The organism is Loktanella sp. PT4BL, assembly GCF_003201935.1.
Classification (GTDB): Bacteria; Pseudomonadota; Alphaproteobacteria; order Rhodobacterales; family Rhodobacteraceae; genus Yoonia.
The window spans coordinates 113,348-163,196 of the sequence record NZ_QJJL01000006.1; the positions used below are offsets into that span (position 1 = coordinate 113,348).

50 protein-coding genes and 1 tRNA gene (1 of these 51 only partly in view) are annotated in these 49,849 nt (G+C 58.0%); 23 read left to right on the top strand and 28 right to left on the bottom strand.

Going from position 1 to position 49,849, the window contains the following annotated elements:
* The 4 genes from C7964_RS16150 to C7964_RS16165 all read right to left on the bottom strand — a co-directional run.
* Positions 1-310, bottom strand: partial view of an ABC transporter ATP-binding protein gene (locus C7964_RS16150; RefSeq protein WP_502693573.1) — the 5' portion only. It extends 467 nt beyond the left edge of the window; the window shows 310 of its 777 coding nt (coding positions 1-310); the start codon lies at positions 308-310; the stop codon falls past the left edge of the window.
* Positions 311-365: 55 nt separating this feature from the next.
* Positions 366-1,820, bottom strand: a complete 1,455-nt coding sequence (gene hydA, locus C7964_RS16155) for a dihydropyrimidinase (RefSeq protein WP_110280690.1) — start codon at positions 1,818-1,820, stop codon at positions 366-368.
* Between the two features lie 45 nt (positions 1,821-1,865).
* Complete coding sequence (locus C7964_RS16160; RefSeq protein ID WP_110280691.1) at positions 1,866-2,156, bottom strand: GIY-YIG nuclease family protein; 291 nt, start codon at positions 2,154-2,156, stop codon at positions 1,866-1,868.
* A gap of 126 nt (positions 2,157-2,282) precedes the next feature.
* Positions 2,283-3,533 carry a Zn-dependent hydrolase gene (locus C7964_RS16165; RefSeq protein ID WP_110280692.1) on the bottom strand — a complete coding sequence of 417 codons (1,251 nt, stop codon included), beginning with the start codon at positions 3,531-3,533 and terminating at the stop codon, positions 2,283-2,285.
* Between the two features lie 162 nt (positions 3,534-3,695).
* Here C7964_RS16165 and C7964_RS16170 point away from each other — a divergent pair, with 162 nt between their 5' ends.
* Both C7964_RS16170 and C7964_RS16175 read left to right on the top strand, forming a co-directional pair.
* Positions 3,696-4,298, top strand: coding sequence for a TetR family transcriptional regulator C-terminal domain-containing protein (locus tag C7964_RS16170; RefSeq protein ID WP_181417213.1), 603 nt, complete (start codon positions 3,696-3,698; stop codon positions 4,296-4,298).
* Positions 4,299-4,331: 33 nt separating this feature from the next.
* Positions 4,332-4,577 (top strand): hypothetical protein, encoded by a 246-nt coding sequence (locus tag C7964_RS16175; protein WP_181417214.1) that lies wholly within the window; start codon positions 4,332-4,334, stop codon positions 4,575-4,577.
* A gap of 67 nt (positions 4,578-4,644) precedes the next feature.
* Here the strand turns inward: C7964_RS16175 and preA are convergent, their stop codons facing one another.
* The 4 genes from preA to araD all read right to left on the bottom strand — a co-directional run bounded on the left by preA (position 4,645) and on the right by araD (position 10,114).
* Positions 4,645-5,949, bottom strand: a complete 1,305-nt coding sequence (preA, locus tag C7964_RS16180) for an NAD-dependent dihydropyrimidine dehydrogenase subunit PreA (protein WP_110280694.1) — start codon at positions 5,947-5,949, stop codon at positions 4,645-4,647.
* A gap of 1 nt (position 5,950) precedes the next feature.
* Complete coding sequence (locus tag C7964_RS16185; protein WP_110280695.1) at positions 5,951-7,285, bottom strand: NAD(P)-dependent oxidoreductase; 1,335 nt, start codon at positions 7,283-7,285, stop codon at positions 5,951-5,953.
* Positions 7,286-7,448: 163 nt separating this feature from the next.
* Entirely contained in the window at positions 7,449-8,357 is a 909-nt protein-coding gene (locus tag C7964_RS16190; protein WP_110280696.1) for a Gfo/Idh/MocA family protein, read from the bottom strand.
* Positions 8,357-10,114: an L-arabinonate dehydratase gene (araD, locus tag C7964_RS16195; protein ID WP_110280697.1), complete on the bottom strand. Its 1,758-nt coding sequence runs from the start codon at positions 10,112-10,114 to the stop codon at positions 8,357-8,359. Before araD ends, C7964_RS16190 begins: the two co-directional genes overlap by 1 nt.
* Before the next feature lie 71 nt (positions 10,115-10,185).
* Here araD and C7964_RS16200 point away from each other — a divergent pair, with 71 nt between their 5' ends.
* Positions 10,186-10,935, top strand: a complete 750-nt coding sequence (locus tag C7964_RS16200; protein WP_110280698.1) for a class II aldolase and adducin N-terminal domain-containing protein — start codon at positions 10,186-10,188, stop codon at positions 10,933-10,935.
* Positions 10,936-11,038: 103 nt separating this feature from the next.
* Positions 11,039-11,899 (top strand): SDR family oxidoreductase, encoded by an 861-nt coding sequence (locus C7964_RS16205; RefSeq protein ID WP_110280699.1) that lies wholly within the window; start codon positions 11,039-11,041, stop codon positions 11,897-11,899.
* Here the strand turns inward: C7964_RS16205 and C7964_RS16210 are convergent.
* Positions 11,865-12,521 (bottom strand): androgen-induced gene 1 family protein, encoded by a 657-nt coding sequence (locus C7964_RS16210; protein WP_110280700.1) that lies wholly within the window; start codon positions 12,519-12,521, stop codon positions 11,865-11,867. The two genes, C7964_RS16205 and C7964_RS16210, sit on opposite strands and share 35 nt — an antisense overlap.
* A gap of 134 nt (positions 12,522-12,655) precedes the next feature.
* Here C7964_RS16210 and C7964_RS16215 point away from each other — a divergent pair, with 134 nt between their 5' ends.
* The gene (locus C7964_RS16215) at positions 12,656-13,438 is read left to right on the top strand and encodes an ion transporter (RefSeq protein ID WP_110280701.1); all 783 of its coding nucleotides are present in this window, start codon (positions 12,656-12,658) and stop codon (positions 13,436-13,438) included.
* Between the two features lie 127 nt (positions 13,439-13,565).
* Positions 13,566-14,114, top strand: coding sequence for an amino acid synthesis family protein (locus C7964_RS16220; protein WP_286164006.1), 549 nt, complete (start codon positions 13,566-13,568; stop codon positions 14,112-14,114).
* 76 nt (positions 14,115-14,190) lie between these two features.
* Here the strand turns inward: C7964_RS16220 and dxs are convergent, their stop codons facing one another.
* The 6 genes from dxs to C7964_RS16250 all read right to left on the bottom strand — a co-directional run bounded on the left by dxs (position 14,191) and on the right by C7964_RS16250 (position 19,472).
* Complete coding sequence (gene dxs, locus C7964_RS16225; protein ID WP_110280702.1) at positions 14,191-16,104, bottom strand: 1-deoxy-D-xylulose-5-phosphate synthase; 1,914 nt, start codon at positions 16,102-16,104, stop codon at positions 14,191-14,193.
* Positions 16,105-16,115: 11 nt separating this feature from the next.
* Positions 16,116-17,024 carry a polyprenyl synthetase family protein gene (locus C7964_RS16230; RefSeq protein ID WP_110280703.1) on the bottom strand — a complete coding sequence of 303 codons (909 nt, stop codon included), beginning with the start codon at positions 17,022-17,024 and terminating at the stop codon, positions 16,116-16,118.
* Entirely contained in the window at positions 17,017-17,250 is a 234-nt protein-coding gene (locus C7964_RS16235; RefSeq protein ID WP_110280704.1) for an exodeoxyribonuclease VII small subunit, read from the bottom strand. Before C7964_RS16235 ends, C7964_RS16230 begins: the two co-directional genes overlap by 8 nt.
* The gene (locus C7964_RS16240) at positions 17,247-18,170 is read right to left on the bottom strand and encodes a histone deacetylase family protein (protein WP_110280745.1); all 924 of its coding nucleotides are present in this window, start codon (positions 18,168-18,170) and stop codon (positions 17,247-17,249) included. The genes C7964_RS16235 and C7964_RS16240 overlap by 4 nt, the downstream gene beginning before the upstream one ends.
* A gap of 97 nt (positions 18,171-18,267) precedes the next feature.
* Positions 18,268-18,969: a response regulator gene (locus tag C7964_RS16245; RefSeq protein WP_110280705.1), complete on the bottom strand. Its 702-nt coding sequence runs from the start codon at positions 18,967-18,969 to the stop codon at positions 18,268-18,270.
* Positions 18,966-19,472 (bottom strand): MarR family winged helix-turn-helix transcriptional regulator, encoded by a 507-nt coding sequence (locus C7964_RS16250; RefSeq protein WP_055296775.1) that lies wholly within the window; start codon positions 19,470-19,472, stop codon positions 18,966-18,968. Before C7964_RS16250 ends, C7964_RS16245 begins: the two co-directional genes overlap by 4 nt.
* Positions 19,473-19,620: 148 nt before the next feature.
* Here C7964_RS16250 and C7964_RS16255 point away from each other — a divergent pair, with 148 nt between their 5' ends.
* Positions 19,621-20,490 carry a branched-chain amino acid aminotransferase gene (locus C7964_RS16255; RefSeq protein WP_076660685.1) on the top strand — a complete coding sequence of 290 codons (870 nt, stop codon included), beginning with the start codon at positions 19,621-19,623 and terminating at the stop codon, positions 20,488-20,490.
* A gap of 52 nt (positions 20,491-20,542) precedes the next feature.
* Here C7964_RS16255 and C7964_RS16260 read toward each other — a convergent pair whose 3' ends face one another.
* A complete protein-coding gene (locus C7964_RS16260) occupies positions 20,543-20,728 on the bottom strand; it encodes a hypothetical protein (protein WP_110280706.1) in 186 nt (61 codons plus the stop codon).
* A 227-nt stretch (positions 20,729-20,955) separates the two neighbouring features.
* Between C7964_RS16260 and C7964_RS16265 the strand changes: the two genes are divergently transcribed.
* The gene (locus C7964_RS16265; protein ID WP_110280707.1) at positions 20,956-21,588 is read left to right on the top strand and encodes a hypothetical protein; all 633 of its coding nucleotides are present in this window, start codon (positions 20,956-20,958) and stop codon (positions 21,586-21,588) included.
* On the opposite strand, the gene C7964_RS16270 is transcribed toward C7964_RS16265, so the two are convergent.
* Positions 21,585-22,505 (bottom strand): DMT family transporter, encoded by a 921-nt coding sequence (locus C7964_RS16270; RefSeq protein WP_110280708.1) that lies wholly within the window; start codon positions 22,503-22,505, stop codon positions 21,585-21,587. The two genes, C7964_RS16265 and C7964_RS16270, sit on opposite strands and share 4 nt — an antisense overlap.
* Before the next feature lie 115 nt (positions 22,506-22,620).
* On the opposite strand from C7964_RS16270, the gene C7964_RS16275 reads away from it, so the two are divergent.
* Positions 22,621-23,640 carry a fatty acid desaturase gene (locus C7964_RS16275; protein WP_110280709.1) on the top strand — a complete coding sequence of 340 codons (1,020 nt, stop codon included), beginning with the start codon at positions 22,621-22,623 and terminating at the stop codon, positions 23,638-23,640.
* Between the two features lie 42 nt (positions 23,641-23,682).
* Here the strand turns inward: C7964_RS16275 and C7964_RS16280 are convergent, their stop codons facing one another.
* Positions 23,683-24,285, bottom strand: a complete 603-nt coding sequence (locus C7964_RS16280) for a TetR/AcrR family transcriptional regulator (protein ID WP_110280710.1) — start codon at positions 24,283-24,285, stop codon at positions 23,683-23,685.
* A gap of 87 nt (positions 24,286-24,372) precedes the next feature.
* Here C7964_RS16280 and C7964_RS16285 point away from each other — a divergent pair, with 87 nt between their 5' ends.
* Positions 24,373-24,795: a cupin domain-containing protein gene (locus tag C7964_RS16285; protein WP_110280711.1), complete on the top strand. Its 423-nt coding sequence runs from the start codon at positions 24,373-24,375 to the stop codon at positions 24,793-24,795.
* 146 nt (positions 24,796-24,941) lie between these two features.
* Here C7964_RS16285 and C7964_RS16290 read toward each other — a convergent pair whose 3' ends face one another.
* The 8 genes from C7964_RS16290 to C7964_RS16325 form a co-directional block, all read right to left on the bottom strand.
* Entirely contained in the window at positions 24,942-26,090 is a 1,149-nt protein-coding gene (locus tag C7964_RS16290) for a PQQ-dependent sugar dehydrogenase (RefSeq protein ID WP_110280712.1), read from the bottom strand.
* Between the two features lie 2 nt (positions 26,091-26,092).
* Positions 26,093-27,121 (bottom strand): tRNA epoxyqueuosine(34) reductase QueG, encoded by a 1,029-nt coding sequence (gene queG, locus C7964_RS16295; protein WP_110280746.1) that lies wholly within the window; start codon positions 27,119-27,121, stop codon positions 26,093-26,095.
* Positions 27,122-27,226: 105 nt separating this feature from the next.
* Positions 27,227-27,892, bottom strand: coding sequence for an FtsZ-binding protein FzlA (gene fzlA / locus C7964_RS16300; RefSeq protein WP_110280713.1), 666 nt, complete (start codon positions 27,890-27,892; stop codon positions 27,227-27,229).
* A 64-nt stretch (positions 27,893-27,956) separates the two neighbouring features.
* Positions 27,957-28,721 (bottom strand): monofunctional biosynthetic peptidoglycan transglycosylase, encoded by a 765-nt coding sequence (gene mtgA, locus C7964_RS16305; protein ID WP_110280747.1) that lies wholly within the window; start codon positions 28,719-28,721, stop codon positions 27,957-27,959.
* Between the two features lie 82 nt (positions 28,722-28,803).
* On the bottom strand, positions 28,804-33,336 hold the full coding sequence (gene gltB / locus C7964_RS16310) for a glutamate synthase large subunit (protein WP_110280714.1): 4,533 nt from the start codon (positions 33,334-33,336) through the stop codon (positions 28,804-28,806).
* 54 nt (positions 33,337-33,390) lie between these two features.
* Entirely contained in the window at positions 33,391-34,053 is a 663-nt protein-coding gene (locus C7964_RS16315; RefSeq protein ID WP_110280715.1) for a hypothetical protein, read from the bottom strand.
* Positions 34,050-34,718: a hypothetical protein gene (locus tag C7964_RS16320; protein WP_286164009.1), complete on the bottom strand. Its 669-nt coding sequence runs from the start codon at positions 34,716-34,718 to the stop codon at positions 34,050-34,052. Before C7964_RS16320 ends, C7964_RS16315 begins: the two co-directional genes overlap by 4 nt.
* 103 nt (positions 34,719-34,821) lie before the next feature.
* Entirely contained in the window at positions 34,822-36,249 is a 1,428-nt protein-coding gene (locus tag C7964_RS16325; protein ID WP_110280717.1) for an NAD(P)-dependent oxidoreductase, read from the bottom strand.
* Between the two features lie 219 nt (positions 36,250-36,468).
* On the opposite strand from C7964_RS16325, the gene C7964_RS16330 reads away from it, so the two are divergent.
* Complete coding sequence (locus tag C7964_RS16330; RefSeq protein ID WP_110280718.1) at positions 36,469-37,272, top strand: undecaprenyl-diphosphate phosphatase; 804 nt, start codon at positions 36,469-36,471, stop codon at positions 37,270-37,272.
* Here the strand turns inward: C7964_RS16330 and C7964_RS16335 are convergent.
* Entirely contained in the window at positions 37,269-38,249 is a 981-nt protein-coding gene (locus C7964_RS16335; protein WP_110280719.1) for a complex I NDUFA9 subunit family protein, read from the bottom strand. The genes C7964_RS16330 and C7964_RS16335 overlap by 4 nt on opposite strands.
* A 158-nt stretch (positions 38,250-38,407) precedes the next feature.
* Here C7964_RS16335 and C7964_RS16340 point away from each other — a divergent pair.
* Positions 38,408-38,494 (top strand) — tRNA-Leu (locus tag C7964_RS16340).
* Between the two features lie 186 nt (positions 38,495-38,680).
* Positions 38,681-39,964 (top strand): tyrosine-type recombinase/integrase, encoded by a 1,284-nt coding sequence (locus C7964_RS16345; protein WP_286164010.1) that lies wholly within the window; start codon positions 38,681-38,683, stop codon positions 39,962-39,964.
* 259 nt (positions 39,965-40,223) lie between these two features.
* Here the strand turns inward: C7964_RS16345 and C7964_RS16350 are convergent, their stop codons facing one another.
* Entirely contained in the window at positions 40,224-41,021 is a 798-nt protein-coding gene (locus C7964_RS16350) for a DUF3800 domain-containing protein (protein ID WP_110280721.1), read from the bottom strand.
* 533 nt (positions 41,022-41,554) lie between these two features.
* On the opposite strand from C7964_RS16350, the gene C7964_RS16355 reads away from it, so the two are divergent.
* From C7964_RS16355 to C7964_RS16400, 10 genes are all read left to right on the top strand, one after another.
* Complete coding sequence (locus tag C7964_RS16355) at positions 41,555-42,388, top strand: hypothetical protein (RefSeq protein WP_110280722.1); 834 nt, start codon at positions 41,555-41,557, stop codon at positions 42,386-42,388.
* Between the two features lie 187 nt (positions 42,389-42,575).
* A complete protein-coding gene (locus C7964_RS16360; RefSeq protein WP_110280723.1) occupies positions 42,576-44,396 on the top strand; it encodes a primase-helicase family protein in 1,821 nt (606 codons plus the stop codon).
* On the top strand, positions 44,380-44,835 hold the full coding sequence (locus tag C7964_RS16365; protein WP_181417215.1) for an HNH endonuclease: 456 nt from the start codon (positions 44,380-44,382) through the stop codon (positions 44,833-44,835). Before C7964_RS16360 ends, C7964_RS16365 begins: the two co-directional genes overlap by 17 nt.
* A gap of 193 nt (positions 44,836-45,028) precedes the next feature.
* Entirely contained in the window at positions 45,029-45,265 is a 237-nt protein-coding gene (locus tag C7964_RS16370; protein ID WP_110280725.1) for a hypothetical protein, read from the top strand.
* Positions 45,262-45,477 carry a hypothetical protein gene (locus tag C7964_RS16375; protein ID WP_110280726.1) on the top strand — a complete coding sequence of 72 codons (216 nt, stop codon included), beginning with the start codon at positions 45,262-45,264 and terminating at the stop codon, positions 45,475-45,477. Before C7964_RS16370 ends, C7964_RS16375 begins: the two co-directional genes overlap by 4 nt.
* A 79-nt stretch (positions 45,478-45,556) precedes the next feature.
* Entirely contained in the window at positions 45,557-46,801 is a 1,245-nt protein-coding gene (locus tag C7964_RS16380) for a site-specific integrase (protein WP_110280727.1), read from the top strand.
* Complete coding sequence (locus tag C7964_RS16385; protein ID WP_110280728.1) at positions 46,798-46,980, top strand: hypothetical protein; 183 nt, start codon at positions 46,798-46,800, stop codon at positions 46,978-46,980. Before C7964_RS16380 ends, C7964_RS16385 begins: the two co-directional genes overlap by 4 nt.
* A gap of 323 nt (positions 46,981-47,303) precedes the next feature.
* Positions 47,304-48,074 (top strand): hypothetical protein, encoded by a 771-nt coding sequence (locus tag C7964_RS16390; protein WP_146214878.1) that lies wholly within the window; start codon positions 47,304-47,306, stop codon positions 48,072-48,074.
* A gap of 74 nt (positions 48,075-48,148) precedes the next feature.
* Positions 48,149-48,967 (top strand): hypothetical protein, encoded by an 819-nt coding sequence (locus C7964_RS16395; protein WP_110280730.1) that lies wholly within the window; start codon positions 48,149-48,151, stop codon positions 48,965-48,967.
* A 69-nt stretch (positions 48,968-49,036) separates the two neighbouring features.
* Positions 49,037-49,798 carry an outer membrane protein gene (locus C7964_RS16400; protein WP_110280731.1) on the top strand — a complete coding sequence of 254 codons (762 nt, stop codon included), beginning with the start codon at positions 49,037-49,039 and terminating at the stop codon, positions 49,796-49,798.
* Positions 49,799-49,849 lie beyond the last annotated feature (51 nt).

The following is a 49,849-nucleotide window of genomic DNA, read 5'->3' on the forward strand; positions in this document are numbered from 1 at the left end:
GCGGCAGCTTGATATTGCCGCCAATCGTACGCCAAGGATACAAGCCGGCCGCCTGAAACACATAGCCATAGGCCCGCGCCATCCGCGCCTCGTCCGGTGTCATGCCATTGACGGATATCTCCCCACCAGTGGGGGTTTCCAGCCCCGCAATGCAGCGAAGGAACGTCGTCTTGCCACAGCCAGAAGGACCGATAAACGACACGAAGTCCCCCTTGTTGATCTCAAGGTTCACGTCCTTGAGCGCATGCACAGGGCCATCATTGGTCTCAAACGTCAGGTTCAGACCTTCCGCTTTAATTGTCGTATTCAAAGCCACATTTCACCCCGCAGTCCCGGACCTGATCCGGGACCTCATCCACTCTACCTTAGACACCCGTCGCCGGAATACCGGTCCGCTCCACCGGTCGCGGCGCGGTCAGTTCCTTCCACTTCGACAGCGCCTTGTTCGTCGGCGTATTCGCCTCGCGTTTGACAAATTTGCCGTGGCCTTCCTGCGTGCGTACTTCGCCATCATGGATCGCGACATGGCCCCGCGTCAGGGTAAAGCGCGGCAGGCCCTTCACTTGCTTGCCCTCGAACACGTTGTAATCAATCGCTGATTGCTGCGCGCCGGCGGTAATCGTCTTGGACTTCTCTGGGTCCCAGACCACCAGATCGGCATCGGCCCCCACCAGAACGGCCCCCTTGCGCGGATAGCAATTCAGCACTTTCGCGATATTCGTCGAGGTCACGGCGACAAATTCGTTCATCGTCAGACGCCCCGTGCCAACGCCATGGGTCCAGAGCATCGGCATCCGGTCCTCAAGACCACCTGTACCATTCGGGATCTTCGTGAAATCGCCCACGCCATAGCGTTTCTGTTCTGTGGTGAAGGCGCAATGGTCCGTCGCAACAACGCTCAAAGAACCAGACTGCAGTCCAGCCCAGAGGCTATCCTGATGCTGCTTATTGCGGAAAGGGGGCGACATCACGCGGCGCGCGGCATGGTCCCAATCCTTGTTGAAATACTCAGATTCATCCAGCGTCAGATGCTGGATCAGCGGCTCGCCCCAGACGCGTTTGCCCTGCATACGGGCACGCCGGATCGCCTCATGCGCCTCTTCGCAGGACACATGCACGATATAAAGCGGCACGCCGGTCATATCGGCGATCATAATGGCACGGTTCGCGGCCTCGCCCTCGACCTGCGGCGGGCGGGAATAGGCATGCGCCTCGGGTCCGGTATTGCCTTCGGCCAGCAGTTTCGCGGACAGTTCCGCGACCACATCACCGTTCTCGGCATGGACCATCGCAATGGCCCCTAGCGAGGCGAGACGCGAGAAGGACGCGTACATTTCGTCATCATTGACCATCAGCGCGCCCTTGTAGGCCATGAAGTGCTTGAAGGTGTTGATGCCGCGGTCCTTGACCACGCTTTCCATCTCGTTGAACACCTGCTCGCCCCACCATGTCACAGCCATGTGGAAGGAATAGTCGCAGTTCGCGCGGCCCGACTTGTTGTCCCACATCTGAAGCGCATCATGCAGGCCCTGACCCGGCGCAGGCAGCGCAAAATCGACAACCATCGTCGTGCCACCAGAGAGTGCTGCACGCGTTCCGCTTTCGAAATCATCGGTGGAGTATGTGCCCATGAAAGGCATTTCCAAATGGGTATGCGGGTCAATGCCGCCAGGCATGACGTAGCATCCGGTCGCGTCGAGCTCTTCGTCGCCCTTCAGGTTCGGCCCGATCTCGATGATCCTGCCGCCGTCGATTAGAACGTCTGCCTTATAGGTCAGGTCAGCGGTGACGATAGTTCCGTTTTTGATGACTTTGGTCATTGGTCTCTCCCAAGTGCTACGCAGTCCCTGACTTGATCAGGGACCTCAGAGAAACGAGACCTCCATCATCAAATCGGACCACTTTGGATTCTGTGCGTTGATCAGCGCATCTTTCCAAGCGCGCCGCCAGCGTTTGAGTTTCTTTTCGCGGGCGATCGCTTCGTGCAGCGTTTCGTGCATTTCGAAATAGACCAGCTTGCGAATACGGTACCTGGATGTGTGGGTGCCGCCCATGCCTGACTTGTGCTCGGACATACGTTTGAGCAGGTCGCCGGTCACGCCAATGTAGATCGCCGTGTTCGACTGGCAGGCCGCGATGTAGGTGTAGAATGCCATGGCTCACTTTTGCGCACACACGGTTAACAAAAGACCAACGCAGTCCCGGACGTGATCCGGGACCTCTTGCCGCAACGTTGAGGTCCCGGATCACGTCCGGGACTGCGTGGTGATTTGTGGCAACCCTCACCCAACAATCTCCGCCGTTTCCACAACAGCATGAAACAGCACATCGGTCCCTGCCGCCGCCCATTCCGGTGAAATCTCTTCCGCCTCATTGTGGCTGAGCCCGTCAACACACGGGCACATCACCATCGCCGTCGGGTAGATATCATTGATCCAGCAGGCGTCATGCCCGGCACCCGACACGATATCCATATGGGAATACCCCAGCCGCTCGGCCGCATTGCGCACGGCTTTTACACAGCCCTCATCGAAAGCGGGCGGATCAAACTGGCCGACGATTTCGGCCTCAAAACTGACCCCGATCTCTTCGCAAATCTTTGGCGCACGTTCCATCAGCTCGTCTACCATCGCGTTCAGCTTATCCAGTAGATGCGTGCGCATATCGACGGTGAAAACCACTTTACCTGGAATGATGTTGCGCGAGTTCGGATAGACGTCGATATGTCCAATCGCGCCCACGGCATTGGGTTGGTTCTTCATCGCGATCTCGTGCACCAGCTCTGTGATCAGCGCCAAACCACGCCCCGCATTCTTGCGCATATGCATCGGCGTTGAACCGGTATGGCTCTCCTTGCCGGTCACAGTGCACTGGATCCAGCGCAGACCCTGACCGTGGGTGACGACACCGATATCCTTGCCTTCGGCCTCCAAAATCGGCCCTTGTTCAATATGAAGCTCGAAGAAGGCGTGCATCTTGCGGTCGCCAACTTTCTCGGGGCCTTTCCAGCCAATCCGCTCCAACTCGTCCCCGAACCGTTTGCCATCCGCATCCACACGGTCATTCGCCCAGTCCAGCGTATGTTTGCCCGCAAATACACCCGAGGCCAGCATGGCAGGGGCGTAACGGGTGCCTTCCTCATTGGTCCAGTTCGTCACGACAATCGGGTGTTTGGTCTTGATATCGAGGTCATTGAGCGTGCGGATCACCTCAAGGCCACCGAGCACACCCAACACACCATCGTATTTCCCGCCCGTGGGCTGGGTATCCAGATGCGAGCCCACATAAACCGGCAGCGCATCGGGATCCGTGCCCTCACGCCGCGCAAACATATTGCCGATCTCGTCAACACCCATGGTACAGCCCGCAGCCTCGCACCAGCTCTGGAAAAGGTGGCGGCCTTCACTGTCTTCATCGGTCAGGGTCTGGCGGTTGTTGCCTCCCGCGATACCGGGGCCGATCTTGGCCATTTCCATCAGGCTGTCCCACAGCCGTTCACCGTTGATACGCAGGTTCTCTCCGGGGGCTGGCATGGGGGCTCCTCTCTTCTGGTTTGACCAACTGGTCAAAATAACGCTAACAGAGAGGAAACATCAGTCAAGTTCTCTGCGCTAAATACTGGCAGATGCACCCATCACAGGCAAAATTGGGCAAATCCGGCCCGGCTTCGCCTGAATTTTGAGCAAAGGATCGGCATGACCAAAGCCCCCACCCGCATCCAGCAGCGCAATCGCGCGGCGATCCTCTCTGCCGGTCTCGATATTTTCTCGCAATACGGGTTTCGGGGGGCAACGCTGGATCAGATCGCCGATGCGGCGGGCCTGTCCAAACCGAACCTGCTTTACTATTTCCCTTCGAAAGAGGCCATTCACACGGCGCTTCTGGAACGCCTCCTCGAAACATGGCTCGACCCGTTGAAAGCCCTTGACGGATCCGGTGATCCGGTGGCCGAGATCATGGGCTATGCGCAGCGCAAACTGGCAATGAGCCGCGATTTTCCGCGCGAAAGCCGGCTGTTTGCGAATGAAATCCTGCAAGGCGCGCCCCATATCGAAGAGATCCTGAAGACCGATCTGAAAACGCTGGTCGATGAGAAGGCCGCCATCATCCAGGGCTGGGCAGATGCGGGAAAAATCGCGGCCATCGACCCGCATCATCTGATCTTTTCCATCTGGGCCTTTACCCAGCATTACGCAGACTTCGACGTGCAGGTGCGCGCTGTCTTGGGCGACAAAGCCCCACATGACGGGGCCTTGTCCTTTCTCGACACGCTGTATTCGAAACTCTTGCGTGTTTAAGAGAGTATTCACCAATGCGTGGGACGTTTTGGTATGCAGATTATCCATGCCTCAACCGTCCGCCACCCGAGCACGAACCCGAGTTGGTGCGCCCGTATCTTTGATGCCAAAGCTGCGCGATCAGGCGGTATTGTCAGACGCGCGGTGAAAGATGTGGATCGCGAGATCGGGCGCGTTGCATTCGTAAATGAAGTCAGCCGACGCGGTTATCATCTGATCGAATGTGGTGGGCAATTCATCGTTATCTGCAATGCGGGGAAAATGATCGTGCACACATGATTGCGAAAACCTTCGTACGAAGGTTTTCGCGCAGACCACAAAAATTTTTGTCAAAAATTCTTGTGCTTCACTCGGCCGCAACCGCCCCCGGATTATTCGGGTGCGTCGTCCAGTTGGCGTATTCCTTCTGCACCACTTTCCCTGTGCGCGGATCAACCTCTCCCGGCTGCATCGCTTCCATCGTGATGCAGTTTTCCACCGGGCAAACATCGACACAGAGGTTACAGGCCACACATTCCGCATCGATCACGCTGAACGTGCGGTCCGCAGACATGGCAATTGCCTGATGGCTGGTATCTTCACAGGCGGCATAGCAGCGCCCGCATTTGATGCAGTCATCCTGATTGATCTTGGCCTTGGCCACGTAGTTCAAGTTCAGATACTGCCAGTCGGTGACATTGGGTACTGCACGCCCAACGACCTCTTCAACTGACGTATAGCCCTTCTCATCCATCCACTGGGACAGCCCGCTGATCATCTCCTGCACGATCTTGAAACCATAGGTCATCGCAGCAGTGCAGACCTGCACATTGCCCGCGCCAAGGCTGATAAACTCCGCCGCATCGCGCCATGTCGTGATCCCGCCGATCCCGCTGATCGGCAGACCGCGTGTTTCGGGGTTGCGCGCGATCTCGGACACCATTGACATGGCAATCGGTTTCACCGCAGGGCCGCAATAGCCGCCATGCGATCCTTTGCCGTCAATCGACGGCTCCGGTGACATGGTGTCGAGGTTCACCGATGTGATCGAATTGATCGTATTGATCAGGCTCACTGCATCCGCCCCGCCACGCATGGCAGCCGCCGCAGGTTTGCGCACATCGGTGATATTGGGCGTCAGCTTCACGATCACAGGCTTGTCGTAATACTGCTTGCACCAGCGCGTGACCATTTCGATGTACTCGGGTACCTGCCCCACGGCCGCGCCCATACCCCGCTCGCTCATCCCGTGCGGGCAGCCAAAGTTCAGCTCGATACCATCTGCACCAGTGGCTGCCACGCGGGGGAGGATGTCTTTCCATGCCTGTTCTTCACAAGGCACCATGATCGACACGATCATTGCGCGGTCAGGATAATCAGCCTTCACGCGGGTGATTTCTTCAAGGTTCACTTCCAACGGGCGATCCGTGATCAACTCGATGTTGTTCAAGCCCAACAACCGCCGGTCGGCGCCGTAAATCGCGCCATAGCGCGGGCCGTTCACGTTCACCACGGGCGGGCCTTCGGCGCCAAGTGTTTTCCATACGACACCGCCCCAGCCTGCCTCGAATGCGCGGCGGACGTTGTATTCCTTGTCCGTCGGCGGGGCCGAGGCGAGCCAGAACGGATTGGGGCTTTTGATGCCCAGAAAGTTGGTTGTCAGATCAGCCATTTTAATTGCTCCCCATCAAGGTTGCATGAATATCCATCGCCGCATCGCGGCCTTCTGCAACAGCCGTGACCGTCAGGTCGTCGCCGCCGCTCGCACAGTCACCACCGGCCCAGACACCTGCCTGGCTGGTCCGGCCCGCACCTGTCACGGCAATCTTGCGCCCTGCCAGTGCCAGACCACCGTCGGTCGTCAGCGTCTGTCCGATCGCCTTGAACACCTGATCGGCGGGCAGGCGCACAGTCTCGCCCGTGCCTTTCAATCCGCTACCATCGTCGGTGGTGTATTCCAGTTCGATCTCGCGCACCGCACCGTTGCCATGGATCGCCACAGGCTGGGCGTTGAACATCAGCCGCACACCTTTTGATGCAGCCAGATCCTGTTCATAGGTGCTGGCGCTCATCGCCTCGCGCCCGCGCCTGTATGCAATCGTGACGTTCTGCGCGCCCAGCAGTTTTGATTGCACGGCGGCATCGACAGCGGTCATCCCGCCGCCGATCACCACCACATCGCGGCCGATAGGCAGGGCCGCCAAATCGCTGGCCTGCCGCAATTCCTTGATGAAATCGACAGCATTGCGGACACCGTCCTTGTCCTCGCCCGCACTGCCCAGCACATTCACACCGCCAAGACCCACACCAAGGAAAACTGCGTCATAGCTTTCGGTCAGGCCGCCAAGCGAAATACCTTCGCCCAAACGCACCCCCGTTTGTACAGTGATGCCGCCAATCCCCAAAAGCCAATCCACCTCGCGCGCGGCGAAATCATCGGTTGATTTATAGGCAGCAATCCCGAATTCGTTCAGGCCGCCTGCCTTGGCCTCGGCATCATAGATGGTCACATCATGGCCATGCATCGCCAAGCGGTGTGCACAGGCCAGACCCGCAGGCCCCGCGCCGACGACTGCCACCTTCTTGCCGGTTTCGGGCGCGCGATCGTAGGGGTGGCGCTGTTTCGCCATCAGCGTATCGGTGGCATGACGCTGCAGGCGCCCGATCTCGACCGGCTTGCCCTCGGCCATCTCGCGCACGCAGGCCTGTTCGCAAAGGTCCTCAGTCGGACAGACGCGGGCACACATGCCGCCCAGAATATTCTGGTCAAAGATGGTCTTGCCCGCAGCCTCGGGCGTGCCGGTGCTGATCTGGCGAATGAAGAGCGGGATATCGATATTGGTCGGGCAGGCCGTCACGCAGGGGGCGTCATGGCAGAAATAGCAACGATCCGCTGCAACCGCCGCCTCATGGGGCGTAAAGGGCGCATGTAGATCGCCAAAGTTCTCGCCGAGTATCTCGGCGGGCAGACGCGCTGCGGCAATTCCGGGGGTCATGGGGCTGGACATGGTGCAATCCTGATCTGGCTTCTCACCATCAGCCTGCCACAGTTTTATTTTTTATCAAATGGTAAATTTTTGGCAGTTTATGAAAACAGCCGAATACGCCTTTCGCACGGGCAGGATGCCTCCGGCGGAAGTTTGATTAGACATGGAAAATCATAAGGTTAGGTTAAAAGTGGAAAGGCGCGACCACGTTGCGTTTGCCAAGTGTCAGCGCGTCCGCCACATGCAGCATCGGTGACAAATCCACCTCGGATGCATTTGTTTTGACCAATTCCGCCATTCGGTCATAGAGCGCGGGATACTCACGATCCGCCCCCGCCGCGACCTCATTGCCATCAATCAACAGCCGCGCACCCCCATCATGGAGTGAGAGTGTGCCGGTGGTCGTCTCCACCGTGATATCCCAGCTTTGCGGGCCTTCCTGACGCCAGTCAAAATCACCCGTCACATTTTGTGTCCATTGCATATGCGCCGCAATCGGCGTGTCGCGGTTCTCGGGGAAAAACAGTTCAGCCGACCGCAAGTGGATCGGCATCGGCAGGATTTCCGTGATGATTGACAGCGCATTACTGCCCGGATCAAACACCCCCATCCCGCCGGGCGCAAAGACCCAGTCCTGCCCCGGATGCCAGCGCCGCACGTCCTCTTTCCAGCAGATATGCGCGCCGGTCACGGTTTTATCCGCAAGCCACGCCTTGGCGGGCGCCACGCCTTTCGCCATCCGGCTGTGCCATGTGGTATACAGCGAAACACCCGCCGCGCGCGCCATATCGGCCAGCGCATATACCTCGGCCAATGTCGCACCGGGGGGTTTTTCAAGCATCACATGACGGCCGGCGGCAATGGCCTTGGCCGCGTAATCATAGCGCGGCACGGGGGGCAGGCAGAGCGAAATCACAGGGATATCAGGCCGCTCGGAGAGCATCTGGTCGAAATCGGTGAAGGACTGTACGCCATCAACGGTGCCAGCCCGGCTGACCGTCGCGGCGAGTTCCCAATCGTCACTCCCACCTATCGCAGGCACGTGTTGATCGATTGCAATTTTGCCGATCCCGACCAGACAAATCGCCGTCATCAATGCGCCTCTTTGCCAACAGCGTTCCCGCGATGCCCGACGAGGAAGTCAAAATCGGCCCCCGTATCGGCCCCCATGACGCGATCATGGTAAAGCATCGCATAACCACTTTCAGGCCGCGGGTTCGCACCGGATTTTTCAGCGCTCCATGTCGCCAGACGCGCGGCCAGTTCCTCATCAGAAATATCCAGATGCAGACGCCGCCCCGCGACATCCAGTTCGATCATATCACCTGACTGCACCACCGCGAGCGGCCCACCGACAGCCGCCTCGGGCGAGGTATGCAGCACCACGGTACCAAAGGCCGTCCCTGACATGCGCGCATCGGAAATCCGGACCATATCGGTGATCCCTTTCTTCAGGATCTTCGGCGGCAGGCCCATGTTCCCCACCTCTGCCATCCCCGGATAGCCGCGCGGACCACAGTTTTTCAGAACCATGACGCAGGTCTCATCAATATCCAGATCATCGTCGTTGATACGCGCCTTATAGTCGTCGATGTCCTCGAACACGACAGCGCGCCCACGGTGCTGCATCAACTCCGGCGTTGCCGCAGAGGGTTTCAAGACCGCCCCACCCGGCGCCAGGTTGCCGCGCAATACCGCGATACCGCCCGATTGCGTGAGCGCCTTTTTCACCGGCAGGATGACATCCTCGTTCCAGTTCTTGACGTGTTTCACCTCGTTCCACATGGACCCGCCCGACACGGTCAGCGCGTCCTTGTGCAAGAGCCCCGCCTCGCCCAGCCGCTTGATCACGACAGGCAGGCCACCGGCATAGAAAAACTCTTCCATCAGGTATTTGCCCGAGGGCATCAGGTTCACAATCGTCGGCACATCGCGGCCCAGACGGTCCCAGTCATCAAGGGTCAGGTCAACGTCCTTCAGGCGCCCCGCCATCGCCAACAGGTGGATCACCGCATTGGTGGACCCGCCAATGGCGGCATTGGTGCGGATCGCATTCTCGAAGGCCTGCTTGGTCATCACATCGGACGGTTTCAGATCATCCTTCACCATCTGGACAATGCGCCGCCCCGTCAGATGCGCCATCACACGGCGGCGGCTGTCCACCGCAGGGATTGCCGCATTGCCGGACAGCGCCATGCCCAGCGCCTCGGCCATCGAGGCCATTGTGCTCGCCGTGCCCATCGTGTTGCACGACCCCGGCGAGCGGGACATCGACGCTTCTGCCTCGACGAATTCCTCTGCCGTCATTTCGCCCGCACGCACAGCTTCCGAGAATTTCCACAAATGCGTGCCAGACCCCACACGTTCGCCACGGAACATGCCGTTCAACATCGGACCACCCGACACAACGATGGCGGGCAGATCGACCGAGGCCGCCCCCATCAACAAGGCAGGCGTTGTCTTGTCGCAGCCCGCCAGCAGCACAACACCGTCCATCGACATGCCGCGGATCGCCTCTTCCACGTCCATTGCACAGAGGTTGCGATACATCATGGCAGTGGGGCGCAAGCTGCTCTCGGCAGGCGAGAACACGGGAAATTCCACAGGAAAACCACCCGCCTCGTAAATCCCGAACTTCACCTTCTCGGCCAGATCGCGCAAATGCGCGTTGCACGGCGTCAGCTCGGACCAAGTGTTGCAGATACCGACCACAGGACGTCCATCCAGCAAATCCGCAGGCAAGCCCTGATTCTTCATCCATGAGCGGTGATAGATCGCATCTTTCGACGATCCTCCGAACCATTCCTGAGACCGCAATTTGCGAGGCCACTTGGCGGGCTTGAATGTCATAATCAGACTTCCTTTAAGGCATGTGTTGGCGCATCATTAACGCGCCCCCCGATGAAATCCAAGGAGCGGTGATGAACAGCCATCCACAAAATATGACGCACTGGCAAGAGCGGGTCGATATGGCCGCGGCATTCCGCTGGACAGCACGGCTGAACATGCATGAGGGCGTGGCGAACCACTTCAGCCTTGCGATCAATGATGATGGCACGAGGTTCCTGATGAACCCCAACCAGATGCATTTCAGCCGGATCAAGGCCAGTGATCTGATCGTGGTTGACGCCAATGACCCCGACACGCTCACCGGCCCGAACGCACCTGACCCCACAGCATGGGGGCTGCACGGGGGCATCCACCGTCTGGTGCCCCACGCGCGCTGTGCGATGCATGTGCATTCCATCTTCGCCACGGTTCTGGCCTCGCTCAAGGACAGCCGCCTGCCCCCCATCGACCAGAACTGCTGCACCTTCTTCAACCGCTACGTCATCGACGACGGCTATGGCGGGCTGGCATTCGAAAGCGAAGGCGCGCGCTGTGCCGCTCTCTTTTCCGACCCCAAACAAAAGGTGATGATCATGGGCAACCACGGCGTGCTGGTGATCGGCGCGACCGTGGCGGAAACCTTCAACCGGATGTATTACTTCGAACGCGCCGCCGAAACCTATATCCGCGCCCTGCAAACCGGCCAGCCCCTCCGCATCCTGCCCGACGACATCGCCGAGAAAACAGCACAGGAACTCGAAGCCTACCCGGAACAGGACATCCGGCATCTCGCCGAACTCCGCGCCGTCCTCGACGCCGAACAGGCTGATTACGCGACCTAGTCCCGTTATTATTGGCCCCCTAAATATCCCCGCCGGAGGCATCCCGCCCTCTCATCCCACACAAACACTTGCCTCACCCCGCAGGTTCCGGCACCACAGGCACATGACCAAAACACTTCTTTCCTTCGGCCACGGCTATAGCGCCCGCGCCCTGTCCCGCATCCTTCTGCCACAAGACTGGCGCATCATCGGCACCACACGCTCCGAGGACAAAGCGCCCCGCCTGATGAACGAAGGGATCGAACCGCGCATCTGGCCGGGTGCCGATATGATCCCTGCGCTGGATGCCGCGACCCACCTGCTGATCTCGGCCGCCCCCGATGACGCGGGCGATCCTGTGCTGGCGGAACTGCACGATGAAATCGCAAAGCGCGCGGACCAATTCGCATGGGTCGGCTATCTATCCACCACAGGTGTCTACGGCGACCACCAGGGCGATTGGGTGGATGAGAACACCCCCCTCACCCCCGCCACCAAACGCGGCATCGCGCGGGTCGAGGCAGAGGCCGCATGGGCCGCCATCCACGGACTGCCGCTGCATATTTTCCGCCTTGCGGGCATCTACGGGCCCGGGCGCGGGCCATTCTCGAAGGTGCGCAACGGCACCGCACGCCGGATCATCAAAGAGGGGCAGGTCTTTAGCCGCACCCATGTCGCTGACATCGCCCGCGTGCTGGCCGCCTCGATCGCCAAACCGAACCCCGGTGCGGCCTATAACGTCTGCGACAATGATCCGGCCCCACCCGAAGATGTGATCGCCTATGCCGCCGAGTTGCTGGGGCTGCCCATCCCCGAAGCCGTCGCTTTCGAAGACGCCGACATGTCGCCCATGGCGCGCAGCTTTTACGCCGAAAGCAAAAAGGTGCGGAACGACCGGATCAAGGACGAACTCGGTGTCGCGCTGCTATACCCCGACTACAAGTCAGGGCTCAGAGCGTTGCTGGCACAGGAAATCGGCGCCTGATCGCCCAGGCAATCCCGGCGTAAAGCAGCAAGACGACAACGCCCGACGTGAAATAGGATGCATAGACAATCAGGCGCTCCGACAGTTCCAGATTGTTCAGGAACGGATAGGGCAAACCGCTCGTCACGCGCCCTGCGGGGCTGGTGTTGAGCGGTTGCAGCACCAGTTCCGCCCACAAAAGATAAACCCCCACCACAACGCAAAGCCACGCAAAACCCGCCCCCAAACGGCGATAGCTGCGGTGGATGAACAGACTGTCAAACACTTGCAAAGCAGGTCCAAGCCCGTGCAGGTAGAGTTCCAGATGCCACGCGGCCAATTCACCATCAGGCGTCACAGAGGCAGGATCGGCAAAATAAAGACGCCAGTAGAGCATCACGACCATCGTGTTGATGACCGCCGTCATGCAGACAAAGCCGTCCCAGCGGCGCGTGCTCCTGCCTTCCTCGATTGCCATCATACGGCTGAACACAAAGAACGAACAAAACAGCGCCCAGACAGTCAGGAACCGGAACGGCCCTCCGAACTGGTCCCAGCCCCCGAAAACCAGCATCCGGATGCAATAGCCTCCTGCCAGCAAAAACGCGGTCCAGCGAAAGATCAAACGGGGGTTTAACGACATTCTAGGCTCACTTTTTAGGCAAATCATGCGCAGGCGCGCCGATATGCGTCCAGTCTTACGTGGCGCAACATGATGCCCTTGCTCAACTGTTGCAAACATCCCATATCAGGGGCGCTTTAACCCGAGGACCCCGCATGACTCTCCGCCAGAAAACAGCCGATCTGCTTGCCACCGCATGGGTCCGGAACTTTATCGTGGCGGTGATCATCTTCAACGCGATCATTCTGGGGATGGAGACGTCGCAAACCCTTATGGACATGGCCGGTCCGCTGATCATCGCGCTGGACCGCATTTGTCTTGCGATCTTCGTGGCCGAGCTTGGCGCCAAACTCTTTGCCCAGCGCCTGCAATTCTTCCGCAGCGGCTGGAACATCTTTGATTTCATCATCGTTGGCGTGTCGCTGGTCCCGGGTAATGGCGGCCTTTCGGTCTTGCGCGCCCTGCGCATCCTGCGGGTCCTGCGCGTGATCTCGGTGGTGCCGTCGCTACGCCGCGTGGTCGAAGGGTTCGTCACAGCCCTGCCCGGCATGGGATCGGTATTCCTGCTGATGGGGATCGTATTCTACATCGCCGCCGTTATGGCCACCAAACTCTTCGGCGACGCTTTCCCCGAATGGTTCGGCACCCTGGGGCGCTCGGGTTATTCGCTGTTCCAGATCATGACGCTGGAAAGCTGGTCGATGGGCATCGTGCGCCCCGTGATGGAGGTTTACCCCTACGCATGGGCCTTCTTTGTGCCGTTCATCATGGTCACAACTTTCGCGGTGGTAAACCTGCTGGTCGGTCTGATCGTGAACTCGATGCAGGACGCCCACGCCGAAGAAGGCAACGCGGCAACAGATGCGTATCGGGATGAGGTATTGGCGAAGCTGGAGGCGATTGAAAAGCGGTTGGATGGAAACAACAAAGGCCGGTGAATGGCAGCTATGCGGACGAAGCGAACCTTGATACGAAAGCGTCCAATGCCCGCTTTATGCCTCCCACTCTTAGCTGGGTTCGGCTATAGCTAGGATGCTGTTCTTTCGAACGGAAAAGGGTGATCAAATGCTGGATGTTCGCAAAACCGTTTTTACAAAAGAAGTCATCGTTGCAGATGAACTGGGTGTATCCTGTGACCCCATCACCCGCGTCGCCGCAATGGCGGTTGTCCGAAATCCATTCGCCGGTAGCGATCAAAGAGACTTGTCCCCTTTGTTCGATGTTGGTGCAAGGCTCGGACATTCTCTCGCAGAAGAGCTAGTTAAGGTGCTGCATTCGTCGCCAGTTTGCTACGGAAAAGCAGCACTTGTGGGGGCTTCTGGCGCGATGGAACATGGTGCCGCCGTGTTGCACCCGACACTTGGCAAACCTGTGCGCTCAGCCGTTGGAGGCGGTAAGTCTCTGATGCCGTCCAATCACAAAGTTGGACCATTGGGAGGCTGTATCGACCTGCCGCTGGGCCACAAGGATGACCCTTGGTCGTTTAATCATATCGACACGATGACGCTTTGGGTGCCCGACGCACCAAGGACCGACGAAATCGTACTTTGCATCGGATTGTCAGACGGAACACGAGCGCATCCGAGAGTGGGAGCAGGCCCTAGCCCCTCTTGATCACACACACTCTTAAAGCGGCCATTGGACAAGAGCACAACATCGGTGACTAAGGGCTCAAAGCCGACCTTCAGCCCTAAGCCCGCTTCTCCAACGTCGCCACGCCCATCACCTCAAGCACCTTCGCTTCGATATGCTCGGCGTTCATCCCCGCTACATCGTACATCGCCTTGGGGCTGGCCTGATCAATGAACGTATCGGGCAGCACCATCGACCGGAACTTCAGGCCGTGATCGAACACGCCTTCATCCGCCAAGAGCTGGGCGACATGTGAGCCGAAACCACCCACGGCACCCTCTTCGACGGTAATCAGCGCCTCATGCCCGGCGGCCAGTTTCAGGATCAGATCACGGTCCAGCGGCTTGGCAAAACGCGCATCCGCCACGGTCGGTTTGATGCCCTTGGCCTGCAGGGCCTCGCAGGCTTTCGTCACTTCCTGCAAACGGGTCCCGAACGACAGGATCGCCACGCGGCTCCCCTCTTGAATCATCCGCCCCTTGCCGATTTCCAGCACTTGCGGGTTTTCAGGCATCTCGACACCCACGCCTTCACCGCGCGGGAAACGGAACGCAATCGGGCCTTCGTCATGCGCCGCTGCAGTCGCAACCATCCGCACCAACTCCGCTTCATCCGCCGCCGCCATCACGACAAAACCGGGCAGGTTGGCAAGGAACGCCACATCAAAAGACCCCGCATGTGTCGCCCCGTCAGCGCCCACCAGCCCTGCACGGTCGATGGCAAAACGCACCGGCAGACGCTGGATCGCCACATCATGGACAACCTGATCGTAACCGCGTTGCAGGAAGGTGGAATACAGCGCGCAAAACGGCCTCATGCCACCAGCGGCAAGACCGGCACTGAAGGTCACCGCATGCTGTTCTGCGATACCCACGTCAAAGCAACGGCTTGCATAGCGTTCCATGAACTTGTTCAGACCGGTGCCGTCCGGCATCGCGGCAGTGACGGCGCAGATCTTGGGATCACTCGCGGCATGTTTCAGCAGGCTTTCGGCAAAGACAGAGGTATAGGACGGCGCGTTGCTCGGCGCTTTCTTCTGCTCACCGGTGATCACATCAAACTTGGCCGTTGCATGGCCCTTGTCGCTCGCGCGCTCGGCAGGGGCATAGCCTTTGCCCTTTTTCGTGATCGCATGAATCAGGATCGGCCCGTCGGCGCGGGCCTTGACGGTGCGCAAGACCGACAAAAGCTGCTCCATGTCATGGCCGTCAATCGGACCGAGGTACGAGAACCCCAACTCCTCAAAGAGCGTCCCGCCTACGGTCATATGCTTGAGCACATCCTTGGCGCGCTTGGCCCCTTCGCGGAAGGGTTCGGGCAGCAGGGATATCGCGCCTTTGGCGGCGGCCTTGAATTCCTGAAACGGCTCGCCCGCATAAAGGCGCGACAGATAGGACGACATCGCGCCTGTGGGGGGCGCAATCGACATTTCATTGTCATTCAGGATCACGATCAGGCGCTTGCCCAGATGGCCTGCATTATTCATCGCCTCATAGGCCATGCCCGCCGACATCGCGCCATCACCGATGATCGCAATCGCGTCGCCACCTTCACCGCCCAGATCACGGGCGACGGCAAAGCCGAGGGCCGCAGAAATCGAGGTGCTGGAATGGGCGGCACCAAAAGGATCATAGGGGCTTTCGGAGCGTTTGGTAAAACCGCTCAGGCCACCCTCCGTCCGTAGGGTGCGGATGCGGTCGCGCCGGCCCGTCAGAATCTTGTGCGGATAACACTGGTGCGACACGTCCCAGATAATCTTGTCTTTGGGCGCATCGAAAACCGCATGCAGGGCCACGGTCATTTCAACCACACCCAGACCAGCCCCCAAATGCCCGCCTGTCACAGACACCGCCGAGATCGTCTCGGCGCGCAATTCATCGGCCAACTGGCGCAATTCGGCGTCAGACATGCCCTTCATATCGGCAGGTGTATGGACACGGTCCAGAACGGGCGTGTGGGGTTGGTCAGACATGGCGACCCTTCTTAATGTGTGCGGGCAATCACAAATTGCGCGGCTTCTTTCAACGTATCGGCATCTTCGCCGTACGGAGATAGCGCATCACAGGCTTCTTCCACCAGTGCTGCCGCGCGGCTTTTCGCCCCATCAAGCCCCAAAAGAGACACAAAAGTCGCCTTTCCGGCAACAGCGTCCTTGCCGACAGCCTTGCCAACAGTGTCTGCATCGCCAGTCGCATCCAGAACATCGTCGACAATCTGGAACGCCAGACCCAGATAGGCACCATAGATCGACAAAGGCTCACGCTCGGCCTCGGCCATCCGCGGCCCAACGAGGGCAGACCACGAAATCAGCGCGCCGGTCTTGGCGGCCTGCAAGTCCATGATCTGCTGCAAATCAAGCGGCATTTTGGCTGTTTCTGCGGCAATATCCGCAGCCTGCCCGCCAACCATACCCCGAATACCCGCAGCATTGGTCAGGGACATCAAGAGGTTCAGCTTGGCACGGGGGGCACATTCGGTCTGCAACAACAGCTCAAACGCAAGTGCCTGCAATCCATCACCTGCCAAAACGGCCGTCGCTTCGTCCCACTTCTTGTGAACAGTCGGCTGACCACGGCGCAGATCATCGTCATCCATGCAGGGCAGATCGTCATGCACGAGGGAATAGGCGTGAATACACTCGATCGCTGCGGCAGCACCGGCTGCAGCAACCGGATTGATCCCCAGCATACGGGTGGTTTCCAAAACCAGAAACGCGCGGAACGCCTTGCCACCGGAAGAAGCATAGATCATCGCATCGGCGACATTGCCTTCCAGCCCCGTCAGGGCGAACCCGATCCGTGCCTGCGAAACCTTCGCGGCATGGGCCAGCATCTCTTCGAAAGGTTTGCGCTTCAGCGCGGCGATTTGATATTTTTCAAGAGGATTAGCCATCGAGCGGTGCCGTGCCGACAGGTGAACCACCTTCGCCCAATGTGATCTTCGCGACCTTTTCTTCAGCCTCTTTCAATTTGGCTTCGCAGCGCGCTTTCAGGGCCGCACCACGTTCATAAAGGGCGATGCTTTCATCCAGAGCAACGTCGCCACGCTCCAGCTGGCCAACAACCTTTTCCAATTCTTTGATTGCGTCCTCAAAGCTCATGTTTTCAACGTCGCTCATCGACCTCTTTCCTCCAAAACCTTTACATGGGCAGCCGCAGACGCCCCCAGTGCTGTCAGGTCATATCCACCTTCAAGGCTTGATACCACCCGCCCCTCACAATGGGTACTTGCTACATCACACAAACGTTCTGTCACCCAACCAAAGTCTTCTGTCGTCAGGTTCATCCCCGCCAAGGGATCACTCATATGTGCATCGAAACCAGCCGAAATTATGACGAGTTGTGGAGAGAATGCGTCAATCCGTGGCAGAACAAGGCGCTCCATCACATCACGAAACGCCTTTGATCCGGTGCCCTCGGGCAAAGGCACGTTCAGGACATTATCGACACCCACCTCATGCGCCGCACCGGTGCCGGGGTAAAGCGGCGACTGATGGGTCGAACAGAACAGAATGCGCGGATCATCCTCGACCAGATCCTGCGTGCCGTTGCCGTGGTGCACATCAAAATCCACAATCGCGACCCGGTCCAGCCCGTGATAATCAAGCGCGTGCTTGGCCCCGATCACGACATTGCCAAAAAAGCAAAACCCCATCGCCGTTTCACGTTCCGCATGATGGCCCGGCGGGCGGACAGCAACAAAGGCATTGTTCGCCTCACCGCCCAGCACCATATCCACGGCGCGCACAACACCCCCTGCAGCACGCAAGGCAGCAGTCAGCGTGCCCGGCGACATATGGGTATCGGCATCCAGTGACCGCCATCCTTCTGTTGGAGCAGCCGCGCGGATCGCATCTATATGGCTCTCCGGATGGGCGCGCAGAAGATCGTCATCGGCAACCAAGGGGGCCTGCACGCGGGTCAGGGGCATACCCTCAAGGGCATTCAAGACCGCCGCCAACCGCGCCACCTGTTCAGGATGGCCCGGGGGTGTAACGTGGTTCGCGCAATCGGGGTGTGAGATCAAAGCTGTTGTCATGGGCGCATGAAAACGCAATTCAGACAGGAAGCACAACCACCCTTTGACGTTTTACAGATGCAAAATGCGCGCTGGGCAAATGCAGGACAGTTGCCCTTTACTCCGGCGCCAGCATATACCCCGCGCCACGCACCGTTTGCAGATAGCGGGGCTGTTTGGGGTCCACCTCGATCTTGCGGCGCAGGCGCGTGATCTGCACATCCACCGCGCGTTCCTGTGTCTGGCCACCCGACCGGCTCAGTTCCTCGACCAGCTTTGAGCGTGTGACCGCCTGACCGGGACAACCCGAGAAAATACGCATCAACTGGCTTTCTGTCGCTGTCAGCCGGACCAGTTCGTCACCATGCCACATCTCGCCGCGTCCGATATCATAGCGGATCGGCCCCATGTTCAGGACCTTGGGCAAAACCACGCTGGGTTCGGCGGCGGGCACACGGCGCAAAATCGCATTGATCCGCAGCAGCAGTTCTTTGGGCTCAAACGGCTTTGGCAGATAATCGTCCGCGCCCGCCTCGAGCCCCGTAATCCGGTCATCGGTGCCACCCTTGGCGGTCAAAAGCATGATTGGTGTTGTGATGGTCTGGCGCAGATCGCGACAGAGCGACATGCCATCCTCGCCCGGCATCATCACGTCCAGAACGATCATATCAAATTCCAGCCCCGCCAGAAGACGCCGCGCATGGGCGGCGTCGCGGGCGGTGCTGACCAGAAAACCCGAGCGCATCAGGAACTTTTGCAAAAGTCCGCGGATGCGTTCATCGTCATCGACAATCAACAGGTGGGCATCGTCATTGCTCATTCCGGTTTATCCTTCATCGCCTCATAATGGTGGCGCGTCTCTTCATCCATCATGGCCTCCAAAACCTGCCGAAAACCGGCAACCGCCGCCGGACCTGCCGCACGATAGGCAGCCCGCATCCGGTCACGCTGGGCATCGGATAATTCCCGCTCGAGCGCTTCACCCGCTGCAGTCAGGTGCAAATGGCGCTCGCGCTTGTCCCGCTGTCCAACAGTGCTCGCTACCAAACCGTCTTCGATCAAACTGCGCAAGACACGATTGAGCGATTGCTTTGTAACGCCAAGAATGGACAAAAGGTTATTGACCGTCGTGCCCGGGCTGCGGTGGATGAAGTGGATCGCACGGTGATGGGCACGCCCGTATGATTTCTGCGCAAGAATACGGTCAGGATCGGCGGTAAAGCCGCGATAGGCAAAAAACATCGCCTCGATCCCTTTGCGCAACTGCTCGTCCGTCAGGAACAGCAGGCTTTGTCCCATTTGCGGCGGCAACCCGTCATTCATGCGCGTCCTCCCTTGGTCTTGACGCTACAATACGTCAGCTTTGTTGACATTCCAAGAATCAACTGCTAGCGAAACGCAGAAACTACGCAACATTATGTCCGAAACGGACCTATTGGCGTAACAAATGCAAAACGGGATGGAGATTACGATGGCCGGTGCATATGACGACAGAGACGGTAAAATCTGGATGGACGGCCAGTTGGTCGAATGGCGCGATGCCAAAGTCCACATCCTGACCCACGCCATGCACTACGCCTCATCCGTGTTCGAGGGGGAGCGCTGCTATTCCGGCAAGATCTTCAAATCACGCGAACACAGCGAGCGTCTGATCAAATCCGGCCAGTTGATCGATTTCCAAATCCCCTACACCGTCGATGAAATCGAAGCGGCAAAACAAGCCGCCCTGGACGCCAACGGCCTCAAAGACGCCTATGTCCGCCCCGTTGCATGGCGCGGGTCGGGCGAAGACATGGGTGTCGCGGCGGCCCGCAACCCTGTCCACCTTGCCGTGGCGGTCTGGGAATGGGGCAACTACTATGGCGACGCCAAGATGAAGGGCGCCAAGCTCGATATCGCGAAATGGAAACGCCCCAGCCCTGAAACAGCCCCATCGCAGGCAAAAGCGGCGGGTCTTTATATGATCGCCACCATGTCCAAACATGCAGCCGAGGCCAAAGGCTGTTCCGACGCCATGATGTTCGATTATCGCGGCTACGTGGCCGAAGCGACAGGTGCCAACATCTTCTTTGTCAAAGACGGTGAGGTGCACACACCTGTTGCCGATGCATTCCTCAACGGCATCACCCGCCAGACAGTGATCGGCATGTTGCGCGACAAGGGCCTGACCGTGAATGAACGGATCATCATGCCCGAAGAACTCGAAGGGTTCGAACAGTGCTGGCTCACAGGCACCGCCGCCGAAGTGACCCCCGTTGGACAAATCGGCGACTATAACTTTGAGGTAGGTGCCATCACACGCGAGATTTCAGCCGACTACGAGAAACTGGTCCGCGCATAACGGATCCCATACGGCAATCGGAAGGGGCGCTCGGGCGCCCCTTTTTCGTCGGCTAGGGCCGCATACCGCGCGCAAACCGCACAAAGAAACTGGTGCGGCTGTCAAGCGTCCGCTGCCGTTTGCGGCGCTGAAGGTCCAGTGTCGCTTTGCGCGGCCCTTCGTGGCGTTCGATTGCAATAGCCCGGACCATACGTGCAGGCGTCACTGCTTTTGGTCTGTCGATTACATGTTTTGTCATGTCATCCTCCGCTTTGTCTGATCAGTATACCACAAGACGACCGATTCTGCCCAATCCTGACAAATGCCGCATTGTAGGCGTTTTGTATATTATGGCAGCAAAACAGGCCGCGGCGCCGAAAACAGTCCTCAAAACAGCAACAATAAATCCGCCAACGAACGCGGAAAGGCCAAAGTTCCGGCAGGATTCAATGGGAAATTAGCTTTGTTTAATGAGTTGGATTCGTCATGTATTCTCCCGATACGACTACGACCAAGCAAGTTGCCGAGAAACCAAGGCTCTCTGAAAACGAGCGCGCGGTGCGACAATTGCTCAAGTCATCACCCCAGGACCTCTGGCTGGACACGCTGCGCCGCACGCGCGGAACAGAGCATTGCGCGCTTGTCCACTGGATGTTGTGCCAGCCTGAATGCGATTTTGCTGTGGCGGTGCACGCCTTCTATCGCTGCAATCCGACGGAGCATCTCGACAATCCCCGCCCATTGCCCGCACGCCCGGGACCCTGTGAGATATTCGCGCTGATCCTGCGGAACTGGGAAACAGGATCCTACAGGACACATCGCCTGAAGGTCGAAGCAGTGGATGCCGATCCGCGTATCGTGTCGCGGGTCAGGCAGAAGATGATGGTCTACCCCGACGGGACGCTGCCCTTCACGATCCCGCCGGCATTTATTGAGCCGACGGGCGGATCACCTGTCAAAGTGCCGACACACCTGCAACCCAACGAGATCAGGGACATCTGGTCACTGTTTTCCGATCTGGGCCTCAAGGTGCACAAATCCCCACCGGGGTTTGCCCGAAAAATCGCGCAGGTGCGTCTGCTTTTGGCACGGCTGCGGCAAGGCGCGCGACAGGCCTAGGACCCGACATTGCCCGTCGCTTTGCGCTGTTGCGCGCGCTGCAAACCCAGTTTGCGCTCGCGCCAGATAATCAGCACACCCGCTGCTATCACAATCCCTGCGCCGATCAGCATGGTCCCGGTCGGCACCTCGTCAAAGATGAAATAGCCGATCAACAGCGCAAGGATCATCGAGCTATAGTCAAACGGCGCCACCAGCGACGCATCGGCATAGCGATAGCTCGATGTCAGGAAAATCTGCCCGATCCCGCCCAGGAACCCCGCCATGACAAGCATGGCCGCGATCTGCCATGTCGGCATAACCCACCCCCACGGCAGTGTGAAAAGCGCCATGGCCGACGAGGTGAGCGTAAACCAGAACACAATTGCGGCAGTTGTTTCTGTCGCCACCAGCTTGCGCACGAAAACCTGCGCGAGGGCTGCAAGAACTGCCCCCATCAAAACAACAATCGCGCCCAGCGTTTCGGAATGGCTCAAGCTCGCCCCGACCGAAAGCCGCGGCGACAACACGATCAGAACGCCAACCATCCCCATCGCAACAGCCGACAACCGGAACGCGCGCACATTTTCATTCAGGAACATCGCAGCAAAGACGACGACCAGCAGCGGCGCGGCATAGCCAATCGCTGTCACCTCGGGCAATGGCAGCAGGCCGAGCCCGGTAAACCCCAGCCCCATTGCCGATGTACCCACCAATCCGCGCCAGAAATGCCCCATCGGGTTCTTGGTTTTCCAGCCATCGCGCAGCTCATGCCGTATGGCCAGCCACCCCAGAATAATGGGCAAAGCGAAGAAAGACCGAAAGAAAACAGCCTGCCCCGGCGGGACATCAACCGAGGCGGCTTTGACCAGACTGGCCATCCCCATGAACATGCAGACGGACAGGACTTTAAAGATAATGCCCCGAAGCGGCTGCATGATGTGTTCCTCTTTCCGCTACACTAGGACGCAGGCAGACCACATTGAAGCCTTTTTCGCTTGCTAATCGTTGACGTTAGGGTATCGAAAACCATCACAGGCTAAGAAGCAGTATATGCAAGACAAAAATAAGACCCCCGCGAACATGACCCCCCGTGACTGGGTCCAGATTTTGGCAAAATACCGCGAACCAAGCAGCATCCGCAGCAGCTTTGAACTCGCCGTCAGTTTGATCCCCTTTGTGGTGCTCTGGGTGCTGGCCTGCTGGGTGGCGCAATATAGCTATCTTGGCGCGTTTCTGATCTCGGCGGCGAACGGTCTTTTCCTGTTGCGGCTCTTTTGTATTCAACACGATTGCGGCCATGGCTCGTTCTTTGGCAACCGTGATGTGAGTGACTGGGTCGGGCGGGCCTTGGGTGTTGTCACGCTTACGCCATATGATGTCTGGCGGCGCACACATTCGATCCATCACAGCCACGCGGGTGACCTTGACCAACGCGGCATCGGTGATGTGATGACGCTGACGGTCGAGGAATACCACCAGCGCACCCCCTTCGGACGGTTCCTCTATCGGGCATACCGCCACCCGTTTGTGATGTTCGGCCTTGGTCCGACCTATCTGTTTTTCCTGCAAAACCGTCTGCCGCTGGGCCTGCAAGGGCGCAAATACTGGGTCAGCGCGATGGGCACCAATGTTGCTATCGCTGCGATCCTTGGCACAATCGTCTATTTCGGCGGGCTGCAGGCACTGTTCCTTGTTTTCCTGCCGACAACCCTGATCGCCGCATCCATCGGCGTATGGCTCTTTTACGTTCAACACCAGTTTGAAACGACGCATTGGGAACAGCACGAAGACTGGCAACTGCACGAGGCCGCTTTGCACGGCAGCTCACACTACGACCTGCCACCAATCCTGCGGTGGTTCACCGCGAACATCGGCATCCACCACGTCCACCACCTCTATAGCCGCATCCCGTTCTACAGGCTGACAGAGGTCCTGCGCGACCATAGCGAACTGGTCGAGGTGAGCCGCATGACAATCGCCCAAAGCATCAAATGCGCAAGCCTTGATCTCTGGGACGAAAAATCCAAGCGCCTGATTTCCTTTGCCGCAGCGCGCAAGCTGGCCGCCTAGCACCCCGCAGTCCCGGACCTGATCCGGGACCTCGTGCCGCCGCTACACCTTTGCAGGTTGTAGAACAGACAGCGCCAGATCCAGAATCGCCCGCGGGTCTTCGCCGCGCGCGCGGTAATCCAGTGCCAAGCCAATCTGCGCATGTGTATAGGCCGCAGCAAGGTCCGCGGGCAGACTGCTGGTCCACCCTCCTTCTGTGCGCGCTTGCGCAAACAGCTTGGTAAAGGCCACAAGCGCCATGCCGTCAATCTGCCCGATCACCGCTTGGGTCTTCGGCCCCAATTGATCGCGCGCTGCACGCATCTTCACAAAAAGACAGCCGTGGTCATGTAACGGATCCGCCGCCGCCAGAGAGACGATCTTGGACAATTTAGTCCCAAGATCCTCGTCACTCTGCACAATGCCAAGCATCTGCCCCAGCACAGTTTCCGCATAAACCTCAAGCACCGCAGCCGCCAAACCATCGTCATTGCCGAACTCGCGGTAGACCGATGGCTTCGACACCCCCGCCCGCGCACAAACCTCGTTCAGCGAGACATTTGTCGGCCCCTCTTGCCAGTAAGCCTGCATGGCCGCGTCGATCACAGCGGCTTTCTTCAGGGTCTTTGGGCGTCCACGGCTCGGTTTTTCTGGGTTAGATGACATTTTAGTACCGAATGGTATTTTATTGTTGACAGCTTTTCTGATTTATTTGTACCAATCGGTATCAAATTTGCAAAGAGGAGAAATACAATGTTGAAGACTTTGATCGCCGCCACTGCGGCTACCCTGCTTACAACCTTCGCCACCGCCGATGGTCACGGCCACGGCGCCATGCATGTGGCCCTTGAAAATGTCGCATGGGAAGACGCACCATTGCCCGGTGTCCAACTGGCGCTGGCCTGGGGCGAGGATGCAACCGGCGCAACGTGGCTGTTCAAAATGGAGCCGGGGGTGGCATTGCCGATGCATACCCACAGCAGTGACTATTGGGGACTGACCATTCAGGGCAACTGGGTACACATCGAAGGTGAAGGCACCGAAGTGCCCACAGGCCCGGGCGACTACGCCCTTGTCCCCGCTGGTGAGCCGCATGCCGATCGTTGTGACAGCGACGTGGAGTGCATCTTCCTGCTCGATTTCGCCGGACCACGTGATGTGGCCTTGGCAAACTAGCACCGCGCCGATGATTGTCTTGCCGGCCGCGATATCTGCGGCTGGCAAGTTCCTCAGACAAGGCTATCGCCATCATCGCGCACCATCAGGGCCCCGCACGGTTCAGACATACACCGCCCAAAAGCTCCCGCCAACGCGGCCGGACGCTACCCCGGCATGACCCGCAGCACCTCGCCCGCGTCCAACAGCAGCAGCACCGCGCCGTCCTCCAGCACTTCCACGTCACGGATGCGGCCCACATCAGTCAGCAAACGCTCTTCGCCAACCACGCGCCCGTTCTGGATATCCAGACGCACCAGCGCACCGGGGTTGAGCGAGGCAATCAGCAAATCCCCCTGCCACGCGGCATATGGCCCGTCATAAAACATCATCCCACCGGGTGCGATCACAGGGTCCCAATAGTAAACGGGTTCTTCAAAATCGGGCCCGCTTGCATCGCCACCGCCCACATCAGACCCGCGGTAATTGATCCCGTAGCTCACAACCGGCCAACCATAGTTCAGCCCCGCCTGTGGCCGGTTCAACTCATCCCCGCCGCGCGGCCCGTGTTCGATTGTCCAAAGCCCGCCGGGCCCCATCGCGGCACCCTGCACGTTGCGATGGCCCAGCGACCAGACCTGATCATTGCCTGCACGGCCCACAAAGGGATTGTCCGCAGGCACCGATCCGTCCGCATTCACACGGATGATCTTGCCATGGGTCGTCTCGATATCCTGCACCAGAGTGCCACTATCGCCAGCACCACGATCACCTGTCGTAATCCAGACGGTCCCATCTGCCATCGGTAGAATGCGGCTGCCGAAATGGCGCCCGTTGCGCGCGGGATTATCCTGCACAAAAATATCCGTCGCATCACTGATCACACCATCGGCACCCAAAGTTCCGCGGGCCGCTGCCGTCACCAAACCGCCGCGCACGGATTTCGCATAGGTCCAGAAAATCGTCCTGTCCTGCGCAAAATCGGGGGACACCGCTACGTCCAGCAACCCGCCCTGACCCTGCGCCGCCACATCAGGCAACCCCGCCAATGGGCTGCTCAGACTGCCATCCGCATTCATGACACGCAGGTTTCCGACCTTCTCGGTCACCAGAAACTGCCCGTTCCCGAGGTTCGCAATCCCCCACGGGCTATCCAGACCATCGGCAAAAACCTCAACCGTCACATCGGTGACGGGCAACGCGGGCGCACGTGTCTGCTCTGCAAACGCAGGGGTGAAATCGGCATTCGGGCGCCCTTGGTCCACCTGCGCATAGGCGGCAACAGGTAACATCATCAATGCAAGAATACGAAACATGATCAGTCCTCCTTCAGACGTGAGATAGCCCAGCGCGCCGCATCGGCCACTGCCGCATCAGGATCATCAACCAAAGGTGAAACGGCTGCGATCAACGTCTGATCACCGGAATTGCCAATCGCATAGGCCACATTGCGCACAAAACGGTCGCGGCCGATCCGCTTGATCGGTGATCCCGAAAACAGCGCGCGAAAGCCCGCATCATCCAACCCCGCCAAATCTGCCAACGGTGGTGCCACCAGATCATCCCGCGCCGCAAGCTTTGCATCCCGCCCCTCATGGGCAAATTTGTTCCACGGACAGACCGCCAGACAGTCATCACAACCATAAATCCGGTTGCCCATGAGCGGGCGCAACTCGGCGTCCACCGGCCCTTTATGTTCAATCGTCAGATAGGAAATGCAACGCCGCGCATCCAGACGGTAAGGGGCCGGAAACGCGCCTGTCGGGCAGATGTCCAGACAGGCGGTGCAAGATCCGCAATGGCTCGTCTCTGCCACATCGCTTGCCAGATCCACGGTGGTAAAGATCGCGCCAAGAAAGAACCAGTTGCCCAGATCACGGGATAACAGGTTGGTATGCTTACCCTGCCACCCCAGTCCGGCCGCCTGCGCGAGCGGTTTCTCCATCACAGGGGCGGTATCGACAAAGACCTTGATCTCCGCCTCCGGCACCTGTTCGATCAACCAGCGGCCTACGTGTTTCAGACGCTTTTTCACCACATCATGATAATCACGGTTCTGCGCATAAACACTGATCGCGGCACGGTCACGTTCCTCCAAGACCGCCAAAGGATCATGCTCCGGCGTATAGGGTTCCGCCAGCATAATCACCGACCGCGCGGCGGGCCAAAGCGCTGTCGGGTCCGCCCGCCATGCCATCCGCTCTGCCATCCAGCCCATCTGCCCATGCATCCCGGACGCAACGAATGCCTGCAACCTTTCAGGCAATTCCGGCACGGCATCAGGCCGACACACACCGACAGCGGCAAAGCCCGCCTCCTGCGCAAAGCCGATCAAACGCTGTTTCAGATTACCCGTTTCTTGCAAACCAGCGCACCCCGCAGCATGCCCGTCATTATTGGCCCGAAAATATCCCGGGGAGTCCCGGACAACGTCCGGGACGGGGCAGAGCCCCTAGAAGTCCAGATCGGCATAATGCGCCGCAGGCTGAAACCCCGGCACCTCATCCGCCAGAATAGACCGGAACGCGGGGCGGGACTTGATCTTGGCATACCAGTCTTTCAACACCTCATGCCGGTTCCAGTCCACGTCACTGGTATAATCCAGACACGACAGTTGCGCGGCAGCCGCAAAATCCGCCATCGTCATCTCGTTACCCGCAAGCCAGCGGCGTTCGTCCAGCAGACGCGCCATATAATCCAGATGGTATTTGATGGCCTTCGCGCCGGCTTTCACATTCGTGCTGTCCGGATAACCGGTGCCCATGATCTTGCGGTAGACACGCTCACCGGTCAGCTTTGTCGTGACCTCTTGATAGAACTTGTCATCAAACCAGCCCACCAGACGCCGAACCTCGCAGCGGGCATCGGCCCCTTTTGGCAATAACGCGGGCGTCGGGTGCGTCTCTTCGATATACTCGCAGATCGCCACACTGTCCGACATTGTACGCCCGTCCATTTTCAGCACAGGAACCTTGCCCGCCGGATTGCGGCGCAGGAAATCCGGATCCTTTTCCCAATAGCGTTCTTCGACCAAAGCGACTTCGATCTTCTTTTCGCCCAGACACAGCCGGACTTTGCGGGAAAACGGAGACAAGGGATAATGGTACAGGGTGTTCATGCGCGGCTCACAACAATAACTCGCCCTTCAATGCCGCAAGCTGCGCCACTGTTCAATGGCTGGGTCAGTTTTCAAAGCATTCCGCGCGCCCGTCCGCCGCAATCGTTGCGGCCCCGCTCATGATCGCGCGCGTGCGTTCGCGGGTGAATGTGCTGGGGTTGCTGGCCGAACGGGTTTTGGGCGCAGGCAGGATCGCGGCAAGGCGCGCCGCCTGTGTGGGCGTCAGATCGGCGGCATCAACACCGAAATAATGCCGCGCCGCGGCCTGCACGCCAAAGACACCTTCATCGAATTCGGCCACATTCAGGTAGAGCTCGACAATCCGGCGCTTGGACCAGATCGCCTCGGTCAAGGGCGTCCAAAGCGCTTCAATCGCCTTGCGCGACCAGCTTCGGCCGTGCCACAGAAACACGTTCTTGACGACCTGCTGCGAAATGGTCGAGGCCCCGCCGCGCCCGCGTTCCACCGCATCCTGGATGGCGTTGACATCCAGCCCCCAGTGCAGACAGAAATTCGCGTCTTCCGCCGCCACCACGGACCGCGCCATAACGGGGGCGATATCTTCGATATCCACCCATTCCCGTTTAATCGTCACCAAACGATGGGCTTCGGCACGCATATAGGGTGTCGTGGGCGGATTGATGACCGCGTACAGCAGCGTCCAGAGCAGCGCGAAAGAAAAGACAGCCACAACACCCCAAAAAACCGTCCTGCGGATAAACCGGCGCACGCGGGCCACAAGCCCGAGCTTTTCGGTCTTCCTCGCAGGTTTCTTTTTGGGTGCCGGCTTTTGCGCCGTTCGCTTTCTAGCTGTGCTCGGTTCTGCCATCTGCCCCATAAGCCATAGGCGGGGTTAAAGGGTCAAGAAGATGCAGCGCCCCCGCGCGATTTTCAGCGCGGGGGCGTGGTATTTATTCCGCAGGGATTGCCGCGTCCTCGATGCTGAGCGGTGCAGGCAAATGCACCAGCATCTCTTTGGGGCAGACCTGCAGGAAATTGGCTTTCTCAAGGTCCCAATGCTGCAGGATATCAGCGGCCTTGCGGCTGCCTGTCTCCGCGGCATGACGTTCGATCAGGCCTTTCAACTGGGTCTCCCAGTGATCGACCGTCACAGGGTTCGTCACCAGTGTTTCCATGTTGATCAGCTCTGCGGCCTCGCCCTTGGGGTCATAAAGATAAGCCATACCGCCGGTCATGCCCGCCCCGAAGTTCGCACCGATCGTGCCAAGGATCACAGCAACACCACCGGTCATATATTCACACCCGTTCGTGCCGCAGCCCTCGATCACCACATGGGCACCCGAGTTGCGCACCGCAAACCGCTCGCCCGCGCGACCGGCGGCGAAAAGATACCCCGCCGTCGCACCATAAAGCACGGTGTTGCCAATGATCGTGTTGTCCGACGCCACCAGCGGGCTGACCATCGGCGGACGGATCACGATTGTCCCCCCCGACAGACCCTTGCCCACATAGTCGTTGGCATCACCCGACACCTCTAGCTTGAGACCCGGGGCTGCAAAGGCCCCCAGCGACTGGCCCGCACTGCCGCGCAGTTTCACCGTCAGGTGATCCGGCTGCAACGCGTTGCGCATCCCGAACTGCTGCACGATGTGGCTGGATGTGCGTGTGCCGATTGTCCGCAGCGTGTTCTGCACCGCATAGTCCAGCTGCATCTTCTCGCCATCATTCAGGAAGCGCGCGGCGTCCTGCACAATCTGCGCATCCAGCGTATCATCGACAGGATTGCGCGGCTTGTTGCGGTCATAGGTGATCTTGTTGGCTCCATCGACGGTGATCAACAGCGGGTTCAGGTCCAGATCATCCAGATGCGCTGACCCACGCGACACTTGGGTCAACAGATCGGCACGGCCAATCACGTCATCCAAAGACCGCGCGCCAATCGACGCAAGGATTTCACGGACTTCAGTCGCATAGAAGGTGATCAGGTTGACAACCTTGTCGGCATTGCCGGTGAACTTCTCACGCAGCGCTTCGTCCTGCGTACACACACCCACAGGGCAGGTGTTCGACTGGCACTGACGCACCATGATGCAGCCCATCGCGATCAGCGCAGCGGTGCCGATGCCATATTCCTCGGCCCCCATCATCGCAGCCATGACAATGTCACGGCCAGTACGCAAACCACCATCGGTGCGCAGGGTAATCCGCTCACGCAGGTTGTTCATGGCAAGCACCTGATGCGCCTCGGTCAGGCCCATTTCCCATGGCAGGCCTGCGTATTTGATCGACGTACCGGGCGATGCACCTGTGCCGCCATTGTGACCCGAAATCAGGATCACATCGGCCTTGGCCTTGGCCACACCAGCGGCAATCGTTCCCACACCGGACGACGACACCAGCTTCACGGTCACCTTACAGCGCGGGTTGATCTGCTTGAGGTCATAGATCAGCTGCGCCAAGTCCTCGATGGAATAGATATCGTGGTGCGGCGGCGGTGAAATCAGGGTCACGCCCTTGGTCGAGTGACGCAGACGCGCAATCAGGTCAGTGACCTTCATACCGGGCAACTGGCCACCCTCACCGGGCTTGGCACCCTGCGCGACTTTGATCTCAAGCTCTTCACAGGCGTTCAGATATTCGGCTGTCACACCAAAGCGGCCTGACGCCACCTGCTTGATCTTTGCGGAAGGGTTATCTCCATTGGGTTCGGGGTTGAAGTGTGCGGGATCTTCGCCACCCTCACCGGAATCCGACTTTGCACCGATGCGGTTCATCGCCACGTTCAGCGTCTTATGCGCCTCGGGCGACAGCGCACCCAAAGACATGCCGGGTGTCACGAAACGCTTGCGGATTGCGGTGATGCTTTCCACCTCTTCAATCGGGATCGGCGCACCCAGCGGTTTGATCGCCAGAAGGTCACGCAGATGGATCGGCGGGTTCGACTGCATGGATTTCGAGAACTGCTGCCACAAAGCATAGCTCGCCTTGTTACAAGCCGCCTGCAACATGTGCATCGTTTGCGCTTCCCATGCGTGCTTTTCACCGGACCGGCGGGCCTTGTAGAAGCCCCCGATTGGCAACACATCACTGCCACCTTTCCAGCCCTTCGCATGGACCTCTTCCAGCTTGGTCTGAATACCGGATGTCCCGATGCCGGAAATACGGCTGTGCATACCGGGGAAATATTCCGCGACCATCGCACGCGACAGACCCACGGCCTCAAAGTTCAGACCGCCGCGATAGGACGACAGAACCGAAATCCCCATCTTTGACATGATCTTGAGAAGACCCGCATCAATGGCGGCGCGATACCGCGCGACAGCCTCGGTCAATGTGCCCTCGATCAGGCCGCGACGCACACGATCCGCGATAGAGTCCTGTGCGAGATAGGCGTTCACAGTAGTCGCGCCACAGCCGATCAGCACCGCAAAGTAATGCGGATCAATACACTCGGCCGAGCGCACGTTGATCGAACAGAAGGTCCGCAGGCCTTTCGATGTCAGACCCGAATGGACCGCAGAGGTCGCAAGGATCATCGGCATCGGCACCAGATCTTCAGACTGGTTCTGATCGGTCAGCACAATATGGCCCGCACCCGAACGCACGGCGTCTTCGGCCTCGGCACGAATACGCTGCAGGCCCGCATTCAAAGACCCCGCTCCCGGCTCAAAGACACAGTCGATCACAGCAACGCTGTCGCCGAACTGTTTCATCATCTGCTCGAACTCGGCGTTGGCGACGAAAGGACTTGCCAGCAACAGGATCTCGGTCTGCGACGAATCCTCATCCAGCACGTTTTTCAGGTTCCCGAACCGCGTTTTCAGCGACATCACGCGGCTTTCGCGCAAACTGTCGATTGGCGGGTTCGTGACCTGGCTAAAGTTCTGCCGGAAGAAATGCGACAGCGGGCGATAGGTCTTGGACAGGACCGCAGAGGGCGTATCATCACCCATTGACGCGATCATTTCCTTACCGTCCTCGGCCATGGGCGCGAGCACCTGTTCCAGCTCTTCGATGCTGTAACCGGCAGCAACCTGACGCTTGCGCAGGTCAGCCCCCTCAAAGATCGGCTTTTCCGGCACGTCACGCATGATGTCGTTCAGATCGACAACCTTCTCGACCCAGTCACCAAAGGGCTGGGCAGCGGCCAGTTTGTCCTTCAATTCCTTGTCGTGGTACAAACGCCCCTCTTGCATATCCACGGCGATCATCTGCCCCGGGCCAAGCGCGCCTTTTTCTACAACTGTGGCTTCATCGACAGGCACCATGCCTACTTCGGAGCCTGCCACCAGCAGACCGTCACCGGTCACGACATAACGTAGCGGACGCAGACCGTTGCGGTCCAGACCGCCGCAAACCCAACGCCCGTCCGTCATAGCCAATGCCGCCGGACCATCCCATGGCTCCATCACGGCGTTGCAATAACCGTACATGTCCTGCCACGCCTGCGGCATCTCAACCGCCTGCTGTGACCACGCCTCGGGCACCATCATGGTCTTTGCCATCGGTGCATTGCGGCCTGCACGCACCAGAACCTCGAAAACGGAGTCCAAGGCGGCACTATCAGACGCACCGGATGGAATGATCGGCTTGATGTCACCGGCCTTGTCGCCAAAAGCATTGGACGCCATGCGGATTTCATGGCTCTTCATCCAGTTGACGTTGCCTTTCAGCGTGTTGATCTCGCCGTTATGGGCCAACATGCGGAACGGCTGGGCCAAGGACCACTGCGGGAAGGTATTGGTGGAATAGCGCTGGTGATAGATCGCAAAGGCACTCTCGAACCGCGCATCCATCAGGTCAGGATAGAACTCGGCCACCTGTTCGGCCAGCATCATGCCCTTGTAGATCAGCGACCGGCACGACAGCGAACAGACATACATGCCATTGATCGCAGCAGCCGTCGCCGCCTTCTCGATCCGGCGGCGAATGATGTAAAGCTCGCGCTCGAACGCCTCTTCATCCAGACCCTTTTCGTTGCGGATCAGGATCTGTTCGATCTCGGGGCGGGTCGCGTTGGCCTTGTCGCCCAGCACTTCGGTGTTCACCGGCACATGGCGCCAGCCATAGATATAGTGGCCCATGCGCAGCACTTCGGATTCCACAATCGTGCGGCAGCGTTCCTGGGCGGCAAAATCGGTGCGCGGCAGAAACACCTGTCCCACAGCAATCAGCTTGTCGTCGATTGGTTCGTGGCCGGTCCGGCGGATCTGGTCGTTAAAGAAGGGCACAGGGATCTGCACGTGAATACCCGCACCATCACCTGTCTTGCCATCCGCATCAACAGCGCCACGGTGCCAGACCGCCTTCAGCGCATTGATGCCCTTTTCCACAACATCGCGTGACGGGGTGCCATCAATCGACACCACAAGACCCACGCCACAAGAGGCATGTTCATCGTCCGCCTTATACAGGCCATTCTCGGCCATCCACTGACGCTTGGCCTCTTCGGCGGCAACCCAAGTCTGGTCATATGTTGTCATCTGCGTTTCCTTTCTAGGCGGGGCCACCACACGGGTGGGCTTGAAATTCAGGTCTTAAGAGATCGCGACACCACACCCGTGTTTCGGGCTGGCGCTCAGGAACCCGGGCTCGCCGGGGAAGATAAATTCAACGGGGCGATTGGACCGCTCATAAGTTCCGTCCGATGTCGTCACAGTGCCGGTTCCGGCCAGAAACATACGCCAGTCGCGGTTGATAAATTCACGGCCCTGGGCCGCCCAAACCTCGTTGCCCGCCCCGTCATAGGCGGTGATGTCATAAGTAGTCTCATCCAGTGTGACGCCATCAATCGTGATCTGACGGCCGGTCAACGTATCGCGGCCCTCATAGCGGGTCTCGCCGATCTCGTCGGACAGGGTGCGAAAATCAAAAGTATCAAGGTCCGTCGCGATCAGTTCGCTGAAAGACGCAGGATCAATGGGCGCACTCTCCAACACTTCGCTATGCCCGCTCAGGACATGAAAACTGCTGATCCACTGCGCTTCATCATCGGTGACGCCTGTATAGGTCATGCCCTGTTCATCAAGGCTGACACGGCGCTTGTGTCCCTCGGGATCGCCCTGACAGATAAAGTGGTGGTCCACCTGACAGCTCTCGCTTTGCACGGTCACAAACGCCTCACATCCACCCGGGAGGGAGAATGTCTCTTGCGCAGCAACGGGGCTGGCCAAAAGGATCAGGGCGCATGCCAGTCTCATGGGCGGAACCCTGATTCAATGACGTTACATTCGTACAAAGGCCGGTCCGCAAAGAACCCCGGCTCACCCGGATAGATGAACTCGACAGGTGACATATCAATCACCTGATCGGGGGTATCGTCGGACCAGCTTTCACCGAAAAAGAAAAGCCGGTGCTCTTCGCTGACATACTGGCGGCCACTGCTTGCGTCGATGATATTGCCGTCGCCATCAATCGTGCGGCCCTGAAACTCGGTATTAAGCAGGACCTCCCCGTCAATCTCGGTCGTCTCGCCCGTGAGCATGTCAAAACCCACGTTGCGCTCGGTGCCCTCATCGGTTTCCAGCGTGAAATCCCATGTATCAATCTGGGTCTCGAAAAGCGTGGTCAACGATGCAGGATCCTCGGCAGGTGTGATCAGACGCTCGTTTCCGGTGACCTTATAGGCCTCGACCCACTGGAATTCGGCGTCAACCTTTTGCACGCTGAACACACCCGCCTGCGTCAGCAGCGCAATCCACTGATCACCCGGTTCATCGGCGGCGCATTGCCAGACATTGGTCATGACGCAACCCTTGTTCTGGACGGTCAGCACGGCTTCACACCCCTCTGGCGCGGCAAAGCTCTGCTGGGCCATGGCCGGAGCGGCCACAACCAAAGCACTGAGGATGATCATCGGTTTCATCATTTCTTTACCTTCCAGGTCAGCAGATGTGACCTACCTAAATCGCGTGTATGTCAGGCTTGCGTACAGGTTGTGTACAGGTTGTGTACGCGTTCTGTACGGCCTATTCGGCAGCAACAGTCGCCGCCTGACCCAGATACTCCAGCATTGCGGTCGCCGCATCACGCCCGTCGCGGATAGCCCAGACAACAAGCGAAGCACCGCGCACGATGTCACCTGCGGCATAGACACCCTCAAGGCTTGTCGCACCGGTGTTGAAGTCGGCTTTCACGGTACCCCAACGGGTCACTTCCAGCCCCTCGACACCCCAAAGCTTGGGCAGGTCCTCGGGCTCGAAGCCCAGCGCCTTGATCACGATATCCGCGCCCTCGACATAGTCCGAACCTTCGATCAATTCAGGCGCCTGGCGCCCCGTTGCATCAGGCGCGCCAAGACGCATCTTTTGCACTTTCACACCTGTGACGGGATCGCCTTCGAAACCATTGGGGGCAGCAAGCCAGACAAACTCGACACCCTCTTCCTCGGCGTTCTGCACCTCACGCTGTGAACCCGGCATGTTGGCGCGGTCACGGCGATAGAGACATTTCACGCTTGCCGCACCTTGACGGATCGCAGTGCGGACACAGTCCATCGCGGTATCACCGCCGCCAATCACGACAACGCGCTTGCCTTCAGCGTTCAATTCACCGCTGTCGAACTCGGGCACTTCATCACCAAAGCTCTTGCGGTTGCTCGCAGTCAGATAGTCGATCGCATCAACAATGCCATCGGCACCGGAATCCGGCAAATCACGTGTTTTATAGACGCCCGTGGCGATCAGAACCGCATCATGCTTGCCGCGAATGGCGTCAAAGGACAGATCCTCGCCCACATTACAATTCAGCACAAACTGCACGCCGCCATCCTCAAGCTGCGCCATGCGCTGCATCACGATATCTTTCTCAAGCTTGAAGCCCGGGATACCGTAGGTCAGCAAACCGCCGCCGCGGTCATAGCGGTCGTAAACCGTGACCTGCACACCCTGACGGCGCAGCATATCCGCCGCCGCCAGACCACCCGGTCCGGCACCAATAATACCAACGCTTTCACTCCGCTCGGCATGGGGGCGGATCGGCTGAACCCAGCCTTCCTCGAATGCGGTGTCGGTGATGTATTTTTCGACCGAACCGATGGTGACAGTGCCATGGCCGGACTGTTCGATCACACAGTTACCTTCGCAAAGACGGTCCTGCGGGCAGATACGGCCACAGATCTCAGGAAACGTGTTGGTGGCCTGCGAAATCTCGTAGGCTTCCTGCAAACGCCCCTCGGCCGTCAGACGCAGCCAGTCAGGGATGTTGTTGTGCAGCGGACAATGGGTCTGGCAATAAGGCACGCCACACTGGCTGCACCGGCTTGCCTGCTCGGCGGCCTTGTCGCGTGCGTACTCGGCGTAAATCTCGCCGAAGTCTTCCTTGCGTAAGTTCGGCGGACGCTTTTCCGGCATCTCGCGCGAGACTTGTGTAAACTTCAACATCTTTTGGCCAGCCATAAGCCACCCTCCCGTATTCCAGAGCGAGACGCCTTTTAAAACGGTCCAAACCAAATGAAAAGGCAGTACTACTGACCTATATCAAAGAAAATTTGTCGCGGCGCGCGAAAGATCGTGGTCAAAAGGTTAAAATTAGGTCCGCTTTGCGACCTATATCCCCTCTTTCCCCAAGATTCAGGCAGGTTATAGGTTGGACAAGACGAATCAAAAGCCGGATCAATGACAACACTCCACCTGCTCATCATCGCGATCGTCCAAGGGATCACCGAGTTCCTGCCCGTGTCATCATCCGGTCACCTGATCCTGCTGCCATCACTGACAGGCATGACCGATCAGGGACAGGTCATCGATGTCGCCGCCCATGTCGGTACACTCTGCGCCGTCATGCTCTATTTCCGGTCCGACGTGAAACTGGCCCTCGGCGGCACCCTGCGCCTGCTGCGCGGCAAGATCGACACCCAAGGCGCGTTTCTTGCCCTTTGCCTGATTATCGCAACAATCCCCGTGATCATCGCAGGCCTGATCCTAAAGGTGACCGGTCTCTCTGACGCGATGCGGGGTATCGCCGTGATCGGGTGGTCCATGATCATTTTCGGGATCGTGCTTTATTGGGCCGACCAGAAAGGCGCGGAGGAAAAGACAGCCGCCAGTTGGTCATTGAAAGACGCCCTGAAAATGGGGCTCTGGCAGGCGGTTGCACTGATCCCCGGCACATCGCGCTCCGGCATCACCATCACCGCAGGACGTATGCTGGGCTATACGCGTACAGATGCCGCGCGCCTTGCGATGCTGATGTCGATCCCGACAATCATTGCCTCTGGTGCCTTGCTCAGCCTCGATGTGATCGGATCAGGCAACATCGGCGCATGGCGCGATATCGGGCTGGTGGCAGTTATGTCATTCGCGGCAGCACTGCTTGCACTGGCGCTCATGATGCGCCTTCTGAAATCCGTCAGTTTCACACCCTACGTGATCTACCGGATCGCGCTTGGCGTGGTGCTGCTCTGGATCGCCTATACCTAGACTTTCAGGTTCTTCGCGGATTCCTTGATCGCGTCATACTGCCCCGACGGACGGAACCGCCACAGGTAATCAGGCAACACGGCTTCCATCGCGGTCGGCTGCAAACCGAGAGCGGCAAACCCTTTGGCATCCCCGGACACGATATTATCGACACCGAGGTTGATCACCTGATCCTTTGTCACAGGCCCCTTGATCAGACCCAGCGACACAGCACGCACAATGCCAAAAACAGTTGCCATGATCCGCGCCATCCAGAACGGAGTATTCACAATCAAACGGCGGCGGCGGATGATACGCAGCATCAGTTGCATCAGCTCGCGGAAGCTATGCACATCAGGCCCGCCCAGCTCATAAACACCGCCTTCCGCCTGCCCTAGAACGCCTTTGACTGCTGCGGCTGCCACATCATCCACATAGACGGGCTGGAACTTGGTTTCGGCTCCGATCACAGGCAACACAGGCCCCAGACGGGACATACCGGCAAAGCGGTTAAAAAACTGGTCCTCGGCACCGAATACGATTGATGGACGCAGGATCATCGCCTGCGGCATATGCGCGAGCACAGCCGCTTCGCCTGCAGCTTTGGTCTTGGAATATTCGCTTGCTGCCTCGGCGTTCGCGCCAATCGCAGAGATATGCACCATCCGCGCCACACCATGTGCCGCAGCGATGCGGGCGATGCGCCCGGCACCTTCGGCCTGCACGGCCGTGAACGTGTTCTTGCCAACCTCGTCCAGCACACCCACGCAGTTGACCACAGCATCGGCACCCTCGGTCACGGCCGCAACACTGGCATCATCGCGGATATTGCAAAAAACCGGTTCAACCTGACCCACCACACCGTAAGGGCGGACAAACATCGCCTCGTTGACGTTGCGCACCGCGACGCGCACACGCCATCCCTCTTTCGCCATGCGCCGCGCGATATAGCGTCCGACAAAGCCGGAACCGCCGAAGATAGTGACAAGCTGTGACATCCCTGGGCCTTTAGATAAGTAGCTGGTGTCGGGTTTACCCCCCGCCCCCCCTGTAAGACAAGGCGCAATCTGGGAGGATTTATTTGTTCCCCGGATATTTGTGGTCGAATCGCGTTGACAGCCCCTTAAACCGCGCGTAAATCCGCGCCACGTGACCTGCCCAGGTGGCGGAATTGGTAGACGCGCCAGCTTCAGGTGCTGGTGTCTGTATGGACGTGGAGGTTCGAGTCCTCTCCTGGGCACCACCAAATCCCCGATATCTCTAAGAAAAGTAAAGAAAACCTAGGGTTTTAGGTTTTTTGGGACCATTTTCGGGACCGCTTTTGGGACCACTTTCGTCAGTTTTGGACTGTAGATTGTCAGGTCTGGCGGGCCGTTTTCGGTTGCCTCTGGTCATGCTGTGACAGACGTTGCTCAGCATGGACCAGACAATGCCCCTCAAGCTCCCCCGCTATATGTTCCGCCGCGCCAACGGTTCTTTCCGCTATAAACGGAATGTCCCCAAAGACCTGCGAAAGGTGATTCCGAAGGCCACTGTGTACCGGCAGTTGGGGAATACCTACCACGATGCACTTAGGGCTTTGCCTAAGGTCCACGCTGAGATCGAGGCCCTATTTGATTTAGAGCGGCGCACCACAGATGAGCAGCGGGCAACAGCTCTTGTCCGGGAACGGCTGGGCGAACGGTACCAAGCCATGTTCATAGATGGAGCCGTTGATCCTGAGTGGCCTGAGTACGACGACTTCCAAGAACTGGCTGAGGATGTGGAGCACGCTGTGCCAAAGGGTGTGGTGAGGCAACTCAAGGCCGCTTCTGCAGAGGCCGCCCCCATGTCGCTCTCTCGGGTTTTAGAGGAATACTACACCTACAAGGCGGAAGAGAGTGACAACGGTCTGCGTACTCGGATGGATCGTATCCGCAAAGACCTGATCCTTTGCCTTGGCAAGAACCGCTTTGAGTGGACCGAGCTGAAGGATCTTACACGAGCAGATGCCAATGCCTACCGTGACCTCCTACTGGCCCGCATGGCACCCAACTCTGTGCAGCGGAACCTTGGGGTAGTCAAAGCAGCCATCAATCACGTCTTGCTGGAGCATGACCTGGACCTCCGCAATGTCTTCCAAGCCATCAAGATTAAGGGAGCGGGAAGCAGCAACACTGATCGACTTCCCATCACGGATGAGCAACTGGCTCTCATGGTGCCCGCCTTTGCCAGCAGCGAGGTTGCCAGCAGTCTTTTGCTCTTACTGACAGACACCGGGGCTCGCTTGGCAGAGATCAGTGGTCTTGAGGCCAAGGACGTAGACCTCGAGAACGCCATCCTGCATATCCGCCCCAATGACCGCCGAGGCCTCAAGACCAAGACCTCTACCCGCAGCATCCCTCTGTCACAGAGAGCCACAGAGTGCCTCAGACAGCATCAGGTTGGGCTCTCGGATACCGACCCCATCTTTCCCGCCTATGCTCAACCCCGTGGCAATGACAAAGCCTCCGCTATGCTGATGAAGCGGCTCCGTACCGTCATCACAGACAAGAAAATCACCATGCACTCCCTCCGGCACCGGATGAAGGACAAGCTGCGCAACACCGGCTGTCCTGAGAACCTGTCGATGGAGATACTTGGGCACTCCCAGGGCAATGTCGCCGCTAACTATGGGTCAGGCTATGCCATCGAAGTCATGCGGGAGGCGTTGGTGAAGGTCTGGGCCGAGTGAGGGGAAGTAGCGGATCATACGACTCAATAGTAGCTAATTTCGCGAAAGGCAGCTTGTCAAATTGGGGTTTGGTTCGAGCTCATTTTCCTTCTGTCTGAGGTGCACAGAGACAGAATCGTGACATGCAAACTCGAAGTCTTGAGGGAAATTTCACTTGCTTTGACACCAGATTGGTGCAAATACTCACTTATGGCTTTGCCACGGGGTCAGGCTATACGCCGACCGACTTAAGGAATCCTTCGGGGTTCCTTTTGTGTTTTTAGAGGTCTTTCCAATTGCCATATTCGCCATCATAGCAGGAATACTTCACCCCAACGGTTTCATCTTCGTGCTTGAAATCTAACAACATTCTTCGTTCAACCAATTGATTGTAGGCACGGTTTTGCTTTCCACAGGTAACGTGGCTCACCGGATGGACAATAAGATCCGCCAACTGCAGCAACGGGTTTCCTTTGCCATCGGGCCAGATGACGTTGAGATGTTTGGTGAATTGTTCGCTCGACAAGGGCCCGTATGACCCCGAATTCTGGGTACAAAATCCCAACCCTGTATTCTTGAGATCCTCGAAGTAGCGCTCCAGCAACCTGTCCTCTTTCGCCCCGGTGCGCTCATATACTACGTCTAAGCTCCGGCCGTCCTGCATCGCAAGCTTCGCAGCTCGCTCAACTGAGATGTCGAAAGCTGTCTTGCTCATATCCCAGCGGGTCCCGTCAGGGTATTTGTTAAGATAACGATCTCGATAGCCGGGACGGCAAACTACGCAGGCGTGGGCGATCAGTCGGTCATCCAGAACAAGATTGTCCAGATCCACAAAAAACGCCTTTTTCTTTTCCTCGTCCTTTTTTAGGAAACCAAATTTCCCTTTACCCGATCGAATCTTGTTCCCATGAAGCGAGGGCACATCCCATTTGTTGCAAAATGCCTTCAGATTCTCAGACAGTTCCTCAACGTCCTCAAACGCAACAATGACTCCCCCGAGAGCAAAACTTAACTCATGAGCAGGTGAAGAAGCGTTGGTCGCACCCTTGCAGATCGTTCGCGTTCCGAAGTCGTCCATGTAAAAGACGTATTTATTATTCAAGTTGACCTCGGAATCTATCGGAGCTCTACAATCTATAGTGGAACAGGTCGATGATGGAAACGTTCCATCCAAAAGAATATGACAACTCACGCCCCGCGCCAGTTATGGAAACTACCGCTTACGTATCGCCCTTTCAAAAGCGCCCCCCAATTGCTGACAAAAGCCACCGCTTTTGGAACGATTTTTCCAAAGCCTACATTTGCGCAAATTGCAGCGAACGTCCTCTTCCCGCCTATCACGACCTCGGGCAGCACCGCCTCAACACCTCCCAAGCACCATCAGATCACCCAACCCTCTAAGGCACCAAAAGCACTGCCACCTAATGAGGAAAGCATAACGGTATCAGAATTGGCGATCACTGTTCTTCTTGCTTGGCAAGAGAAGAGAACGGGTTACCCAAACCCTTATATATTACTTCTTAGATATTAAGAATTATAGCTTATTCCTTACTCATTGCTCCTTACTTATCTCATTAAATCAATATATTATCCTAAAGAAAGACTATCCCTATGACAGTATTCATCCGACCCGAGTTCACCCCGGGCACCCTCCCCACCTTTAACGGCTACCACCTCCAGATCTTTGCTTCTGGTCGTGCCAAGGTCAGCCTCCAGATGCTGACCAACAACAAGAAGAAAGAGTTCTATACCGCCCTCCCCAAACGGGACCGTGACGGGTTGCGGAGACAGAAAGCCCGCTCACTGACTGACCTGCCCGATCACTATGCCGCCCTAGATCAGCTTTTGTCCGCCCACCCTGACTCCAAGGTGTTCCGCCTCCATGCCAAAGGCGACAACAACGCCACCGCTGACAACGCCCACGTGATTGCCTCCCTAGAGCAAGCGACCCTCTGGCTGGTCATGTCTGGGGTAGTCCACCAGTGGGGACTCACCACGATGCTTGTCCACGTCCTCCTTCAAGGCAAAGGCAAGCGCAAAGGTGAGGCCAGCATCTTTAACGAGTATGCCCCCACCCAGGACCATGACTGGCAAGACGCGACCTTCGAGATGGTAGACTATGCCAAGGGCTTGCGTGAGGGATCGGCCAGCACAGCTTTACCAACGGCACCCAAGGCACCTCTATCAAAGGTAGCACCACCCCCAAGCTATATGATCCCCCAGCCCACACAAAAGGCAGAGCCACGTGTTCAGCCAACCCCTGTGGAGACTGACTATGTGTCCGACGATCCCTGTGACGATCCCATCCTCTTTGCAGAGCTCCTCCATGACTCGGAAGAGGAAACCTTCCCCGAGCAGCAAGAGAACCAACCGTGGAAAACCACATCCAAGGGTCAGTCAACGCTCTATGGCACGGACGGCTTGCGAGCTCAGCTACTCGGGTAACTGCAAACCCAGGCTGGTTGGTGGGAATATTTTGGCCAAAAACCCAAAAGCTTCATGGCCTTATGCGGGAAATGCAGCCAAAACTGTGGGGACGTAAACGCTGCAAACGACTGAATTTCTATCCGCGACAGGGAAATCTGAAGCAACCTGTAGGTGCAGCACAGACAATCAAAGGGAACCAAAGTCTATGACCGATGATGAGGCGGCCGATGCCAAGGTACTGTATGAGTGGGCAGGGGTTGCTGGGGTTGAGCTCGATGATGACGATCCGGACGTGGCGCTCACAAAGTGGCAGGAAAGTATCTTGGAGCAGCGGGAGGCTGATCTCCAGTCGGGGGTCGCGTGGCATCCGGCAGTGCTGGCAGCTGATGAGATTGTCGCTAAGAAGCCAAACGCTGCTACTCTACGGGCCAAGATCCAACGAGATGTGTCGAGCTGGTTTGTCCAGACAAACGGAAAGTTCATCAAGCTGGGCGGCGGCCCCATGCAGTACAGTGAGCTTGAGCTAGCAAAGCTACTACCTCAGATGATTTCCGCCCACTACGAGAATCACCCCAAGATCATGAAGGATGCGAACAAGATCAGTTACGCTGCCATGCAGGGCGGAAGTCCTGATCCCCGCATGACCTTTGGTATTTACTCGGGCAAGTCCTACCCGCAGCCCGGCAACAGCGCCAAGCGGCTCTTCAGAGACGGGCTCTGGGATATTAACCTGTGGCAAGAGCCGTCCTATCGTCACCTACCCCCCAGTCAGAACTTCCAAGATCAGCCCTGCGCTTTCCAAGACATGCTGACCTTTGCCATCCCAGATGAGACCCAGCGCAATCACTTGCTCGACTGGATATCGTGGTGCCTCCAAAATGAAGCACAAAAACCAACGTGGTCCATTCTGCTCTATTCCGAGGAAAAGGGCACAGGTAAGTCGACCATTGGTGAGGTTCTTGAGGCGCTCTTTGGGGCAGCCAATACAAGCGCTGTGAACGGTATCCGTTCGTTGACCCAGAGGTTTGCCGCTGACGTCCTCAGCAAGAAGCTGATTGTCGCAGAAGAGGTTCACATCAGCAGCTTTTCTGATGAAGGCAATGCCCTCAAGGATGTCATCACCAATGATCGGGTGACAGTAGAGCCCAAATATCAGGCTTCAGTGACCATTCCCCAGAAGTCATGCTTCCTCTTCACGACGAACCATAAGCCGCTTTGGCTGGAGGGCGGAGAACGGCGCTACTATGTTATCGAAGTCTCACACGATGGCAGCGCACTCGGACCGAAGAGTGAGGACTTCAGCGCCTTGGTCGGTCGGGTAAAGGCAGAAATTGCAGACCCTCAAAAGCTGCGTGATCTCTATGCGCGGCTCATGGCCCGCACCCAAGGTCCAACCTTCCACCCCAAGGAGCTGCGGTTTGCGGACAATGCGACCCCGATCATGCGCGAGTTGCAGGAGACCTCTGGCAATGAGGGGGATGAAGTACTTGAGGCACTGTTGTTGGACTACTGCGTCGAGATCATCCCCAGCGCTGACTTCCCCGAACTCATCAGCTTTCTCAGAAGCCGTAATGCCAATGCCCTGCGCAATGCACTCGCACGGCTTGGATGGGGAGAACGCCGCCTGCGGGTGAAGGGCAAACAGGTGCGGACTTGGGCCAAGAGAAGCCTCGAGATTGAGAACCGCCGCATCAGTTCTAACCAACTGGCTGCCCTGTATAAGCCGGATGCGGTTGCCTTGGGCTACACGTGGTTCGACCTCGACTTCTACCTTGAGAAAACCTGGGGCCATCTGCGCCAAGATCGGCTCAAAAGGCCCTCCAAGCTGGACGATGCCGCGTCAGGGACGACCGCCAACGAGAGTGACAACCCGGACGGCAAGTTTGGTCCGTTCAATGGCCCCAAGAGCCACCTGCGCTACCAGACTGTGATGTTTGAGCGAGAAGCCCTCGCGAGCAAAGCACAGGAATTGCCGCCTCACGCCGATGACGAGAACCCGGACGACGACCTTGACCGTCACTTCTAGAGACGCCCTCGCAAATCAAGTCCGGCAAGACGTCATCAGTGCTGCTCAGTCGACCTGCGAAAGTCGTGACTGGGAGACCCTTGGCGTATCCGAAGAAGATTGGTGGCCGCAAACGTACCTGCATCACAGCCAAGAGCTCTCGGACAAGATCGAGGCCTACGTCCTCATAGCACGCGATGGGGCCAACGGCTGCCTTGAGCTGGGCCATGACGACAACCCTCAGCGCGTCTTCTGGCGTGAGCACCGTCAAAAGGTCTACCAGTTGATTGCTTGGGCGCTGGCAGGCGATATCCCGCGTCGTGGGCTCGTGGTGCGCCACAAGTGCGACAACCACCTCTGTATCCACCCCCTGCACCTCGAGGTGGGCACCCAATCTGCCAACCTTGTGGACCAACGGCGGACAGGTGCTCGGCGGCTGAAGTGGCCAGGTGGGCGATAGTTTGTCGCTGTCTTGCTGTCACACTGTCACAGGTAGGGTTAAGGCACTGATCTGACGCCTCTTTCCCGAGACAGTCGTCCTGTCACAGTGTGGGTTTGTGCTGTCACAGGGCAACTTTGCTGTCACAGCTCCGCCCCAAAAACTGAGCAAACCTTCGCATCTATACAAAGAAACCCTTCATGGAGATGTATAGATGTTTACACCCTTTTTGCTGCTTATGGCGGCGGGGGTCGGCTTCCGGCTGACCTTATCGTGGATATTGAGGAAGAGGTTTGGCCTCGACCTTGCGATCCCCCAAGCCCTTGCCGGGGCGCTGCTTGTCTTGGCCTGTTTGCCAAGCTGGCTTCAACCCATCCCTTTGCCGATCCCGCTTGGTGTGGCTCTTGGGGTGGTGCTGCCTGACCTTCTGCTGACGCGGAGGGGGCTATGACAGACTGGCACCTCAAAGAAGACGACGTGGTTGTCTTACGACCCCTTGATGACATTCCCGAGCACCTTTTCCAGGTCTGGGAAGTTTTTGACGATTGCATCACCGGCTACTCGCTGACGGGACCTCTCGAAGGTGTCTACGGCGAGCCCGGACTGGAGCTGATCCTACGGGTCCACTCGCGCAGCACCGGAGGCGATCAGGGAAGGGGTTAAACCCAGCCCCCTGTTGATTCCGTTCACAAAAACTCAATCCAACACACAAACCGGGGCTTTTGCCCCGCTAGGAGACGTCATGTCTACACAAATTAAGTATGCCTACAGGCGGCATAACACATGGATCTACCGCCGCACCTACCCCGTCCACTTGCAGGAAATACTGGGATCGTCGCTCAAGCGGTCCCTGCATACCGCCGATGCCAAAGTTGCTGCCAAGCGGGTGGCAGAACTCAACACTACCTTCGATGCGATCGTGCAGGAAGCGGAGGCCAAGCTGGCTGCGGGGGCAACAAGTGGCGAGCCACCACAACTTGCCATTGCCGTCCCTCGGTACCAGCGCGCTCGCCTCTTGGGGGAAGAACAGGTGCAGGAGGTTGCTGCTGTCTACTTGGCAGAGGCTTCCAATCGCCTGCGTCCGGGCAGCTACAAGTCAGTCCGCTTTGCCTTAGAGTTGCTGATCTCGCATGTGGGGGACCGCAAGCTGGGCGACCTCAACGATACCTTAGGCAAAGAAGTGTTAGGGTATGTTGCGCGGCTGTCTCCCAACATCAGGAAGTACAGCCAAGCGCAGGGGGCATCTCTGGCAGAGCTGGCAGCTTTGTCGGAGGAGTACGAGGAGGTATCCCTGACAGCCCAAACCCAAAGGCGTATCTGGCGGCAGTTGCAGCAGTTCTTGGATTGGTGTGTTCGGTCAGGAACCTTGGAAGCAAATCCCTGGGGCGGGCTTCTGGTGAAGGAAAGGCCAGAGGTCCGATCGCACAGGGTCCTGACTGATGCTCAGGCCTCTCTCCTACTCAACACTAACGACAGGGTGCTTCACAGCGCCCTTCTTTTTTGCCTGCTGACAGGAATGCGGTCGGGGGAGGCCTGTGGGCTCTTGTCGGAGGACATCAGTACCAAAGGCAACCTTGGGCGGTTCGTGCAGATCAGGCCCAACCACCTGCGGCCACTCAAGTCTAAGGCGGCAGAGAGGGTGGTGCCGCTGCATCCTGTGCTGGAGCAACTCTTGGACCAACGACTGCCATCGCAAGGGCGGCTCTTTCCCTCCCTAACGGTGGATCGGGTGGTCAAGCGCTATGCCTACCTCAGGGCGGTGCACAGGGACCTGCATGGCACGGTGTTCCACTCCACCCGCAAGTGGTTCATCACCCAGTGTGAGCGCACAGGTGTCCCTGAGCACTTCACCGCCAGCCTTGTCGGCCATCAGTCAGCCCGCTCCGAGAACAAGCTCACCTACGGGCTCTACTCTGCTGGCATCAGTGACACCCAAAAGCGGGAGATCATTGATCAGATCAGGTTGCCTGTGGGGGTGGTGCTATGAGCGCCTCGCGTATCCCTGACATCGAGGCCTTTGAGGAACGGGCTGCCATTGCTGAGTACGATGGGGGGCTAACAAGGCTGCAGGCTGAATCCCTTGCCGCACAAGAGCAGGGCTTTGCCTCGGCTGGGGAATACTGGCGGTGGTTGGCTGACTATGTGGTCAAGCGAGGGCTTGGCTGAGCCTCAAAACGATACTCCCGTCCGGCTGCCCTTCGCGGGTGGTCGGGCGGGGGCGAAGGGGGTGGTTATTTTTTTGGAAAGAAAGTTGCTGTCAAGCAAGGCCAGACTGCAAAGTGGATATAAGTCAGGTCATGATTACATCAATCTCCACATATTCAACGGTGTAAAGACTACCTAACGGGTGATGACTTGGCATGCACCGCCAAGCGTAACAGTCATCTTTTCGACAAAAACATTCAACATTTGACATATATCAAAACCTTCCTCTTCTTCCCGCCGTTTCCTTGTACGAGAAACAGAAAATGGAGATGACGATGTACTTGATGAAAACACTAAAATCTTCGGTAGCATTAGCTGCGGCTGTATTGCTTACGGGGGTTGCCGCCAGTAACTTCAACGGCCTGTCTATGGCAGCAATGGCACAAGAGGCCTCTGGCGGTCCGGACAACGGCCAAGGCAATCAAGGCGGTCAGGGTCAGGGCGGGCAAGGTGCGCAATCCGGCCAGGGCAATCAAGGCGGATCTGGCGCTGGACAAGGCGGACCGGATGTAACGTCCGATGGCCAAGGGCCACAGGCCGGTAACCCCTCTGATACCAATTCTGGCGGTGGCAAGCCCGCTTGGGCGCAAGAAGGTATCCCTGAAGTAGAACTGGGGCGTCTCAGCGTTGCACGTTCGCCCGATCAGGTGCTCGAGAGGTCCCTCGAAGAAGCACTTTCGACTTGGGATGCAGCGACAATGGAAGCTTTCTACAGTCTTCCACTGGATAGCTCTGACCCTGACGCGACAACGATCCTGACTGAACTCAGCCTGAATTGGGACAATCTGACAATCTACGACTCGCCCCTTCAGAACCTCGCATTGATGAAGGACATCCTTGATGATGGTGATAGTCAGTTGGATGTAAACAACGATACTGACGTCCTGATGGCCGTATTCCTTGGCGTTGCCTCTGATAAGGTATTGCCCATTTCAACAGACACAGTAATCGCCGTCACAACGATCCTCGGTTACCCGATTACGGGCGATGATGCAGAGGACTTGGCTGAGGACGCTGAAGCAGTTCGCATCGCCGTTCTTGCTGGTCACGGTTGATCTCACTGAGTTGCCCGTTGGACACCAATCTAGCGGGCAACGTATTACGACGGATATTTTTGAGGAGGTTCGCAATGCTGTTCCTGCACAATCTTGCCCGGGGCAAGGCCCCTCAACTCTCTATGCCAGTGCTCGCTATCGCGATTGGGCTTGGTATCGCCATGTCCCCAAGTATCAGCAGCTTTGCTTTCGCCGAAGGCCATGAAGACGGCGAGACAACCCACAGCGGCGGCCCAAAGGGCCCTGGTGGGCAAGGCGGTAGTGATGGCCACACCTCAGGTGGCCACGATTCCGACGGTGATGACCATACGGATCATGAGGGTGGACAGGGCGGCCCAAAAAATGGCGGACAAGGTCAGGGTGAAGGTGAGGGGCAAGGTCAAAATGGTAGCGGTGCCAGCGGCCAAGGTTCCGGACAGGTGTCCGGTCGTCCAGTCTGGGCGCAGGAAGGTATCCCAGAGGTCGAACTAGGGCGTTTGAATGTGGCGCGCTCGCCTGATCAGGTTCTGGACCGTGCCTATGCCGAGGCTTTGGGCAGTATGACCCCCGAGGTTCTGACCTTTTATGGGCGCACTCTGGAAGGGATGATCACGGAGCTTTCGCTGAACTGGGATCAGGTCAGCTTTATCGACTCGCCTTTGCAGAACCTTGCCCTGTTACGCGAAGCGCTCGACAGTCAGTCAGTGCTGACGACCCAAGGGATCAACCCCAACAACGACACGCTGATGGCCGCATTCCTTGGTTCTGCGTCGGACAAAGAGATTCCTATTACTGCGAACACGGTCTTGGCGTTGACGGCAATCTTAGACAGCCCCGTCACGGCGGAAGAGGCTGCTGCACTCGCGGCAGATGCAGAGCGGATTCGCATCGCAATTCTAGCCGGACACGGCTGAAGGCCAACAAAACGGTGCAGGTCGGCTTCGGGCTGGCCTGACTGAGTCAAACTCTAGGAGAACGGGCCCTTGAATATTTCCAAATCTTTCGCTGCCGCCTTTGTCACCACGCTTGGCTGTCTTGCCTTTGCCGCGCCAAGCCCAGGGTTTGCTCAGACAACTGATGTGGCGTTCGGGCAAAATGTGGCGAGTGTAACTTATGGCCCCTATGTCCGTTTTGAGCTTGGCGGCGCTAGACACGATCTGTCTGAGGGATATTGGCTTCCTCCTGGGGCAAGCGATCCTCGCGTTAACTTTAAGCCTATTCCCAAAGATGATTGGCGCGGCCTTGCTGGGTCAGCGGTCGGCTATGACTGGCAAAACGGGTTCCGCGCCGATGTCTCGTTTTTTACGACCGGGACGATCGGATTAACTGCGCCATGCAGCAGTGTCACGAATCTCACTCCATGTAGTGAACATGCCGACATAACCGACGCATCCATTGAGAGCAGCGGATTGATGGGCAACCTGTTTTATGCACCGTTTGAGGCTCAAGGCTCGACCGCGGTCTTGCAGCCATTTGTTGTCGCGGGTCTTGGATTTGCACACAATGAAATGGGACCTTGGACCCGCACCAAGAACCCGGACAATGACACGGTCAGCGAAGGAACGGTTCGCACCTTTGAAGGTGCCAGCAGCACTGATTTTGCCTGGTCCGTTGGCCTTGGCGCTTCGCTGCAGTTGACGCGGCCCGGCGAGTGGCCTGTTATCATTGAGATGGCCTATAAATATTATGATTATGGCACCGCCCCCTGTGTCAGGGATGTTGTCCGCTGCTCTATTTTTCTCTAATTTTCAGGTGGGCGGATTAGGACAATGACATGGGATATTCACTGGAACGAA

What these genes read in the sequence shown, in the direction of transcription:
- hydA (WP_110280690.1), bottom strand. Translation starts at nt 1,820, where the DNA reads ATGACCAAAGTCATCAAAAACGGAACTATCGTCACCGCTGACCTGACC.
- C7964_RS16160 (WP_110280691.1), bottom strand. Translation starts at nt 2,156, where the DNA reads ATGGCATTCTACACCTACATCGCGGCCTGCCAGTCGAACACGGCGATC.
- C7964_RS16165 (WP_110280692.1), bottom strand. Translation starts at nt 3,533, where the DNA reads ATGCCAGCCCCCGGAGAGAACCTGCGTATCAACGGTGAACGGCTGTGG.
- C7964_RS16170 (WP_181417213.1), top strand. Translation starts at nt 3,696, where the DNA reads ATGACCAAAGCCCCCACCCGCATCCAGCAGCGCAATCGCGCGGCGATC.
- C7964_RS16175 (WP_181417214.1), top strand. Translation starts at nt 4,332, where the DNA reads ATGCAGATTATCCATGCCTCAACCGTCCGCCACCCGAGCACGAACCCG.
- preA (WP_110280694.1), bottom strand. Translation starts at nt 5,949, where the DNA reads ATGGCTGATCTGACAACCAACTTTCTGGGCATCAAAAGCCCCAATCCG.
- C7964_RS16185 (WP_110280695.1), bottom strand. Translation starts at nt 7,285, where the DNA reads ATGTCCAGCCCCATGACCCCCGGAATTGCCGCAGCGCGTCTGCCCGCC.
- C7964_RS16190 (WP_110280696.1), bottom strand. Translation starts at nt 8,357, where the DNA reads ATGACGGCGATTTGTCTGGTCGGGATCGGCAAAATTGCAATCGATCAA.
- araD (WP_110280697.1), bottom strand. Translation starts at nt 10,114, where the DNA reads ATGACATTCAAGCCCGCCAAGTGGCCTCGCAAATTGCGGTCTCAGGAA.
- C7964_RS16200 (WP_110280698.1), top strand. Translation starts at nt 10,186, where the DNA reads ATGAACAGCCATCCACAAAATATGACGCACTGGCAAGAGCGGGTCGAT.
- C7964_RS16205 (WP_110280699.1), top strand. Translation starts at nt 11,039, where the DNA reads ATGACCAAAACACTTCTTTCCTTCGGCCACGGCTATAGCGCCCGCGCC.
- C7964_RS16210 (WP_110280700.1), bottom strand. Translation starts at nt 12,521, where the DNA reads ATGTCGTTAAACCCCCGTTTGATCTTTCGCTGGACCGCGTTTTTGCTG.
- C7964_RS16215 (WP_110280701.1), top strand. Translation starts at nt 12,656, where the DNA reads ATGACTCTCCGCCAGAAAACAGCCGATCTGCTTGCCACCGCATGGGTC.
- C7964_RS16220 (WP_286164006.1), top strand. Translation starts at nt 13,566, where the DNA reads ATGCTGGATGTTCGCAAAACCGTTTTTACAAAAGAAGTCATCGTTGCA.
- dxs (WP_110280702.1), bottom strand. Translation starts at nt 16,104, where the DNA reads ATGTCTGACCAACCCCACACGCCCGTTCTGGACCGTGTCCATACACCT.
- C7964_RS16230 (WP_110280703.1), bottom strand. Translation starts at nt 17,024, where the DNA reads ATGGCTAATCCTCTTGAAAAATATCAAATCGCCGCGCTGAAGCGCAAA.
- C7964_RS16235 (WP_110280704.1), bottom strand. Translation starts at nt 17,250, where the DNA reads ATGAGCGACGTTGAAAACATGAGCTTTGAGGACGCAATCAAAGAATTG.
- C7964_RS16240 (WP_110280745.1), bottom strand. Translation starts at nt 18,170, where the DNA reads ATGACAACAGCTTTGATCTCACACCCCGATTGCGCGAACCACGTTACA.
- C7964_RS16245 (WP_110280705.1), bottom strand. Translation starts at nt 18,969, where the DNA reads ATGAGCAATGACGATGCCCACCTGTTGATTGTCGATGACGATGAACGC.
- C7964_RS16250 (WP_055296775.1), bottom strand. Translation starts at nt 19,472, where the DNA reads ATGAATGACGGGTTGCCGCCGCAAATGGGACAAAGCCTGCTGTTCCTG.
- C7964_RS16255 (WP_076660685.1), top strand. Translation starts at nt 19,621, where the DNA reads ATGGCCGGTGCATATGACGACAGAGACGGTAAAATCTGGATGGACGGC.
- C7964_RS16260 (WP_110280706.1), bottom strand. Translation starts at nt 20,728, where the DNA reads ATGACAAAACATGTAATCGACAGACCAAAAGCAGTGACGCCTGCACGT.
- C7964_RS16265 (WP_110280707.1), top strand. Translation starts at nt 20,956, where the DNA reads ATGTATTCTCCCGATACGACTACGACCAAGCAAGTTGCCGAGAAACCA.
- C7964_RS16270 (WP_110280708.1), bottom strand. Translation starts at nt 22,505, where the DNA reads ATGCAGCCGCTTCGGGGCATTATCTTTAAAGTCCTGTCCGTCTGCATG.
- C7964_RS16275 (WP_110280709.1), top strand. Translation starts at nt 22,621, where the DNA reads ATGCAAGACAAAAATAAGACCCCCGCGAACATGACCCCCCGTGACTGG.
- C7964_RS16280 (WP_110280710.1), bottom strand. Translation starts at nt 24,285, where the DNA reads ATGTCATCTAACCCAGAAAAACCGAGCCGTGGACGCCCAAAGACCCTG.
- C7964_RS16285 (WP_110280711.1), top strand. Translation starts at nt 24,373, where the DNA reads ATGTTGAAGACTTTGATCGCCGCCACTGCGGCTACCCTGCTTACAACC.
- C7964_RS16290 (WP_110280712.1), bottom strand. Translation starts at nt 26,090, where the DNA reads ATGTTTCGTATTCTTGCATTGATGATGTTACCTGTTGCCGCCTATGCG.
- fzlA (WP_110280713.1), bottom strand. Translation starts at nt 27,892, where the DNA reads ATGAACACCCTGTACCATTATCCCTTGTCTCCGTTTTCCCGCAAAGTC.
- mtgA (WP_110280747.1), bottom strand. Translation starts at nt 28,721, where the DNA reads ATGGCAGAACCGAGCACAGCTAGAAAGCGAACGGCGCAAAAGCCGGCA.
- gltB (WP_110280714.1), bottom strand. Translation starts at nt 33,336, where the DNA reads ATGACAACATATGACCAGACTTGGGTTGCCGCCGAAGAGGCCAAGCGT.
- C7964_RS16315 (WP_110280715.1), bottom strand. Translation starts at nt 34,053, where the DNA reads ATGAGACTGGCATGCGCCCTGATCCTTTTGGCCAGCCCCGTTGCTGCG.
- C7964_RS16320 (WP_286164009.1), bottom strand. Translation starts at nt 34,718, where the DNA reads ATGAAACCGATGATCATCCTCAGTGCTTTGGTTGTGGCCGCTCCGGCC.
- C7964_RS16325 (WP_110280717.1), bottom strand. Translation starts at nt 36,249, where the DNA reads ATGGCTGGCCAAAAGATGTTGAAGTTTACACAAGTCTCGCGCGAGATG.
- C7964_RS16330 (WP_110280718.1), top strand. Translation starts at nt 36,469, where the DNA reads ATGACAACACTCCACCTGCTCATCATCGCGATCGTCCAAGGGATCACC.
- C7964_RS16335 (WP_110280719.1), bottom strand. Translation starts at nt 38,249, where the DNA reads ATGTCACAGCTTGTCACTATCTTCGGCGGTTCCGGCTTTGTCGGACGC.
- C7964_RS16345 (WP_286164010.1), top strand. Translation starts at nt 38,681, where the DNA reads ATGCCCCTCAAGCTCCCCCGCTATATGTTCCGCCGCGCCAACGGTTCT.
- C7964_RS16350 (WP_110280721.1), bottom strand. Translation starts at nt 41,021, where the DNA reads ATGGACGACTTCGGAACGCGAACGATCTGCAAGGGTGCGACCAACGCT.
- C7964_RS16355 (WP_110280722.1), top strand. Translation starts at nt 41,555, where the DNA reads ATGACAGTATTCATCCGACCCGAGTTCACCCCGGGCACCCTCCCCACC.
- C7964_RS16360 (WP_110280723.1), top strand. Translation starts at nt 42,576, where the DNA reads ATGACCGATGATGAGGCGGCCGATGCCAAGGTACTGTATGAGTGGGCA.
- C7964_RS16370 (WP_110280725.1), top strand. Translation starts at nt 45,029, where the DNA reads ATGTTTACACCCTTTTTGCTGCTTATGGCGGCGGGGGTCGGCTTCCGG.
- C7964_RS16375 (WP_110280726.1), top strand. Translation starts at nt 45,262, where the DNA reads ATGACAGACTGGCACCTCAAAGAAGACGACGTGGTTGTCTTACGACCC.
- C7964_RS16380 (WP_110280727.1), top strand. Translation starts at nt 45,557, where the DNA reads ATGTCTACACAAATTAAGTATGCCTACAGGCGGCATAACACATGGATC.
- C7964_RS16385 (WP_110280728.1), top strand. Translation starts at nt 46,798, where the DNA reads ATGAGCGCCTCGCGTATCCCTGACATCGAGGCCTTTGAGGAACGGGCT.
- C7964_RS16390 (WP_146214878.1), top strand. Translation starts at nt 47,304, where the DNA reads ATGAAAACACTAAAATCTTCGGTAGCATTAGCTGCGGCTGTATTGCTT.
- C7964_RS16395 (WP_110280730.1), top strand. Translation starts at nt 48,149, where the DNA reads ATGCTGTTCCTGCACAATCTTGCCCGGGGCAAGGCCCCTCAACTCTCT.